The organism is Aquimarina longa SW024, assembly GCF_001401755.1.
In the GTDB taxonomy this organism is placed as follows: Bacteria; Bacteroidota; Bacteroidia; order Flavobacteriales; family Flavobacteriaceae; genus Aquimarina; species Aquimarina longa.
In genome coordinates this window covers 77,039-134,709 of record NZ_KQ474101.1, presented here as the reverse complement: position 1 = coordinate 134,709, position 57,671 = coordinate 77,039, and the positions used below count along the sequence as shown (strand labels likewise).

Genomic DNA, 57,671 nt, shown 5'->3' with positions numbered 1-57,671 from the left:
AATGAGTATTTATTAACTCTTACTTCATTACGAGCACCTCCTTTTTCACTAGCATAATTACTGTCCTATCTTTAAGTATATTTAAATAGTATTTTTCTCTTTTTCTAAAAATTAGAGAAAAATGATCATAGATCTTATTAATCATTATTTCTATACTATATAAATTATTGTGAGTTTTGGATATAAAACTTATAGACCATGATGGGGAAATGCGTTTTATGTAAATTTTATATCCAAAAAAATAAATCATCAAATAGTACTTTAAAAAAAAGGTTAATAGTCTATAAGCATTAACCTTACTAAAGAATCAGTTTGATATATAATGATTTTTAAAACCATTACTCACTCAACACTTCCAAGCAGATAGGTTCAACAAAATACTTATAAATTTTAGCTTATTTTTTAATGAAAAAAAGAAGTAAAGGGTGGTTATTAAGCCTACTTTTTTGTGCTATTTCATACGGACAAAATACATATGAAATAAAAGGTGAAATTATAGATGCGATCTCTAAAACAACTTTATCAGGAGCACACATACATATTAATAATCAAAATACAATAACAGATAGTAAAGGAACATTTTTTATTCAAAATCTATCTCAGGGGAGCTATAAAATAACGGTTGTATACTTAGGATATCATCCATATGAAAGAACCATTCAATTGTCTAAAAATAAACACCTTAAAATTCATTTAAATCAAAAAGAAACCTCCCTAAACGAGGTAATAGTTGAAGGGGCTAATGGAAAAATAAAAACAAGAAAAGATACCTATACAAAGCAATCTATTTCTAAAGATTTTTTACAAGAAAACAGGGGTAATAGTTTAATGCAAACACTTGAAAAAGTTGCAGGAATTAGTACTATAAATATTGGAGCAAGTCAATCAAAACCAGTTATAAGAGGATTGGGGTTTAACAGAGTGGTAGTGGTACAAAACGGTATAAAGCATGAGGCACAACAATGGGGTATAGATCATGGTTTAGAGATAGACCAACACGATGTACAACATGTAGAGATCATTAAAGGAGCGTCTTCTTTATTATATGGTTCAGATGCTATTGCAGGTGTGGTAAATATAAAACCTAATAAACTATTGAAACCTAATACGCTTAATGGTGAAGTAAATCTAAAAACACAAAGTAATAATAATTTATATGCAGGCTCTATTGGTATTAACCAAAGATATACAAATTGGTATTACAGAACGCGGGTAACTTATCAAGATTATGGGGATTATAAAGTACCTACTGATAAAATTTATTATGAAAATTACATATTTAATTTACATAATAATCAATTAAGAAATACTGCGGGGATTGAACAAAATGGAAGCTTTGGGTTAGGCTATATATCAGATAAATTTTTAACAGAAACTTATATCAGTAGTGTATATGCAAAAAACGGTTTTTTTGCAAATGCTCATGGTCTAGAAGTTCGCCTTTCTAAAATAGATTATGATTCAGATAATAGAGATATTGATTTGCCATATCATAATGTTCGCCATTTTAAGGCTACTAATAATTCTACTTTGTTTTTTGATAACCATAAAATGATGTTCGAATTGGGATATCAACATAATAAAAGAGAAGAATATTCAGAACCGTCAGCGCATGGATATATGCCTAAACCTACTAATACAAAGGAACGCGAGTTTATTAAAAGTACCTATTCCTTAAATGCTAAAGATGTTTTTAAACCTTTTAATACTCATAAAACAACTCTAGGGTTAAATTTTGAACATCAGAATAACAGCATTGGTGGTTGGGGGTTTTTAATTCCTAAATACACACGATTCACTATTGGAGGTTTTATACATGACACATTTAATCTTTCTGAAAAATTATTTGCACAAGTAGGTGTACGTTATGACTATGGTCGTATTAATACTAAACCATATTTTGAATGGTTTTTATCTCCCGTGTTAGGGTCTACACAACAAGAATACAGACAAAGGTCTAAAAAAAGAGGCTTAACTTATGGAAGTTTTAGTACTTCCTTAGGGATAAGTTATTTAACTAAAAAAAGTACTTATAAAATCAACTTAGGTAAAAGTTTTAGAATGCCTTTGGCTAATGAATTAGCTTCAGATGGTGTTAATTACCATATGTATCGATATGAAAAAGGAAATATTGATTTATCTCCTGAAGAATCTTATCAAATAGATACAGAAGTTGATTTTAACTGGTCAAAAGTTTCACTAAATATAAGTCCATTTATAAACTATTTTACCAATTTCATTTATCTAAATCCTACATCAAAGTATTATGAAACTTTACAAATTTATGAGTACACTCAAAGTAAAGTTCTTAGATATGGAGGTGAATTTTCAATAAGATATAGACCTACTAAAAACTTACTCGTAACAGGCTCTGTAGAATATGTAAAATCAAGACAGTTATCCGGAGTAAAAAAGAATTTTACGTTACCGTTTTCGCCACCTCTATCAAGCTTAATTTCTGTTAATTATACTGCTAATAAATTTTGGGTGTTTTCTCAATCAAAATTCTTTGCAGATTTTAGAATTACTGATGCTCAAAACGAAATAGTACCTCCCGAAAAACCTACAAATGATTATACTAAATTGGATTTAGGCATTTCTGCAACTCTTCCTTTTTTTAACAAAAACGCTATAGATATTTTAGTAAAGTTAAACAATACATTAAACACAAAAATATTTAACCACACTAGTTTCTATAGGCTTATAGAAGTCCCAGAACCTGGTAGAAATCTTTCAATAACACTCAATTATAAATTTTAAAAACAAAAGTCATGAAATTAAACATTAAAAAATCAAATTTAAAACTATTCGCAGTTCTTGCTTTTCTAGGATTATCCTTAGTTTCCTGTAGCAATGATGACGATAATCTTGATATAAATGCAGATACTAATCCTGATAGATTTAAAAAAATAGAAATAGGAAATGCCAGTTTTACGGTCCCTCAACTTAATATTGATCTACATACTGAATTCGATTATACAGGCAAAAAAAAAGTAAAGAAAATTTATTATGATATAACTCCAGTAAATACAAACACTCCAGGTACTGGAGAAATAAAATGGCAAGTATCTAATCATTTAATTCCAGAAGAGTATTATACAGGACAATTAAACCCTCATATACATTACCATATATACTTTGATCCTAAAAACAAAAATTTTCCAAAAATTAGACCTGCAACAGGAACCTATAATTTAAAAATTAAAGTTATTGAAGATGATAATACAGAAAGTTCTATAACAAAAGAGTTTAAGATCGTTAAAAAGTTTTCAGAAATTGAAATAGGGGATGACAATAAAATAAAAAAGGGAAGTGATGAACTACACACTGAATTTCATTATGATACAAAAAACAATACCATTAGTGAAATAAAATATGAATTATGGTTTAAGGAATGGAGAAATGGTCAGCAGAAACCAATTGGTAAATGGGATAATATTAAGGTAGTCTTACCTGCAAAATTATATGAAAACATAAAAAATCCACATATTCATTACCATTTACCTATCAATAAAGATTTACCATTAGGAGATTATTGGCTTAATATTTATGTAAAAGAAACTAACGAAAAAGAAGCTGTTAAGCTATCAATTCCTTTTAGTGTTATAAAATAAGTGGATAAATTATTAATCCACTTATTTCTATAATATCAAAAGATAAACTTTAAACCAAACACTAATTAAATACTTTTAGAATAATGAAAAGTAAACTTAAAATACTATTTATTATTTAAAGTATTTTGGCTATATCATGTGCTATAGATGGCAATATTTTAAATCCATCAAAAGGTATGTTTATAGAAAATATAAATACTTATGTTGCTTTCTGGTAACATAAGCATATTATAAATTTAGAAGTACAATATCATTTATATATATAAAAATGATATTAAAGAAAGATTTTATATTGATCTTTTTATAACTATTAAATAGTAAAAAATGTTTCGTAATAATAAAATAATAGCAATATTCATTTTTAGTGCATTTATATTGATTGGATGTTCTAAAGATGATGAAGACCAAAAAGACTTAGATAAACCAACTATAACTGTAGCGTATAAAGATGGTTTTCCTAAATCGTGTACAACATTAAAAAAAGGGCAAGAACATATTATTAGCGTAAAAGTTTCTGATAATTTAGAGCTAGCATCTTATGGTATCGACGTACATAATAATTTTGACCATCATACGCATGATGACCAAGGAACAAAATGTGATCTAAACCCTGTAAAATCGCCTAAAAATCCTTTTGTTTATTTAGAAAACAAACCTATACAAGGTAAGGTTAAACAGTTCGAAATAAAACATATTCTAAAAATTCCTGCAGATATTGATACTGGTGATTATCATTGTCAAATATCTGTAGTTGATATTACTGGTTGGCAAAGTAGAACATCAATAGATATAAAAATAGTAGATTGATAATTCATCTATTTTATATAAATGAATTAAAGATTTTAAAATTCCTCGATATGATATTTCGAGGAATTTTAATTTTAAGTCTAAAATATACCTGTTTATATATCAAATACTTGGATTGTAAAATAAAATTATTTTTTTTTTCGAATGAAAAAAGAAGTCCAGAAACATCTATCCATACTATTTTATGACAAAGTATGAGATCAAAAGAAGCAATAATGTACCAGTATTTCATCTATGATTATGCATACTGTCTATTAGATACGCCACCAAAAATACTCGAGTGATAGTTTCAATCCAATAGTTCTCTTATAAAAACCTAATTTTACCCCTACGAAACTAAATGTGCTTAACAATCATCATTAACGTTTTAATTTCCTTTTTCTAATTCTTTGTATGTTAATAAGAAATCAATTTCACAAGGAGTCATTGCATGAGGATACGATGGAACAATAGAAATACCTTCTTTAGTAAATACCCAATTATAATATGTCCATAAATCTCCATCACCTAAAAAATATTCACACTCAATATCTAGATCTGTATCTTTTTCATATTTATTTTTTAATAGTGTATAATGATCTAAAAGAGGATATACTTCGTTGATTTTTTCTAATTGTACATTTTGTTTAAGATCATAGTTGTAACCAATTTTATTATGATTAGGATGTGCTCCTCCGCAGTAAATAGAGGAATATTCATAAAAACTAATATAATCATCAGACACAAGTTTAACATCAATATCAATATCAGCCCACTCACATTCTAAACCTATTTCTGCAAATGAGGCATGAAGCGTGTCCAATTTTTGGTTTACAAATTCGTGTTGTGCACTAGTAAATCCATTACCTAGTCTAAATAATGTCTTTTTAGAATACTTTTCGGTAAACCAAACCAATTCTTTATTATCATATACTGTAACACTATCTCTTAAAAATTTAATTTTTCTTAATTTATATTTTCTAAAATCTTCAGTTGTCTTTGTTAAATGGACTTTTAAAACAACTTCCATATTTTCCCATGTTCCATACAACTGATCGTTATCAAATTGTAATGTAAATAGCTCTTTTTTTTCTTTTAGATCACTATATTTTTCATAAATAACTAACTCTGATTTTACTCGTCTACCACCTAATAAGATATTTTTTAAATGGGATTTATAAAAGTAAAAAGCAGTTACACTATCATCATTATAATCTGTATCTAATTGAAAGAAAATCTCATGTTTACCGATAGTTCCTCTATAATTTTGTGCATAACTCACTAATGAAAAAAGAACTATTAAAATAGTGATATATGATGATTTCATTATTTTTTTGTGTTTTAAATATAATTTAAACCTTCTTTAAATTCATTAATCAACTCTTTTACCTCAATTGTATTATATTATCTAGAAAAGTGAACTGGAATCGCTACCAAAATTTTAGAAACTTTCATTACCTCAGCTGACATTAATGAATAACTATGATAATTTATTTTAGCTTGTTCCTTAGGTGTTAGAAATCCTTCTAATTGTGCATATCTTTTAAATATTAATTTACCTATTTCTATAAATCTCTAGGGGGTTAGCATCTCACACATTGTATTTTTGATTATCCATAATTTATCCACTGCCTTCATTTTTTAATTATTCATTAGCTCTTCTAACCATGGATAACATTATACCGCTAAGAATTAATAAAGCTCCGATAATTCTATTTTGTAAATGAATTTTTTCTTTATTTTCTAAATATTTTTTTAATCTTGAAGCTAAATTTACATATACAAAAAGGCATATTCCATCTATAACTAAATATGTAAATCCTAAAACAATGACTTGAGACATAAATGAATAATTAGGATCTATAAATACCGGAAATAATGCTGCAAAAAATACAATTGCTTTTGGATTTGAAGCGGACATAAAAAAACCCTCACTATATAGTTTAAAAAAGCTTTTTTCTTTTTTATTAGCGCTCAATTCTTTTACTTTTGGTTTGGAGATTATTTTTGTTATCCCCATATAAATTAAATACCCTACTCCTATCCATTTTATAAGGCTAAATAATTCCCCAGATGATATGATTATAGAAGCTAAACCTAGTGATGATAAGATAATTTGCAATAAGTTTGCTGATAGATCTCCAAATATAGTCCCAATTGTATTTTTTACTCCGTAGTTTAGACTATTAGAAGAAGCTAATAATACACTAGGACCTGGTGTTACACCAATTACAATAACGGTTGCAATAAACGAAAACCAAAGTGTTAAATTCATATTTTTATTTTTATAATTATCAACTGATTATCAATTACTTAATGATGTATTATTTTTTTATTTTTTTTATAATATTGCTCTTCTCCTACATATTTTCAATATATAGCACCAATCTCGAATATCAAAATTGTGCTTAGCATTTGGAGTCATTCATCAATATAAGGTTTATTTTTTTTCAATAGTTAGTAGATCAGATAATATTATTTTATCAAATACTTTTCATTCAAAACATCAAACATTCTTACTTATTCTACCCTAAGAAAACAACCTTATTATATTTATTTATTGGGTAAACAAAATGATACGAAAACAGGCATCCTATACCTCTTCGACACACATTAACTCCACTTTAACACAAGTATAGCTTTTACAATATAAAACATAGAAAACAAGCATGTTACACTCCATATCCGCAATGAAAATATCTCAAAAAAACAGTAGAAAACAAAGTGAATACGATTCTTATTTAGATTTATTTTAAATAATTTGGGTAATTCAAAACGAGTAAATACTTTTGCCGGAAATTATTACTTGTATATTCAGTCTAAATAAAAATAAATGAAAAACTTACTATCTTTATTAATGCTACTACTGTTAAGTAATTTAGCATTTTCGCAGAATGGTACCGTAAGCGGAACTATTACCGACAACAACTTGATACCTCTTTCAGGAGTAAATGTTTATATAAAAAACACAGCAAAAGGAACACAAACCAATGAGAATGGAGTTTTTGAAATCAATGATATCGAGAATGGGGATTATATCTTTACAATATCATATCTGGGTTTTAAAACAAGAGAAATTAAAATATTAATTTCAAACAATCAACCAGTAAACTTACAGTCAATTATTCTTTATGAGGGAAATGAAATTTTAGGTGAAGTAGTTATTGAAGGGCTACGAACTAATAAATTTTCGAGAAAAAAAACAGCTTATGTTTCTAAACTACCTCTAAAAGATATTGAAAACACACAGGTTTATAGTACAGTTACAAATGATCTTTTAGAATCTCAAATAGTTACTAATTTTGATGATGCACTAAAAAACGCAACAGGCGTTGAAAACCTATGGGCATCTACAGGGCGAGGTGGAGATGGTGCTGGGTATTATGCTTTACGCGGTTTCTCTGTTCAACCACAATTAGTAAATGGTTTACCTGGGTTAACTAACGGAACGATTAATCCTGCAAACATAGAGCGTATAGAAGTATTAAAAGGTCCTTCTGCAACATTATTCGGAAATGCTGTAAGCTCATATGGTGGACTTATAAATGTAGTAACCAAAAAACCTTATGTTGGTACTGGTGGTGAACTTTCGTTTACTTCTGGCACTTATGGTTTAAACCAAGTAATAGGAGATTTTAATACCGCATTAAGTAAAGATGATAATTTATATTTTAGAGTAAATACTGCTTACACAACCGAACAAAGTTTTCAAGATGCAGGTTTTAGAACATCTTTCTTTGTAGCACCTTCACTTTCTTATAAAGTAAACAATAAGCTGTCGTTTTCTTTTTATGCAGAAATCACACAAGCAGAACAAACCAATCCTACATTTTTATTCTTAAACAGGACTGCACCAACTGAAGCACAAAACTTAGGAGAATTAGGATATAACAATAAATTATCTTTTACTAGTAATGATTTGACTTTGCAAAACCCAAATCAGAATTATAGAATTGAAATGGATTATAAGTTGTCAGATACTTGGCAATCGCAAACCTTACTGTCAAAAAGCTCTACTTCTACAAATGGATATTATTCGTATTTATTCGAATTTGGTATTTTAGGTAACAATACGTTTTCTCGTTTTATCAGTAAACAAAATGCTAATACGCAGACTACTGATATTCAACAAAATTTTATAGGTGATTTTAAAATAGCATCTTTAAGAAACAGAGTTGTTATTGGTTTAGACTATTTCAACGCAACTCAAATAAGTAATAATAGCGGTTATGCATTTTATGGGAATGTCACACCTGAAGGTGGAGCAAATGGGGATAATCCTTTTACGCCAGATGTAGTAGAAACTGATTTATATCCGCTTTCGACTTCTGGTGTAGATGCTGTTTTAGAATCGCAAGCAATTGGAAATAACAAATCTAAATATCACATCTACAGTCTATATGCTTCTGATGTATTAAATATTACCAGTAATTTATCTGTTATGATAGGAATACGTTTAGATAGATTTGATAATGAAGGAGATTTAGTAAACACAAAAGACGATTTTAAACAAGATACATTTTCTCCAAAACTTGGAGTATTATACCAACCAATTAAAGATAAATTATCAGTCTTTGGAAATTACCAAAATGGTTTTAAAAATGTAGCACCACAATTGGTAGGTAACCCAGAAGACGGTCCTCAACAATTAAAAACTTTTAAACCTGAAAGAGCTAATCAACTTGAATTTGGGCTGAAAACATTTTTTTTCAAAAATAGATTGAATGCTACAATAAGTTATTATGATATTAAAGTAACAGACAGAGTAATTCAAGACCCAAGCTCACCATTTAATAAAATTCAGGGTGGTGAGATAGAAAGTAAAGGTGTAGAAATAGAAATTAACGCCAATCCTATCAAAGGATTAGACATTAGAGCTGGATACAGCAATAATGAAAGTAAAACTATAAAAACCGATGATCCTTTAATACTTAATAAAAGACCGCTAGAGGCTGGTCCTAAAACATTATACAATTTTTGGGCAAATTACGAATTTCAGGATGGCAAACTTGATGGCTTTGGTTTAGGATTTGGTATCAATGGAGCAAGTAAGCGTTTTGTAAAAAATTATACAACTACAGGTAATTTTATTTTACCAAGTTATACTATTGCAAATGCCTCAATTTTTTATCAAGCAAATAAGTATAGAATTGGTCTAAAATTAAACAACGCATTTAATAAAGAATATTATAAAGGCTGGTCTACCATAAATCCTCAAACACCACGAGCATTATTAGCTAATATTTCATATAAATTTTAATTAATCCAATAAAAAAAAGAACAACTTTTTTGTAAGTTGTTCTTTTTTTACAAATAGATCAATGAGATTGAAAAAAATTATATTTCAGGTACACAAAATATTAGGTCTTGCTACAGGCGTAGTCGTTTTTATTGTTGCAATTACTGGTTGTTGCTGGACTTTTAAAGACGAAATTGAAAGCCTTTATAGTGACTACAAAACAATTGAAGCTCAAGACACAACCATTTTAACACCAACTGAGGCGAAAGTTCTTGCCAAAGAAATATTCCCAAATAAAACGGTACATGGAACAATATTTGGTAAATCCGATGAGGTTATAGAAGTTATTTTTTATGACATTGAGCCAGAGTTTTATCAAAGTATTTTTATTAATCCATACTCTAGAGAAATAATACATATAAAAGATCATCTTTCTGGATTTTTTGCTTTTGTTTTAAAAGGGCATGTAAGGTTATGGTTACCAAGAGCTATTGGCGAAGAAATTGTAGGTGTTTCCATATTACTATTTATTATTATTCTAATTTCTGGATTCATAATATGGCTTCCTAAAAAGAGTAAAAACTTAAAACAACGACTAAAATTTAGTTGGAAAAAGACAACTCGATGGAAGAGAAAAAATTTTGATTTACATTCGATTTTAGGTTTTTATGTCTGTTCATTAGCTTTGATATTAGCACTCACAGGATTAGTAATGTCCTATGATTGGTTTCAAAAAACTGTTTATTTATCCTTTGGAGGGGATAAAAACCCAACCTTTTTAATTCCAAAAAATGAAACCCAAAAAGCGTTAACCTCTACAAGTACTTTTCCTATAGATCGTCTTTTAATCAAACTTAAAGATGAGAATCCTAATGCGAAAAGCTTTGAAATTCATTATCCATATTCTAAATCCGATTGTATCTATGTTGAAGTAACCAATAGCAACGGATTGTACTATGATTCGGATTTTCTGTTTTTTGACCAAAATACTTTAAAAGAAATCACATCCAATACTATTTATGGCAGGTATGAAAATACAAAAATAGCTGACAAAATATTGCGAATGAACTATGATATTCATATCGGAGCAATAGGTGGAATCACCGGAAAAATCATTGCTTTTTTAGTTAGCTTATTAACTGCTAGTCTACCTCTTACAGGAGTTTTATTATGGTACGGACGAAATTATAAAAAGAAAAAACCTTAGACTAAATAGTAGTTAGTACATAATTCTATTGAGCCTATCATATTCTTAAAATTAGGGGAAACCTTGTTCTTTTTCATACGTCTTCATATCCTATTTTGCTATTATCATTTGCTTTCATTTTATTTATAAATGATTGCACTAGCATTAGATTTCCTTTTAGGTATCTACGAGCTATAGTTCCAAAACTATTTTCTTCTTTTCCTACACTATCTTTAACTACATCAGTTAGAACATTAATCATAAATCCTTCGGTATGTGCATCCTTTACATAATCTTCTATAATATCTCTCTGAAGGAATCCATATGAGCGAAGCATTTTTAACATTATACCTTCTTTTAGTTTTTCTGGCTTAATTTTTACACCTACTATTTTACCAACTATATCTACCATTTCTTAAGGTGTTAGTAACACTTTACCGATAACACGATACGTTTTAAGATTGCTATAGAGTATCCTAAAAAAAATGTAATAAAACTAGTCTTTAAAAATTAAAAAACATCAAAAAAAGACTTATATTATTACCCTTAAACCGACGAAATACAATTAAATAGGCTAAAAACATCTAATTATTCTATAATCAAAAAAATATAATTTCGTTTTTGAAACTAAGATTTAGTGAAAATTACAAATCATTTTGTAACTTTCAATAGAATTAACTAATACATATGCCTTTTACATTAGATCAATTTAAAACCTTATCAAGAAAAACATTTTTATTCCTTTTTATTTTAAAAAAAGATGGACAAATAGTTGCCTTTAATAATAGATGTAAATTATTATTTCCTATTGATGAAAATGAGATTAAAGGAAAATATATTACCGATTTTATAATTGATGAAGATGTATCTGTATTTAGAAATTCAGTATCTATACTATCCGATACTAATCCTATTACTAATAAATCGTTTAGTTTTCCTACAAAAAAGGAAGGAGTATTGTCTCTAAAGTTTGATTTTATATTGTATAATAATCTCATCTATGCTACCGGAATTGACACTACAAAAGAACATAAAGAGCATAAAGCATTATTAACCATTTCTAAACTTACTAAGACTGGCGCTTGGTATTACAACCCTAATACTGACGAAATATACTGGTCTAAGGGATGCTATCTAATCACAGAATCTGACCCTAATAGTACGATAACAAAAATTAAATCTCTAAATTTTCATCCCGAAGATTCTAGATCACGAATAAATAGCTATTTAGAAAACGTTATCAAAGATAAGACACCATATGAATATACCGAAAAGATCATTACTCAAAAAGGAAATGAAAAATGGGTAAAGGTTATAGGAGAACCTATACTCTATAAAGGAGAAGTTATTTATGTAAATGGAACTATAACTGATGTTACAGACAAGCATATTTATATTGAAAAACTAAAGCATAGTGAAGAAACTAAACACCTAGCCTTAAAAGGTATACAATCTGGATTATTTGATTATAATATTAAAAAAAATGAAGTTTTTTATAGCTTAGATTTTAAAAAAATGCTAGGACTTCCTTTAGACAAAGAGTTTGTATCAGAAGAAGAATTTAGAAAAATGATACACCCTGATGATGTTGATCAAATGCTAAAAAGACAACATGAAAACCTAAACAAAGAAGGTAATCATTATTACAACTACTATAGATTAAAACATATTAATGAGGGGTATCGACATTATGAAGTCTATGGTTTTAGAAAAAAAAACTCAAAAGGAGAAACTACAAGAATGATTGGTAATCTGATTGATATTCATCAAAAAAAGATTAATGAACAAACTATTATAGAGAATAAAAGCAGATTACGAGCAATTGTAAATAATGGATTCGTATACACTATTTTATTAGATACTGAAGGTAAAATACTAATGACTGATCAAAAATCTATAGAGATCATAAAAAGAAATTTTAATCTAGATCCAACCCTTGTCTCATCTCGTTTTATTGATGTAATCCCTCTTAATTTTAAAAACTCTTTTGCTCACGAGTTTAACGAAGCCCTAAAAGGAAATATTGTAAAGAAAGAAATCGAGCGAATTACCTATAAAGGAGATGCTCAGTGGTTAGAAGCTAAGTATACCCCTATTTATAGCCAAGAAAAAAAGATAAACTCTATTCTTGTGAGTTTTCTTGATATTACTGAAAGAAAATTAGCTGATATCGCCATCAAAAAGTCACATATTAAAGAACAAGAATTAAATAGTCTTAAATCAAATATATTATCCAATTTTAGTCATGAAATAAGAACTCCTCTAAACGGTATAATGACTATCAGTAAGCTATTACTTAATGAAGAAATAGTTGAAGAGCGAAAAAAACTTTTAGAATATTTAGAAGAAAGTAAAGACAGACTTCTAAAAACAATCACCAATCTATCTAATTTTAGTGAATTAGAAGCGATGAGACGCAATATAAACCTACACAGTTTTGATACCAATTATACCGTAGAGACATCATATAGAGAGTATCGACATATGGCAGAGGCCAAGAATTTAAATTATCAATTAGAGCTCGACCAAACCTCTCCTCAAATCAATATAGATGAAGTTTTATTTAAAACTGCATTGAATAATATTATCCATAATGCTATTAAATATACTAATAAGGGTAGTATAATTATTAGAGTTAGTTCTAAAAATCATAATAATTTAAAAAATAATGTTTATATTTCGATTACTGATACTGGTATTGGAATAGATAAAGAGAATCTTACTAAAATTTTTGACCCTTTTGTCCAAGAAAGTATAGGTCTAAGTCGTAAATATGAGGGAACAGGTATTGGACTGAGCCTATCAAAACGATATATAGAATTATTAGATGGAAAAATAAAAGTAAAAAGTAAAACAGGTGAAGGCACCGAGTTTAAAATTATAATTCCAAAACACTTATGAATGTCCTTTACGTAGAAGATAATAAGATAAATGCAATGGTTATGGATAAAATGCTAACCAAAAACCATTCGAATGTTATCATAGCAGAAAACGGTTCACAAGCACTCAAGGTTGTAAAAGAAAAAAATCTTGATCTTATCCTAGTCGATATTAATCTAGGACTTAATCAAATGGATGGCTGTGAATTATTAAAGAAGCTACGCAAAATAGATATTCTTAGTAATATCCCTGTATTTGCTGTAACAGCATATGCAATGCCTGGAGACAAACAACGTTTCATAAACACTGGTTTTGACAATTATTTTTCTAAACCTGTAAATTTTGATCAATTAATAACTGTTATATCAAAAATAAAAGGTGCCATTAATAAAAGTCAGGCTATCTAATTTGACTAAATCGTATACCTAGTTGTTTCTCGATATCTCTTATACTATTTATTTCGGATTTAACGATTAAAGCTAAGGATATACCTGTATTACCTGCTCTAGCCGTCCTACCACTCCTATGTGTATAATATTCTATCTGATCAGGTAATTGATAATGTACTACAAAAGCAAGATTAGCAACATCAATACCTCTAGCTGCTACATCTGTAGAAATTAATAATTGTATTGTTGTATTTCTAAAAGCCCTCATTACTTTATCACGGTCTTTTTGTGTCATATCTCCTTCTAGCAAACCGATATCATAATTCTTTGCTTTTAACTGCTTAGATAATGTCCGCGCTGCAACTTTAGTTTTTGTAAAAACAATACCTCTCCCCTCTCGTTGTGTTTTTAAAAAATAAATAAGTGTATCTAATTTACTAACCTCATCACCTACTACAAATTGATGATTTATTCCTTTATTTATAGCATCATCTCTATCTATACTTATCCTAACGGCATTATTCCTTACATAAGAATTTATGATTTCGTTTAATGAAGATGGCATTGTTGCAGAAAAAAGCCAAACATTTCTAGTTCCTTTAGTTTGAGCGAGAATGGTTGTTAATTCTTTTTTAAACCCCATACTTAACATTTCATCAGCTTCATCCATCACCAATGTTTTAATTTCAGAAATATCAACTGCTTTTCTGTTTATTAAATCAATAAGTCTTCCTGGTGTTGCTACAATAATATGCGTAGGTCTTTTTAACCTAGAAAGTTGTCTTTCGATTTTCTCCCCTCCATAAACTGATTCTGTAAAAATTTTATCTGTATATTTTGTGAATTTAAAAAGTTGTTTAGCTATTTGCTGACCTAATTCTCTAGTAGGAGCTAGAATCAAAGCTTGTACTTGTTTTTTAGAAGGGTTTATTTGTGATAGTATCGGAATTCCAAATGCAGCAGTCTTACCTGTTCCTGTTTGCGCTTTGCCTATAAAATCAGTTTTGTTATTCATCAAAACAGGAATCGCCTGTTCTTGAATTTTTGTAGGAGTAGTTATTCCCATTTCCTTAAGACCTTTATTAAGGTCTTTAGAAACACCCAGCTCTAAAAATGTCATACATATATCGTTTAAGTTGCAAAAATAAACGAATATCTATTCATAATTCAACTTAATCAAAAAATAACTGACATCTGATGACTAAATTCTAGTAAGGGGATTGAATCTTAGAAATAATATATAAATCAGAACACTTATTATTTTTTTAGATCTTTTTATTAATAAGCTAATAAAAGAAGGGGGCGATACTTCTAAAAAAATATTCTGATCTAAGTATTTTTTAATATAATATATGTAAAAACAATGGTTTTACATTTTATAAATCTATACATATGCTATTTTTAAAAGAGTTTTTTTAGCCATCTACTGCAAATGAGTTTAGCCATGAAATATAAAAACATCCTAAATTAACGCTATTTATAGATTTTTAAATATTAGCATGCAATTTTCATGAAGTAATTAAAAAATTGTTTTTTTAAAGTCAATCCTTTTTTATGAAAATGAGATTTAATCATACAAAAACCTCCTGAACAATTAAAATCAGCACCTTCATCAGACGATATGATATCTAGTAATGAAATAGTATGTGTATGATCATGATCTTCATCTAAGTGATGATTTTTTATATCAATATTTAAAAAAGTCTTACTGACATTATGGTTCAAATGAGGATTTGAAAGAAATACACCTTCTACATGAAGAGGAGAATCTGTATTTATAGATTGAGAGTATCCTATGTTAGTAATTAATAAAAGAGTTAATACGATTGTGTAGCATAAAAATTTATTCATATAAATATATTTAAAAGTTATGTGACGTTGGTTATTTATTGATTTCAAAATTAAGTTTTGTAAGAAGAGATGTTGTTTTTTCTTACGGTAAAACCCTTTAATTTATCGTCAAAATACACACATAATCGTTAAAAAGCAAAAAAAAGCTATTTTTTAACACTTTAGAAGAGTCAATTATGTTTTCAAAAAAATGAATTTAGATCATATTAATATATAAAACTCCCCCTAAAACAACTTCAGTTCATCGGATAAATGATTAGGTAAGTTAAGTTGTGTCCCTAAACGATCATTCATTTTTTTGATGAAATATTTAGATAATAATGGTGATTCTTCTTCTATATTTTGGTGTACAAAAAAATGAATTTTATTAATCCCTTGACCTTTCCATATAGCAAGTCTCCGTACCCAATCATCCAATCGAGTATAATCAGTTTCATGATTTGCTCCAACATATCTTATAAAAGCTTCATCATTAGTTAAACACATATGTAATAGATCTCTTCTTCCGGCAGTATCCGTTATTATATTTGCAATAGTATTCTCTTCCATAAGATTATACAACTCATTAGATACTACAGAATCATTAAACCAATCTGTATGTCTAAATTCTATTGCTAGACGTATTTCTTTTGGCCATTTTTCAACAAACCGTATGACTCTATCAAAATTTTTAGGCCCAAAATTACTATGCATTTGTAGGAATATTGTTCCTAATTTTTCTTTTAAATAAATTACATTAGATATATACTCATCTACATAAGGTTGTACATCATCATTTAGCCTTTTTAGATGAGAGATATTCTGCACAAGTTTTGGGAAAAACTTAAAATCCTCAGGAGTTTTATCATACCACTTCTTATATTGATCTTCAGAAAATATTCTGTAAAAAGTAGCATTTAGCTCTATGCTATTAAATTGTCTAGAATAGTATTCTAATTCATCTTTAGTACCTCTGGGATAAAATCCCTTTAAATCTTGCTTATTCCACTTAGCACAACCAACGTATACAGATATTCCTTCTTTAGAGGTCTTTTCTATAACTCTAGAGGTGTTTTTATCATCTTCTGGTAACGTAAAATCTATTATATCTGGACGTTCTACTTTTCCGAATTTCATCTTTTTTTTATATTTATTTTTATATTTATTTTTATAAAATTAATTTAACCCACAACAAAACAAAAACATAAACTAATAATAATCAAAAACTTAATGACAATACATTTGTTAGACCTCACAGGTAGAAAAAAAACTATGAGGTTTCAATAATAAGCTGATCATATGATCTTTAACCAATAATAATTATTTTTGTTATGTATTTAGGGAAATTAATTAAAATTAAAGGAATGGCAATTAGATTCTTTTTCTTAATAAATATGATATAAAAAAGTAGCGTATTATTTAACATATTTTTTCTTAACTTAGAATGTAAAATCTCTTCACATATCTTATCATTAAGTTAATATACCAGAAGCTCAAAAAAACTAGCTTAGTAAAGTAAAATATAACAAGTATATATCCTAAAATTGTTTATAAGTAGTTTAAAACTCTATACATATACTTGATTTTTAAGCACTACTATTAACTATTTTTAATAAACATTCTTTTATTATGGAAAACAGGGAATCAAATTTGTTAGCAATACGTCCGCAATTGTTAAATGCAAGAGTTTCTGAAAACATGTCCAATGATGAACAGTTTCAGAATAAAACAATTCGACCAATTATAAAGCTACAGAGCGAGTTATTAATCGAAGTTTTTAAAAATTACATAAAAAAAAGAAAAAATACGTTCTATGAATTATCATTAGAAAAGCGTTTTGATTTTATCGAAAATGCTATCCAAAAAGATATGAAATTTAGAAATAATCTTAAAGGGATGATTATAGGTCAGTTTACTATAGAAGAGTATCTAAAGTATATTAATAACTCTTCAGCTCTAAATAAGCGTATGATGAGTATTGTAAAAGAGCGCCTACAAGACAATATACAATTGTTAGAATATAAGGTAGCCTAATAACATCAATAATGAACCTAGGATATATCGGTTTCTTTTTTAAAAATTGACACTAAAAAATCCTAATGAATAGATTTTCATTAGGATTTTTTATTAGGTATGTGTGTTAGATTATGGTTTTAAATATTCTAATACATTATTTTCTATTCTAGCATCTATATTAGAAACACTTGCTTTCTCAAAAGGAGTTCCGGTTATATTTTCATATAATTCGATATAACGTTCAGAAACAGATTGAATATATTCATCTGTCATTTCTGGAATCTGTTGTCCTTCTTTTCCTTGAAAACCATTACTAATCAACCACTGTCTTACAAATTCTTTTGACAATTGTTTTTGAGGCTCTTCGTTTTGCTGTCGTTCTTTATATCCTTCTATATAAAAATAACGCGAAGAATCAGGAGTATGTATTTCATCAATCAATACAATCTTACCTTCTTTAGTTTTTCCAAATTCATATTTAGTATCCACTAAAATTAATCCTCGTGCTTCAGCGATCTCTGTTCCTCTTTGAAAAAGCTTACGAGTATACTCTTCTAAAACGAGATAATCTTCTTCTGAGACAATTTTTTTTGATAGTATCTCTTCTCTAGAAATATCCTCATCATGTTCTCCATTATCGGCTTTAGTAGAAGGAGTAATGATTGGTTCAGGGAATTTATCATTTTCTTTCATTCCCTCTGGCATAGCAACACCGCATAGCATTCGTTTTCCTAATACATACTCACGAGCAGCATGCCCTGATAAATAACCTCTTATAACCATTTCTATCTTAAACGGTTCACAAAAATGACCTATTGCCACATTTGGATCTGGAGTAGCAATCAACCAGTTTGGAACCAAATCTTCTGTTTCTTTCATCATCTTAGTAGCAATCTGATTAAGAATCTGCCCTTTAAAAGGGATTCCTCTCGGCATTACTACATCAAACGCAGATAAACGATCAGTTGCAATCATCACCAATAATTCATCATCTATACTATATACTTCTCTTACTTTTCCTTTATACACTGATTTTTGGTTAGGAAAATTATAATTTGTGTCTATTATTGTATTCATTTCTTACTTTGTAAATATTTGGATCACTTAGTTAGTGAGTATTTGGGTCACTTAGTAAAAGTAGAGCAACATATATGCTAACAGTTAAGCATTCTCTCTTAGTCAACTACTAAATTATCCATTTCTATTTTCAATTTCTTTATATGCTGCAATCACTTTCTTTACTAATTTATGACGAATCACATCTTTATCATCTAGATAAATCATGCCAATACCCTGAACATTTTTCAGTACTAATAAAGCTTCTTTAAGCCCTGATGTAACTCTTCTTGGCAAATCAATTTGCCCTGGATCACCAGTAATAATAAACTTAGCATTTTTACCCATACGAGTCAAAAACATTTTCATTTGGGCATGTGTTGTATTCTGCGCCTCATCAAGGATTACAAAAGCATTATCTAGAGTTCTACCTCGCATAAATGCCATTGGAGCAATTTGAATAACTCCTTTTTCAATAAAACTATCTAGTTTTTCACTAGGGATCATATCACGTAAAGCATCATATAAAGGTTGCATATAAGGATCTAGCTTCTCTTTTAAGTCTCCTGGCAAAAAACCAAGATTCTCCCCAGCTTCTACAGCAGGGCGTGTAAGGATAATACGCTTAACTTGCTTTTCTTTTAATGCTTTAATGGCTAATGCAACTCCTGTATACGTTTTTCCTGTTCCGGCTGGACCTATCGCAAAAACCATATCATTCTTAGTACAGGATTCTACTAGTTTACGCTGATTAGCAGTCTGAGCTTTAATGAGTTTACCTCCTACTCCATGTACTAATACTTCTCCACTATTAACCGATGTCTCATAGTCTTCTTTACTGTCACTAGTAAGTACGCGTTCTATTACATTCTCATCAAGCTTATTATATTTAGCAAAATGTTCTAGTAACATATTAAATCGTTTATCAAACTCTTCTAGTAGATCTTCATCACCATACACTTTTAACTTACTACCTCTTGCCACAATTTTTAACTTAGGGAAGTATTTTTTTAATAGTTGAATATTACTATTCTGAAGTCCGAAAAACTCTCTCGGGTTGATTTCTGTCAGTTCAATTATAAGTTCATTCAAAAGCTATACGAATTTTAGTATGATTTTTTTTTAGGATTGCCTAAGTTTGCTAAAATTGTTTACATTTTTGTCAGGAATACAAAATAAATTGAAAAACAAAATAACATATTTTAGTTATCACTACTATATATTAGTAAATTAAGCAATAAATATAGTAGTTTTATCATCATTATGTAATCAAAAAAAACTGTAAACAATCTCATAACAAATTTACATATTTTTATACGCTTACAACTAAAAGATATTAACAATTCTTATACATGCCAATTATTACCTTAACTACAGATTTCGGAATTAAAGATCATTTTGTATCTGCGGTTAAAGGAGCTATTTATTCAGAATTACCAGAAGCCAAAATTGTTGATATATCCCATGATGTTTCACCTTTTCATATTACAGAAGCAGCATATATTATACAAAATGCTTATAAAAATTTTCCAAAAGGGAGTATCCATATTATTGGGATCGATAGTGAACTTAATCCCGAGAATAAACATATCGCAGTACAGCTAGATGATCATTATTTTATATGTGCTAATAATGGGCTAATTTCTCTAATTACATCAGAGTTTAATCCTGAAAAAACTGTAGAAATAAACATTCATGATGCTATAGCTAGTAATTTCCCTGTACTAGATGTTTTTGTAACTGTAGCTTGCCATATTGCTCGTGGAGGTACCCTAGAGGTAATCGGAAAAACAATTTCTGACATTAAAACCATAAAAGGAGCCACTCCTATTGTTAATGTAGGAGATACCCAAATTGTAGGAAGTATCATTTACATCGATAATTATGGTAACCTAGTTACTAATATTACACGTAAGCTATTTGAAAAAATTGGAAAAGGAAGGAAATTCAAAATTACTGCACGTACTGCTGTATTCCAAAATGTATATCTACGATATAGTGATGCTATTAATTTTGGAATTGAAAAAAGTAAACGTGAAGAAGATGGTAAAAAAATAGCTCTATTTAATTCCTCAGGATATTTAGAATTGGCCATATATAAGAGTAATCCTAGAACAATAGGTGGAGCCTCTAGCCTATTTGGATTATACTATAGAGACACTGTAAGTGTAAGCTTTGAATAAAATTATAAATAACTTAAAAAAAAACTGTAAAACTTTTGTGTTTTACTATTTTGAAACTTATAAAATGATACTACGAATCGTAAAAATGGGATTTATACCCGATCAAATAGATGCTTTTTTAGAAAATTTTGAACTACATAAAGATCTAATTAGAAATTTTGAAGGCTGTAGTCATTTAAAATTATTGCGAGATATTACTCATTCCAATCAGTTTTTTACCTATAGCCATTGGGAATCAGAAGTACACCTCAATAACTATAGAAACTCTACGTTATTTAAAGAAGTTTGGAAAAACACCAAAAATAAATTTAATCAAAAACCAGAAGCTTGGAGCGTAACCGAAGTTTCTAATTTGTAATGTATATTTCCAGTTGTTATTTAGCGTATTAAAATACAACTTAGAAACCTCTAATTTTTTAAAAAACTATGTTCGCATTACTACGAAAAGAAATTAATACTTTTTTCTCCTCTACAGTAGGATACCTTGTTATTGCCATATTTCTGGTTCTTAACGGGCTTTTTTTATGGATATTTAAAGGACAATTTAATATCCTTGATAGCGGATTTGCAGACCTTTCTCCTTTCTTTATGATAGCTCCATGGATTCTACTATTCCTAATTCCTGCGGTAACCATGCGTAGTTTTGCTGAAGAAAAAAAACAAGGCACTCTAGAAGTATTACTTACTAAACCCATAAAAACTTGGCAAATGGTTACTGGCAAGTACCTAGGTAGCTTATCTCTTATTATAATAGCATTAATACCTAGTGTATTATATATCTTTACCATTTATCAATTAGGAAACCCCATAGGAAATCTAGATATGGGTAATATCATTGGATCCTATATAGCACTGATATTACTTAGTGGCTCCTATACTGCTATTGGAGTATTTGCCTCTGCAATAACCAATAACCAAATCATTGCTTTTTTAAGTGCGTTATTGATCTGCTTTATCTTTTATTTTGGATTCAGTGGACTCATTGATTATACAACATCAGACACCTCTACTAACATCATCGAGTATCTAGGAATACAGTTGCATTATGAGCGCATAGGACAAGGAGTCATAGACACCAGAGATATTCTTTATTTTATAAGTATCATCTTTTTATTTGTAATGCTTTCTGTTATAATCCTTAAAAAGGATAGTCTTCCTAAAAAAATAAAGCTTATCAGTAGTATCATTATATCTTCGATTGCTATAGGAATGATCGGAAATTCTGTATACGATCGTTTTGATCTTACAAAAGATAGCCGTTATACATTATCAAAAGCTACTAAGAATTTAGTTCTAGAAGCCCCTACTCCTATAGTGATAGATGTATTATTAGAAGGTGAATTCCCTGCTGAGTTTAGACGCTTACAATCAGAGACAAAACAATTACTAGAGGAGTTTAATAGCCTCAATTCTAATATACAATATATCTTTACGAACCCATTTAAAGAAGAAGAAGTACGGGATCAAACCATTATAGAATTACAAAAGTACGGACTCACTCCTATGGAAGTTAGTGTTCAGGAAAATGGAAAGACAGAAGTCGAAACCGTAGTCCCATGGGCTATTGTAAGCTATCAGAATACTAGTGTAAAGATTCCTCTAATCAAAAATACTATTGGTGCCAACTCTGATGAACGTGTTAGTAATTCTATACAACAATTAGAATATGCTTTTGCCGATGGATTAAGCAAACTATTACACCCTAAACGACATAAAATTGCTGTACTAAAAGGTAATGGGCAGTTACCAGATATAAAAATTGCTGATTTTATAAAAACACTACAAAATTACTATTACATAGGTGCGTTTACATTAGATTCTGTAGCCAGTAATCCAGAAAAAACACTGTTAGAATTACAAAAATTCGACATGATCATCAATGCTAAACCTACAAAACCCTTTTCTGAAAAAGAAAAATATGTACTCGATCAATTTATAATGAATGGAGGAAAATCACTGTGGTTATTAGAGTCTGTAACAATGGAAATTGATAGTTTAATGAATCCCCAAGGCACCTCTATTGCCATTATGCAAGATCTAAGACTAGGAGACGCTTTATTCTCTTATGGAGTCCGAATAAACCCTGTATTAGTAAATGATCTATACTCTGCTCCATTAGTATTAGCCTCTGGTCAGGGTAATGAAACACAATTTACTCCATACCCATGGTTTTATGGATCGTTGACAAAAAGTACGAGTGACCATTCTATTGTAAAAAATATAGAATCTGTAAAGTTTGAATTTTCGAATCAGATAGATACTTTAAAAAATTCCATAAAAAAAACGGTATTACTTACCAGTTCTGATAAATCTAAAATCGAAGGTGTTCCTAAAGAAATACGCTTAGAAAACATTATCAGAAAAAAACCTGACATCAATAGCTATACTGAAGGTCCTCAGAATCTAGCTGTATTACTCGAAGGAAATTTTAAATCTACATATAAAGACAGAGTAAAACCTTATAAAACAGGAAAACATAAAGATATTAGTAATACCACAAAAATGATCGTAATCGCAGATGGTGATATTATTAAAAATCAAACACGAAAAGGAAAACCGATCCCATTAGGTTTTGATCCTGCTATGAATTTAAAATATGGAAATAAAGAGTTTTTACTAAATGCTGTTAACTATCTATTAGATGACTCAGGTCTTATCGAAGTACGAAGTAAAGAAGTAAACATATCATTTTTAGACATTAAAAAAGTTGTCGGTAACAGAACTATGTGGCAAGTTATTAACATCCTAATACCTTTGCTCTCCTTACTTGTTTTTGGTTTTTTATTCTCTTATTTCAGAAAGAGAAAATATATCAAAAATGAAATATAAAACACTCAACCTTCAATGAAAAACACTCAACTTTGAGTGAAAATGATAAGAAAAAACAAATGGAAATTAATTCCACTTGGACACTAAAAAATTGGTTTTAAAAATTTAATCCGTCACCCTATAAATTCTTTCTTTACGTATCGTTTGAATACTTCTCTAAAAATGATTTTAAAAAATTAAATAAAACCTCTGAAACATCAAACATCACATTAACTACTGATAATCAAATACCTTAACTTAATGATATTGATACGCTAAGTTAAAAATCTATTGTCTATATTTGAAGTCTAAAAGCCTCAAACCCTATAAACGAAACTGCATTAATACTGAAAATCAACATATTGTTTTAAAAACAGAAAATCTATCTATAGGATATCATTCAAAAAAAAAATTGAATGTTATTGCTGCTGATATTAACCTAAAATTGTATCAAGGAGAATTAGTGGGCTTGGTAGGTGCTAATGGGATCGGAAAATCAACATTACTACGTACCTTATCTCGTGTTCAACCTGCTTTACATGGTAAAATTTTATTATCCAATAAAGATCTTACTTCTTATAAATCTCTAGAGCTTGCCTCTCAATTAAGTATTGTATTAACTGAGCAAATCGCATCAAAAAACCTTACTGTTCAGGAATTAGTTGCTCTAGGTAGACAACCCTATACAAATTGGGTTGGTAAAATGACCGAAGAAGATATTTATAAAGTAAAAAAAGCAATAGAGATAACACACATTACTGATTTAATTGCTAAAAGATGTTTTGAACTTAGTGACGGACAGTTACAGAAAGTACTTATTGCTAGAGCTCTAGCTCAGAATACTCCTTTTATTATGCTAGATGAACCTACAACACATCTAGATGTATATCATAAAGCTTATATTTTAAAACTCCTAAAACGCCTCGCTTTTGAAACCCAAAGAACCATTCTTTTCTCTACCCACGAGATTGATTTTGCCATACAATTATGTGATAAAATGATCGTTATGAATCAAGAAGGTTTTGAATTTGGAAGACCTAAAGAATTAGTACAATGTCATGCTTTTTCATCATTATTCCCTAAAGATTTAATTCTTTTTGACTCCAAGTCAGGAAGATATAAAGTACGAGATTAAAACAGCTTACTATGTATGATTAATCAACAACCTCGGAGCAAGCTCATGAGGTATACTTCCGAAAAAAAAATATTTTGATGTAGGGGCAAGCCTACGTGGATTTTATGAAATACGCAGCAGCATAATAGATAAACAAAATATCCTTATAAAGTTTGTTTTAATCATAGAATACGGAGAATTAAACCCTCAATGAAGAGGGATTACACCTTCTATAGAAGATAAAAAAATCACAGCTTTATATACTAAAGAATCGATACCTATTCTTATTACAATTTTATATAAAGAAAAAACAGCTATTTTTTACCTGTATGTTATCTTATTTATATGTCTACATTGAATATCTCTCAGATCACTTTTGCTATTATTCTTCTTTTGATTCCATTTAATTGAAAAAAAACTTCTTTTTAAAGGGAAAACTGCAAAACTTTAACGTATTTCACATAGTAGAGTTTAGCCTGAAAAATCATAGTTTTGTCTAGAATTTATAAACCAAATCAATTATGAATATTATTTTCAGATTTAAACCGTTTGTAGCATTAGTACTTATTGCTGCTTTAACATTTAGTTGTAGTTCAGATGATAACGAAGATTTAAAACCTGCTGATGGGGAAGTATTTGATGCAGAACTTATCGTAACAGAATCTAACGTTGGAGATAAACGCCTTGTTACTGTTAATGGAGGTACTACTGGAACTACTATCAAAGCAAAAGTAAAATTTTCTTCTACTACTAAATCAATGAGACGATTATACATCACTCAGGATACAGGTGGTGCAGGAGAAATTCCTTTTGTATTTACTTCTCAAGAAGTTGATGAAAAACCAGATGGATCTTTGGATCTCGTAGGAGGAGATAAAAAAGATTTTGAATTTAAAATCAATTTCCCTGCTCCAACACTATCTACAGGTACTATCGTATACAGATTATGGGCTACTACAGGAAGAGGAGATTTTAGAAACGTAGCCAAAAGAAATGCACTAGGTGATGATGACATGGGTACTATAATAATTAAATATGGTGAAGGAACTAATAGTAGTTCTGGTATAAAATCATTTACAAAAACGATATTATCAGCTCCTCTTGGAGATGGATCTTCTAAAACATTTATCTCTTTATACAACGAAACTGTATATAAAATAAACCAAGGAGAAGAATATGCTGCTCTATGGGATTTTGGATATTATTATGGAAAAAACAATAAGGCTTCTTTAGCGTCTACTTATGATTATCCTAAAGCCGTTATAGATGTACCTGCGATATCTAAAGTAGCCAAAGAAGAATTAAACAAAGGATATTTTGCAAGGTCTACAAAAACTATAGCAGATTTTGATGCTATAAAAAATAGTACAGACTTAGATTTTATTACTGCCTCTCTCAGTGAAAGAGTACTTGATCTAAGAGAAGGTAATATTATAGAATATGTGGATAGCTACGGTAATAAAGGACTTATCAAAGTAGTAGAAATTTCTGGTACTGACGGTACAGGAGATTTTATTAAACTAGACATAAAAATACAGAACTAATAGCGATTCGCTATTATAGACCTAAAGCCAGATATTCTTTTATAGAATGTCTGGCTTTTTTTTATATAAAATCAAGAAGATATATGTGTAAAAAACAAAATCTATGTGAACTTTACTAACCTCTCTCTAAATACATCCTTCTTTCTATCTAATATAAAAACTCCCCTGTCTTTAGATCAATTGATCTTGCAATAGCATAAAACACTTCATTATGTGCTGTATCCCATTCTATTCTTATATCTCCCATTACAACATCAAAATCCGAATTAGATTCTGAACTCGCTATTTCATCATTATGTTTAAATACCTTTATAATTACTTCTTTTGATCCACTCCCCCCATTTCCTGGCATTGATATATCAAAAATATTTCGCTTACCAGATACCGTTAGTGTATACTCACCATCAGGACTCTTATATGTTATAACATCAGGCATAGTTATATAATACAGGCATAAACAACCTATTAACAACACAACAGCTACAATACTTATTATTTTCTTCATTTTATCTTACTCTGTTTTTAATAAATTTTCTTAAAAATATTAAAAGTTTTGATGATTAAGGGTATAAAATTATGTTATCTTTTATAGCCATTACATAACTAACAACTAAGTTATACTATCTAATAGATTCGCTTTTTGTATAAAAAAATTAAACATCATTCTGCTCTTTTACTCCTTTAATCAGTAACCATAAACATAATGAAAGCTCTCCTAAATCTGCAGGGACTGTAATATTTTGTAATACTACTGATTCATAATCTGGTAAAAGAAAAAATCGAATAACATCAATCTGATCTCCAATACAGCCTAGCATTAATAAAATACCAATAATTTTAGGAGCAAGACCTGATTTAAAAATCATATATCCAAGAGGAAATAAATATAACCCATAAAACACTTGCGAAATGAAGTATCCATTCGTATGCATTTTTAGAAAAAATATAACCAGTCCATTCAATTGACTAGTTTCAAACCCATTTACATAATCTGACCCTGTAACTAATAACAAAGCAGCTATTTGATATAATACAATAATTAATAAAATCGAAACAGCTATCATAACAGACAACAACATCAGCCTTGCATGATTTTTGTTAATATGTTTAAATATTTGATATAAAACCAAAGAAAAAAAGAAAAAAGCAACTATCATGGCTATATCACTTATAATACCTATACGAAACAACCATTCATTAATACTAATATTATGTACAGTTGCAGTAGGATTATCACTTACAAAAATTTTCTGACGAACAAAAAATTCTGCAAACACACCACATATGATAACTGTAAGAAATAAAAACCCTGCAATTCTACCTGTTTTCTTATTGGATCTCATTTTATATGTTTTAGTATTTTACAGGATGACGATCTAAACGCTAATTTGTTACTACACGCATTAAATCTAAAACAGACACAAACAACTACTAAATAATAGTTTTTTAAATCTTATTATTTATTAAACGATACCGTTTATTTATTTATTTTATTATACATTTGCTTTTTAAACGAAACCGTCTAAATAATGCCAAAAATTATTGCTCAAAAAAATGATTGGATACAACTCGGACATAAACTCTTTGCAGAACAAGGAATCTCTGGGATAATAATTGAAAAAATGGCTAAAAAACTGAATTGTAATAAATCTAGTTTTTATTGGCATTTTAAAACAAAAAAAGAGTTTATAGAACAAGTGATTAGCTTTTGGATTGCAATAGATACAGAACAAATAATCACATTAATCAATAGTAAAAAATCTGCAAAACTGAAGTTTGAAATCTTAATCAAACTAGTATTTAAAAAAGATCCATATTTAGATTTCATTTTTTATCTAAAAAGATATGGACAAAAAGAAAAAAATATTCAATCTATTATAGATACAATAGATAACCAACGGATTGATTTTGTTGCTAATCTATTGCAAGAAATGGGGTTTACTATAGAAGAAGGTAGAAAAAGAGCAACTCTTTTTTACAAATACTTAATAGGATACCATGAAATGATTAGATATAAAAAACAACATAAAAATTATGTTAAAGAAGTATGTTCTGAAATAAGTCTTTTTATAGAGCTATGATGATAAACTCCGATATCCCTCACAATTCTAAATTGAAGCTAAGTATTATAATATTTCTAATAATCAATTTTTCACCCATTATCCTAAATGCTCAAAAAATGAAGGAATATAAAATTGAAATAAAAATTAATGCATCAAAAGAAACCGTCTGGAAAACAATAACCAATTTTAAAGAGTACCCTAACTGGAATACCATCTTAGAAATGGAACAGAATGAAGATTTGGTTGTAGGTAAAAAATTTAAGGTAACAATTTATAATCCAAAAGGTAAGAAATCAAAATTTAATGCTACCACAATGCACCGAGAAGATAATGTTTCTTTTTCTGCTACACAAAAAATAATTGGAAAATGGTTTTTTTCGGCTACCCATTATTTTATAATTAGAGAAATCGATAAAGAACATGTAGTTTTTATCCAAAAATGGAAACTAAGAGGATTAATTACCTCTTTATTTTATAAACAAATATGTAAAGAATTAAAAAGTTTTAACGCTATGAATACTGAGCTTAAAACAGTACTAGAAAAATAAAATATATGCTATGTTAAAAATTGGGGGATACATCAATATAATAATTGCCTTAAGCCATATAATTGGACTCATATGGGCAAAAAAAATGTTTGAAATAACAGGCATTGGTAAAGAAATGTTTGAAATTGCACAAACTCATTTTTTGCTTCCTTATATAATAACCATTCTTGTAGCCATTGTTTTTTTTATTTTTGGACTATATGGTTTATCAGCAGATCATAAACTCAGAAAATTACCTTTCTTAAAATTAGGGATATTCATCATCTCTGGAATTTATATTTTTCGTGGACTTGGAGAACTAATAGCAGCTCCTATACAAGATAAAAACGAACCATTAGAAATGATATATTCAATAATTGCATTAATAATAGGGCTCTTATTTTTAGTTGGTGGACTAAAGAAATGGGGATTGCATAAAAATATATAAGGATAAAACTACATTAAAAAAGAGAGGAAACAATAACAACTCTTACAACTTCTAATCTATAGAAAAATTAGTATCTTCAGAATTCGTTTTTATAAAATTGTCCATGACTGATAAACCCGAATTATACTTTAAAAATGATCAAGAATGGCGCTCTTGGTTGCATAAAAATTATAATACATCTACTGGAGTATACCTAATATTATATAAGGTAGAGAGTAAAGTAGCTAGTATGCGGTGGGAAGAAGCTGTAAAAGTAGCATTATGCTATGGATGGATTGATTCTACAGTAAAACGGCTAGATGATCAACGTCGTAGACAATATTTCTGTCCTCGTAAACCTAAAAGCGTTTGGAGTAAGCTTAATAAAACCTACATCGTAGATCTTATCAAAAATGAATTGATGCACAAAAATGGTTTGGATAGTATTAAAATTGCTAAAAAAATGGTTCATGGATAGCATTAGATGATGTAGAAAAAGGTATTATTCCAGAGAATTTACAGAATGCTTTTGATCAAAATCCTAAAGCCTATGAAAACTATAAAAATTTTGCTCCAGGGTATCAAAAAAGTTATTTATACTGGCTTAATCAAGCCAAACGAGAAGAAACAAAAAATAAGCGTATCATAGAAATTATTAAGTTGTGTAAAGCAAATATAAAATCAAGAGGAAATAGGTAATCAATAATCAGCCTATAATAAATTTATTTTTCTCTTTGTAATAGTTTAAACCCTATGTATAAAGATATAAATGAATTATAAAAAACTAGTATTACTCAATATATATCCCAACATTAATTGTAAACTACGGAGAAATGAATGGAGAATACTATTTCTATCAAAAAGATAAGGTGCAGGAAAATAAAAAGTTATTAAAATATACTCCTAGAACTATTATCGATATACGCTCTAGACATAGAACTATGGTACCAGATGAAGAATATGAAAATGGACATATCCTAGTTAAAAAAACATGTAAAGCATTAAATAACCAATATAGAAGCCCTAAGAGGAACCTAAATCGCACGCAGTATTAATGCAGAAAATAATATTGGTTCTCTTAAAGAAGGAAAATTAGCAGGTGTGGATGCTATATTGGTCATAATTAAAATATATATTATAGGCATAATCCTCACAGGTTTAAAAACCTGTGAGGACCTAAATATTAAGAAGACTCTTTTATTCTAATTTTAAATAGACTATTTTAGAGTACCATATATTAATTTTGATTTTAAAATTATCTATAAGAAAACAAAAAACACCTTAGATAAATTAAAATCTAAAATGATATAAAAGCATTACGTAATACTAAAGAATAAAATAACTAAATTATGTCATCAGTCATAAAAATTAGACCTTTAGGGTTTCCTTGGGAAACCAATGATCCATTTTTATTTTGTGCATATCATGAAGATCAATACCCCAGAGGAAATGGTAAACTAGGTCCTGATGCCTCTTTAGAAGGTCGCACTATAGGTCAAGATTTTACAATAAAAAATGGGTGGAGAATGTATCATGGTCGTAGAATTCCTGGATTTCCTGCACATCCTCATCGTGGTTTTGAAACCATTACTATTGTTCAAAAAGGATTAGTAGATCATTCCGATTCATTAGGTGCTGCAGGACGATTTGGCAATGGTGATGTACAATGGATGACCGCAGGAAAAGGAGTGCAACATTCTGAAATGTTCCCTCTACTAAATACTGAAAAAGAAAATCCTTTACTACTTTTTCAAATTTGGCTTAATCTACCTAGAAACAAAAAAATGGTCACTCCCCACTTTAAAATGCTTTGGCAAGAAGATATTCCAATACTCAAAATATCTGATACGGATAAAAATAATATTGAAATCACAGTAATAGCTGGGACACTAGATGAGATAACAGCACCACCTCCAGCTCCAGACTCATGGGCAACAGATCTGAATAATGAGATAGCCATATGGACAATTAAAATGGCGCCTAATGCTACTTTTACATTTCCGACTACCTCAGAAGGAATAAACAGATCTTTATATTTTTTTAAAGGCAAAGAAGTCTTTAGTGAAGGATACACCATCCCTGTTAATCATGAAATTATTGTAAATTCTAGCCAAGAATTTATCTTAAAAAATGGAGATACAGAAGCTCACCTGCTCCTATTACAAGGTAAACCAATTAATGAACCCGTAGTAAAACATGGACCATTTGTAATGAATAATCAGTTAGAAATCAGAGAAGCCATACACGAATATCAACAAACTGAGTTTGGAGGATGGCCATGGGATGAACATGACCACGTTCATGGTCCCTCTAAAGGAAGGTTTGCACTATACCCTGATGGTACAGAAATAAAAAAATAAGTTCTAATTAACAAATAATCCTTAACTTTAGTTTTAAAAAAACTATATAAATCTAATTATCATTACTATAGAAGATCTTACCTAAATGTTTAATAAGAAAACATTTCTTTTACCTTTATTTCTTTTTCTGTATTCAGTGCTATTTTTTTCTTGTTCTAAGAAAAAAATATTAACGGATACAGAAATTAACTGGTTGAAACGAAATGATTCTATAACTATAGCTTTATCTCCATATTACCCCCCATATCAATTTATAAATAATGATAATAGAATTGAAGGAATTTTTATTGATTACATAGAATTAATAGAGCATAAAATAGATTATAAATTTAAACGAAAGTATTATCCAGAATGGTCTAAACTGATCCATGATGCAAAAAAGAAAAAAACTGACATTATTATTGAAATAGAGCAAACCTCTACAAGAAATTCTTATCTTAATTTTTATTCTCATTTTTTTGAATCCAATCATGTTATCGTAACCCGAAAACATACTCCATCTGTCAAAAAAATTACTGACTTACTAAACAAAAAAATAACAGTACCAAAAGATTATGCCATTTCTGAAAACCTAAAACAGAAATATCCACAACTTATTTTTATTGAAGATAAAGACGATTTAACTTGTCTCAAAAAATTAAACTCCGGAACATATGATTCATATATCGGCCCTTTATCAGTAGTAAATTATTTGATAAAAAATAACAATTTAAATAATCTAAAAACTGTTTCGGAAACCAATATAAAGTATATCCCAAAAATTGCAGTTGATAAAGAAAATAAACTACTTAATGATATTATAAAAAAAGCCATTCAAGATATTTCAGATACAGAAAAAAAAAATATTATAGAAAACTGGCTTTATACTAAAAGACGCCCTTTTTATAAAAATGCTAATTTCTTGATTCCTTTTATACTTTTTATAATATTAGGTTTCTTTTTAATTTTAGGTATAAATTTTTACTTAAGCTATATCGTAAAACAAAAAACAAAAGCAGTAAGAATAGCAAAAGAAAATTCTGAAAAAGATAATCAGCTAAAAACAGCATTTATTAATAATATATCTCATGAGATTAGGACGCCAATGAATGGTATCATAGGGTTTTCTCAATTCTTGAAAGACTTTACAACAACAAACTATGAAAAAACATTATATACTGAAATTGTTGCAAACAGTAGCCAACAATTAATCGACAGTATGGATAATATTCTTGAAATATCAAAATTACAAGCTAAACTCGTAAAACTTAATCCAGAAGAAACTGATTTATATGCAGTTTTTAATACGATTCATAGAATGTTTAATACAAAAGCTAAGAAAAAAGATATTACATTACTTCTTAGTAATACCATTAAAGAACACCATCGATATGCATTGATTGATAAAGAAAAGCTCATTAAAATCAGCAAAGGTCTGATTGAAAATGCTATCAAGTTTACCAAAAGAGGAGCTGTACTTATTTCTTGTACCGTAAAAAATGATGCTTTAATAGTCATGGTAAGAGATTCTGGAATAGGAATTGCACCAAAGGATAAAGAAATTATATTTCAAAGTTTTTCTCAATCAGAAAATAAAATCTCAAAAAGATATGGAGGCTTGGGGCTAGGACTCACTATAGCCAAAGAAAATATAAATTTAATGGGGGGCGAACTATCCTTTACTTCAATTCCTAATAAAGGTTCTACTTTTAGATTTAAATTACCTCATAGTACCATTGCATCCACTAATAATTACAATAAATCCTTAATACCCCAAAAATCAAACACTAAACAGCACACCCTTTTAATTGCAGAAGATGGGGACGTTAATTTTTTAATAATCAAGACAATACTTTTAAAAATAGAAAACTATGATTTTATCATTCATCGAGCAAAAAATGGTAAAGAAGCAGTTATATTTTGTAAAGAAAATACTGCTATCGATCTAGTATTTATGGATATAAAAATGCCTGAAATGAATGGTTATGATGCAAGTAAATTAATAAAAAAATTATATCCAAAACTACCTATAGTAGCTCAGACAGCATATACAACTAAAGAAGATATTAAAACTGCCTTTGATGCAGGATGCGATGACTTTATTTCAAAACCTATAGATCCTATAACTTTAAAAAAAATAATACTTAAATACTTACCGATAATTTCAGAAATAAACTAGTACAATCCTAGATTAAGGATGTAAAATTTACACCAAATAAAACCCAAAATTATCCACTAAAGTCAACATAAAATAACGATAAAACACAAAAAAAAAGGTTTCACCTTATAATATGTAATTCTAAACAACAACCTGTCTAAATAGGGTAACTGTTTTTTTGAAAGTGTTAGTATTAAATAGTATCTTTATTAGAATTCCTAAGGAATAACTAGTAAAAATTATGTCAATAAAATTGCTAAATACTTTCTTTTCAATCATTATATTGATCGGAACTATTTCTTGTTCTAAGCCTTCAATCCTCAATGAAGAAGAAAAAAAATGGCTTCAGAATAATGATGAGATTTCAGTCGGTTTTTTCCCTTATTATGCACCATATCAATTCATCAATGAAAATGATCAGATCGATGGTATTCTAGTTGATTATCTGTCTCTGATTGAAGATAAAATAAATCATAAGTTTAAACGAAAATTATACACTAATTGGGAGCAATTATTAGACGATGCAAAAAATAATAAAATTCAGATTATACTAGAAATACAACAAACTCCTACACGGGATTCTTATCTTAATTTTTATTCTCGCCTTTTTGAATCCAAGCATGTCATAGTAACCAAAAAAGATCGTATTCATAGCTCAAAATTAAATAGGTACTTAGATAAAGTCATTGTCGTTCCTAAAGATTATGCGATATATGAAAACTTAAAAAAACACAATAAAAACCTGAATCTTGCAACAGAAATAGATGACCTAACGTGTCTAAAACAGGTTAGCATAGGCAAATACGATGCATATATAGGTCCCAAGGCAGTTGCCAACTACTTGATAAAAACAGAAAACTTAAATGATCTTAAAATTGTTTCAGAAATCCAATACAGCTATACTCCTAGTTTAGCTGTTCAGAAAAATAATACCATTTTAAATCAAATTATCTCTAAAACGACCAATAATATCAATGATAATGAAAAAGAAGTGATTTTTGATAACTGGTTATACAGTGCTATTGTTCCTTTTTATAAAAAAGCAAATTTCTGGATCGGTTTTACAGTACTCATACTAGTATCTTTTATTATTATTTTATTACTTAATCGATACCTAAAATACTTGATTAAACAAAAGACTAAAGAACTTAATATTGCTAAAAATTGTGCTGAAGAAAGTAATAAATTAAAAACAGCATTTATCCATAATATATCTCATGAAGTACGCACACCAATGAATGGTATTATCGGTTTTTCTGAATTGCTTAATGATCCTGAAATTACACCCAGACAACAGAAAGAGTATTCTAAAATTGTTATCGATAGTAGCAATCAATTAATTAACATAATAGACGACATCATTGAAATTTCGAAATTAGAAACGAATCAGGTTCAAGTTCGTTTTGAAGAAACCAATCTTAATACAGTATTACAATTATTATTTTCAGATTTTCAGAGTAAAGCTATTAGTAAAAATATTGCAATACGCCTTAACAATAAATTAAATGAAAAACAGTCTATTATACACATGGATAAATTAAAAATCAATAAGATTTTATATAATCTTATTGATAATGCTATAAAATTTACATTCAAAGGTGTCATAGAAATATCTTGTCAGACAAAAGATAAATCTTTAATAATAATGATAAAAGATACCGGAATAGGTATTAGACAAGAAGATCAAGAGTTAATATTTAAAAATTTCTCGCAATCTGAGAAAGAAGTAACAAAGAGTTATGATGGACTTGGTCTAGGTTTATCAATTGCTATAAAAAATGCAAAATTAATAGGTGGTACTATTTCTTTTTCTTCAATGATTAATAAAGGTTCTACATTTATAGTAACCCTACCCTATCTTCCTATCACCACTTCTAATACATCTGATACGTCCTTAAATAAGGATAAAACCTCTAATGTTCCTATAAAACAGATTATCTTAATTGTAGAAGATGGTAATGTAAATTTTTTATTTCTAAAAACCATATTATTAAAAATGGAAGGATATAAATTTATAATTCATCGTGCAGAAAATGGTAAAGAAGCTGTAGAAATTTGCAAAAAAAATACAAGTATTGATTTAATTCTTATGGATATTAAGATGCCTATAATGGATGGGTATACTGCAACAAAAAAAATAAAAAAAATACGCCCTAATATACCTATTATTGCGCAAACAGCATATTCTACAGAAGATGATATCCAAAAAGCATTAGATGCTGGCTGTGATGATTTTGTATCAAAACCTATAGATAGAAAAATATTAAAACCTATTATTAATAAATATTTTACGGTATTCTCTAAGTCAAAATCAACTTAAATGGCGATTGTAAATGAGTATTTAGGTTTTTTAAATAGTGCACCTTTATGGCTCGATGAAACTCTTTTTGAATTTTCCATCTTTGATTTTAAAGAATTATCAAAAACTAATATATTACCAAGTGATACCGATACACTGTTAGGAATTAACAATAACCAAAACGAAGTATTAGGTAAACGTATAGAGCATTTTTTTGAACATTGTATTCTCAATTCTCACCGTTATAGTATCATCTCAAAAAATATCCAGGTATTTAGAGATAAAATTACAATAGGAGAATTAGATTTTATCCTACAAGATCAACTACATAATAAAATCATACATCTCGAACTTGTCTATAAATTTTATGTATACGACCCACAAATTAATATTGAGATGGAACGATGGATTGGACCAAATAGAAAGGATACTTTGCTAAAAAAGGTAGCTAAATTAAAAACAAAACAATTACCTTTATTATACAAAAGTGAAACCTCTCATATTTTAGAAAGTTTACATACACACCCTACCCATATTAATCAACAAGTCTGTTATCTAGGTGCTCTTTTTGTTCCTCTTTCTCTAAAAAACAAGAATATTCCTTTCCTTAATAATCAATGCATTATTGGTTTTTGGATAAAATCTAAAGAATTTACTAAAGAACGCTATAGTGCTTACTCTTTTAATATTCCATTAAAAAAAGATTGGATTGTAAATCCTAAGTATTGTACTACTTGGTTTTCTTTTGAGGAAATTATAGTACATGCGTATAAATCTCTAGCCAAAAAAAAATCCCCACTACTTTGGATGAAAAGTAATGGAGATTCTTATGAACGTTTTTTTATCGTTTGGTGGTAAAAAAACTTAAATTATAATTCTTAAAAATAGAACATTAATTTATTTTTTATAAAATATTTTAGAAATCGTAGCATCTCTAGATCCTATATATTGTAGTTTAATAATATACATTCCTTTAGATAAATTAGAAACATCTACTATTTTTTGGTTTTTAAAATCTATTATTTTTTTACCATACATATCATATATAGTTACAATAAACTCTTTATTGATCAAAGAACTTTCTATCTGTAATTGATCTTCTGCAGGACTAGGATATATCTTTACATCGAGTACGTTTTTACTACTTTCTGAATAAGAAGGCAATGTATTATTGTGGCAATATGTAGCATCCTCATATGGCGTTATAGAAACAGTTTTATATACAGGTTTCTTATAATACTCTGCTATTTTTGCAGCTAACCATCCATCATCATCACCATTAGTACCTATAGGAGCTACTCCTGTAGTAGATCCTCCCCCCCATAAAATACTAAAAACATTCATATCTGCTAGTCTTTGCATATTAGATGTACTCCAATCATAACCATTATCATTTTTTAAATGCTCTCCTATGTTTTTAGCAGCATAATGTGACTGCGTCAATGCTATCTTTTTTAGATCTGGATGAACTTTATCTATATTTTTACCTATTCTACTATCTCCCATAAAATATGGCGCAGAAGCTGATGAATTGTTAGCAATATCATAATTAACTATCTTCTCATCTGTAGTAGGCATATGTCCTCCTGGGATTTGCCATAGCATTATAGGTGCATTTCCTATTCGTTCTGCTATTTCTTTACAAAAAACTAAATATTTGTCCCAATGTTTTGCTGTCCATGCATAGCTATTTATAGAAACTGGTCCAAAACAATCGCGTTCATATCTATCAAAAGCAATAAAATCTGGTTTCCAATCACCTGTATACAATTCTAATTCATTCATAAAATCTGCTACCTCTATTGCTTCACTTACTGGGTCATTATACTCATTTGCATTTTTATATACCCAACGAGCAGAACCCGCAGACCATACATTTTGTTGATATCCGAACGGAATCTTACATTCTCCTACATGATGAATCAAAAAGTTAATAGACTGAAAATATCCTTTTAAATCATCAGAAAAAGAAGGAAGACCATCAATACTCAAGTTTTCATCCTCAAAAGCTTTTTTTATGTCTTGGTTAACCTCTATTTTTATTGTTCTTATATTTTGATCATGTCCAAAAACTACATCTTGCTGAATCGCTCCAATTAGATCAGGGCTTATTACAAAAGAACCTGGGTTAGGATGGTCAGCATCTTCATAACTTAGCATTACTTTTATCTCCTGAATAAGGTTTCTGTAATGGTAATACAAGTTTTGGCTCTCAGTCATATCTTTTATAGCTTCTGCTGATCCACCACCACTCGCATTGGCTGTGTAATGAACCATTACTGGGATTATTGTTTCTCCTCCCTGACTGCTTTCTAATCGTCGTGCTTGCTTAATTGTATTTATAGTAGCTGTCATATCTGGGATTTTACCTCTATCACCAGCACCATCCAAGCCTGAATATTTAAACAATGAGCTCAAAGTAGTCTTTTTTAGATCATTATCAATAGCATCAGATGCACTTGTTACAGTACCATGTGATAAATACTTAGGATAACCTTTTACAGTAAACTCTTTTACAGGGTAGTTTACAAAAGAAACGTTTAGGATGTTAGATTTTCCTTCTGATATTGTTATAGTATTAGTATATCTTGGTACATATATAATATCTGTAGCAGTATCTGTATAAGAAGAAACTGTTACAGCATAATTTCCTACCATAACTTCAGAAATAGTAGTACTACCATCTACAATTTTTGCACTTCTATCCACATCAGCTATATCAGTATTCTTTAAGTCTATATCTGTAGAAACTCCACTAGGAAGCCCTTTTACATTAACTGTTAAATCTTCTTTTTTGATAATTGATTTAGTATATGGTATAGAGATCGAGTTATTAGCTTCTGATGGTAAAAATAATAGTGGAGATGTTTGTGGATATGCACTGGTATATAAATTATTACCAGAAATAAAATCATCTGCCCATACCTGATATTCTTTGTTTATTCTTAATAAACCTGTAGTTGTCTCAGTAATTGTTTTGGTTATCTGAGTATTAAATTCTTTATTGTTATAAGTAACCAGAACCGCTTTAGCATCATTTCCTGTAATTATAGTTGTTACATCTGTAAATAGTGTAGGTTCTCCATTTTCTGGATAAAACCGAACTGCATTTGCTAACTCTTCGTATGCTAAGGATACTTTCTTTAAGTTAAGCTTAAGCTTAAAACTTTCATTATGTGCTAACTTTGCATCTACCCACGCTCCATCTGAAAGATTTATTATTATAGTATTAAGATATTGGTCTCCTTTTGGTGATTGGGTCATATTCACCGTTCTTGGGTATGAGATCGCATTATTAGTTGAAAAATTTACCAGACTTGGTATTGCATCAGATAAAAATTGAATTTTAGAATTTCTGGCGTTAATATCGGTCTGACCAGTATTTTTCATTTCAACTTCTAGATAGACATCTCCCCATGATGTTGGATTGAAATCCATTTTCAATTGATAGTTAATTGTTTCCCCACTATAATCTCTAATAAAAGTTTGAGAATACATGGATAAATTAAACAATAAACATACGAATAGTAAAAAATTGAGTTTGTGTTTCATTGTGTTAAGTTTTAAAGATATAAATACTTTATATTGTTAGTTAATCGCCAAGATATTTATAAGTAGATAATCTATAAAAAAAAATAGCTAAATAGTATAAAACAACATATTTTCGGGTTGTTTTTTGATAATAAAATAATTTATCAATAAAAAAAACCTCTGATATTCCATATGAACATCGGAGGTTTTTTTTCGATAAGTTTATATTTAATTTTAAGTCTCTACATTATAAGTCATTTATATAACTACCATAAAGATCTTTAAATCTATAGCCATCAGACATTCTGTATTTACTAAGCTTTTTATATTCTACCAATCCCCATAATAAGAACTCCATCATAAAATAAGAATCTTCTACACTAATTTTGGGTTGGTATTCTTTGATTAGATTTTTAAGAGGTGTAATTCTATCTAACTTTTCTTTATACTCTGTATCAGATATATCCTCTAATAATTCAAAATTACTTTCTTCAAAAAACCAATTGATTAATTCCTGATATGGGCTTTCATAACCTTCTTTTTCTAATTTCTCTATCTTCGGAAAATAATTTAAAAACAGTGTTTTAATAGCATCAGACAGTAATGAATATGCTACGGTAGCAGCCCCTTCTTGTTCTCCTTCATATACTAATTCTACTTTTCCTGTTATTGCAGGTATGATCCCTGTAAAATCACTTAATCGTAATAGTGTATGAGTAGTTCCTGATTGTAAAGTTCTATACTCTGCTGTACTCAATAAATTTTCGTAAGCAGTAATACTCATTCTAGCACTTATACCACTCTTATGATCTATAAACTCACTTACTCGTGCCTGAAAACTAATTTGCTCCAATAAGTCTTTAGCTAGATCAGGAACATAAACCGACTCTGATTGTCTAGAATCTAGCATTGCTTCTTGCTGCGTTATTGTTTTTGCTATTGCTATAGTCTCTGGGTAATGTGTTAAAATCTGTGATCCTATTCTATCTTTTAATGGAGTTACAATACTTCCTCTATTTGTATAATCTTCTGGGTTTGCTGTGAATACAAATTGCAGATCTAATGGTAATCTAAGTTTAAATCCTCTAATTTGGATATCGCCTTCTTGTAGGATGTTAAATAATGCTACTTGTATACGCGCTTGTAAATCTGGTAATTCATTAATTACAAAAATGCTTCTATTTGCTCTTGGGATCATTCCAAAATGAATCACACGATCATCTGCATAGCTTAATTTTAGGTTAGCTGCTTTAATAGGATCTACATCTCCAATAATATCTGCTACTGTAACATCTGGAGTTGCTAATTTCTCTACAAAACGCTCTGATCGATGTAACCAACTAATAGGAGTATCATCTCCTTTTTCTTTTATTAAATTAGTAGCGTATCGCGATATCGGATTAAAAGGATCATCATTAATTTCCGATCCTTCTACAACAGGAATCCACTCATCTAACAGTGTAATCATTTGTCTTGCTAAACGTGTTTTTGCCTGACCTCTTAGTCCTAGTAAATTAATATTATGACGAGAAAGAATCGCTCTTTCTAACTCAGGGATAACTGTATTTTCATATCCATGAATCCCTGTAAAGGTTTCTTCTTTATTACTTATCTTAATTCTTAAATTATTTCTGAGCTCATCTTTTATTGTTTTGCTTTTATACCCTGATTCTTTTAATTGCCTTAATGTTTTTAGTATTGAAATTTCCATATATTTATTTCTAACAATCAATTTTAGAATTAATTTATCCTCTTATTCTTTTTTTTCTATTGGTTTCGTAATCTTCAAAAATCATTTCACCCAGCCCACTGAGACCGGTATAAAATGCTTTACCCTGATTTGCATAGGTAAATTCTCTTACAAATTGCATCAAATAAGGATCTTGTGCAATCATAAAAGTAGTTATAGGGATATGCAATTTTCTTGCTTGTTGTGCCATCATATAACATTTATTTACAATATGATAATCTAATCCATTACTATTTTTATAGTATTGACCGTCTGACATTCTTAAACAGCTAGGTTTACCATCAGTAATCATAAAAATTTGCTTATTTGTATTCCTTTTTCTACGCAGCATATCCATAGCTAATTGTAAACCTGCTACCGTATTCGTATGATATGGACCTACTTGTAAATATGGCAAATCTTTAATTGCAATAGGCCATGCATCATTACCAAAAACTAATATCTCTAATGTATCCTTAGGATATCGCGTAGTAATTAATTCTGCTAATGCCATTGCTACTTTTTTGGCTGGTGTGATACGATCTTCCCCATATAATATCATACTATGGCTAATATCAATCATTAATACAGTACTCATCTGAGCTTTAAACTGAGTTTCTTCTACTACAAGATCATCTTCTGTAAGATGTAAACCATCAATTCCATGATTGATCTGAGCATTTTTTAGACTCTCAGTTATCGATATTCGCTCTAGAGAATCCCCATACTGATACTTGCGGAACTCCCCAGAATGCTCATCGCCTTTACCAATATACTTAGTTTTATGATTTCCTGAGCCACTCCTTTTTAACTTACCAAAAATTTGGTCTAATGCTCTTTTACGAATAGCTTGTTCTGTTTTAGCTGTAATAGACATACCTCCTTTACCATCAGGTTTAATCTCTTCTCTGATATATCCTTTTTTCTTTAAATCTTCGACAAAATCATCTAAAGTATAATTCTCATCTGTGAGTTGATACTCCTTATCTAATTCTTTCATCCAATCTAAAGCTTCATCTAGATCTCCCGAAGTATGAGTAATAACTTCCTGAAAAATATCAAAAAGCTTATCAAAAGGAGATTGTTCAGGAGCTTCGTATATCGTAAATGCAAAGCCTTTTTTAACTATTTTCCTCTCTTCTTTCATTAGCATAAATTTCTAAAACCAAATAGAATATTGTTTCAATTAAAATACTAAAATCAATTTTTAGTATACTATTTGTTTTAGTGTTAATCTAAGATAAAGGTAGTTTATTTTATAAAAAATAAAACTTATCTCTTATAGAAGAAAAGAGAATTTAACATTTGTTTTGGAAAAAAGAGTTACCAAAAACTTAATAAAGACATAAAAAGAATACGGTAAATCCCTCCTATAAATATCTTTCCTTATCTTTGATAAAGATCAAATTACCACCAACTTATACTATATCTAATTCTTATCATACATTTCTACTCTTATGAAAAAAATTATTTTATTTATTTTTTCTTTTTCTTGTACTATAATCATTTCGGCACAAGATGACGTTGAGAAAGTAATATCAACACTTACCAAAAATGAAATTGAAGGGCACATCTATTTTTTAGCCTCAGATGAATTAAAGGGCAGACAAACTGGAAGTCCTGAAAACAAAATTGCAGCTCAGTATTTAGCCAATATGTTAAGAGGCTATGGCGTAAAACCAATACCCAAAGTCAATAGTTACTTTCAGAAAGTAACCCTACAAAAAACATCTAGAGCTACAAAAACTGAATTTAAAACAGAAAACATATTGTCTAATAATATCCTAATGATTACAACAGAAAACACTAATTATAAGGGAAAAGCTGTATTCGTCAATTATGGATTAGAAGAGGATTATAAAAATAATAATGTAAAAGGAAAATACGTAATTTCTATTATCGGTACCAAAGAAAATAAAGACCTCAGAGCTGCTCTTTCTAAAACTAAAGAAAAGATGAAATTAGCTAAACAAAACGGTGCTATTGGTATGGTAGAGATCTCTACTATTGATGAGCCTACTTGGGTAAAAATGGAACATTATTTTAATGGAGATAAAATGAATATCTCAGGGCAAAAAAAAGATAATGATGGTTTTTCTTATTCATGGGTTAATGATACAAAAGAAGAGATCAGTAAACTCTTTATAGAAAATCTAGAAGCAGATATCAATATTACAATTAAAGGAATTAAAGAAAGTGCAATTGCTTCTCAAAACGTAATCGGCTATGTTGAAGGATCTGACCCTAAACTAAAAAATGAATACATCATCTACTCTGCTCATTATGATCATGTAGGTATTGGTACGGCTGTAGAAAATGATTCTATATATAATGGTGCCAGAGATAATGCTGTAGGAACCGTAACTGTATTATCTGCAGCAAAGAATATTGCAAAATATCCTACCAAAAGATCAGCACTATTTATTCTTTTTACAGGAGAAGAAAAAGGACTTTTAGGAAGTAAGTGGTATGTAAACCATCCCGTATTTCCATTACACCAAATGATATATTGTTTTAATAGTGATAATGGAGGATACAATGATACTACAAAAGCAACTATAATTGGTTTAAACAGAACAACAGCGCAAAAAGATATTGTAGATGCTGCTGCAAAATTTGGATTAACGGCTATTGATGACCCTGCTCCCGAACAAGGATTGTTCGATAGATCTGATAATGTACATTTTGCCATAAAAGGAATCCCTGCTCCTACCTTTAGCATGGGATTTACCGCTTTTGATGATGAAATAACCAAATATTATCATCAAGTTACTGATAACCCAGATACTCTCGATTATGAATATTTATTCAAATTTTTTAAATCCTATGTTTTAGCTTGTAGAAATATTGCTAATAATCCAACAACCCCATTTTGGATAGAAGGAGATAAATATTATGAAGCAGGTAAAAAATTATATCAAAAATAACCCAAAATAGTACCCTAAACTATCATCTTAAGTTTACAAAAGAATTCTTAGTTAAATTAACTTTTTATAAAGTATTCTTTAATTTAAAAACATAAAAACGAAAAAAGCATATATATTCTCTAAATATTTATGCTTTTTTTAACGATACAATTATACAAGTAGAATATTTATATCTTATTTTTGTAAAACCCCTATTTATAAAGATAATTGTTAAAGTATAGCAAATACGCATGGCTACAAATGTAAACCTAATATAATTGCATACTACTACAATAGATTAAAGTATTATGTGATTCTCAAAATCGTAAGATGATGAAAAAACATGTACTCCTATTTCTCTTATTTTCTACATTTTTTGCATACTCCATAATTAACATTCAGGATTCTACAAATACATTCATAATAGAATACAATCAAAATCCTCGTGACCGCAAACTTTCTACTCAGGAAGTCAAAGAAAGAGGATTTGATCTTTTGGCGAATCAAATCGTTGAAAATATAGATGAAATAGATTTAAGAAAAATGGCAAGATCTGCTATTTTTGAAACATCATATGGATTTAGATGGAAAATGGTTAACCTACAAACTGGTAAAATAATCATTCTAAAAGTTGATAAAAACTTTAAGCTTATTTCTGCGCGAAATAGTGATAACTCAAAAATTATGTAATAACTATTACATCAGTATTTTCTTTATCGTATCATAATCCTCCATATACTCCCAATATATAATTCTATCATAAGCATATTTAATCAAAATAAATTTTTCACTTACTGATAAGATCCTATCTACTGCAACTAATTTTTTTGAAGCATTTTCGACTTCAACTTCTTCTATGATTTCTTGATTTCGAGCATCATAACCATGAAGAATTGTATGGTTTTTAAGCGTAAGTTCGATAAATTTCATTTGACTTTTTTTAATCCTTCAAATTTATGATATTTTACCTTAACAAGCTTTTAAGAGTTAAACATTTTCATTTTATTTATTTTAGAGTTTTAAAAGACAATGAATTATAGTGTATTAAAATCATTTTTTATTAGTAGTTTTATTTATAGCATTTCTTGTCTTTCTCAAGAAGATATAAAGATTACTTATATAGGTAACATGGGAGTCCATATTTCTGATGGACAATCATCTATCCTTATTGATGGACTGCATACAAAATACGGCGATGACTATTTATTTCCTACAAAAGAAGTAGTCCATAAAATCAATACAGAATTGAACCCTAATGCTATTTTATTTACACACTATCATGGTGATCATTTTAGTCCTCAATTATCAGAAGTATATTTAAAATCTCATAAAAAAGCAATCCTTTTTGGACCAAATCAAATCATAAACAAATTTGCTGAATTTACAGATAGAATAGTAGCGATATCAACAAAAGACTATACCAAACAACCTGTAACTGTTAAAAATTTTATGATTACAGGAGTTAAAATAAACCATGTTGGAAAAAGGCATACATCTGTAGAAAACATAGGATATATAGTACATATAAATAATAAAAAAATTCTACATGTAGGAGATACTGATTGGTTTGAAGAAATCAATCTATTTCATCAATTACACCTAGTTGATGAAGGTATTGATATTGCAATAATCCCCTATTGGATGCTTTTATCAAATGGTAGTAAACTACTCATCAAAAAATATATCAATCCAAAACAAGTTATTGCCACTCACATTTCTCCTCTAATAAAAAAGACAGAACTTATAGATTTAAAAAACAAATATCCAAACATACATTTTCTCACAACACTAGAGCAACAAATACACCTATAACTAACACATACCGATCAGAATGAAAAAACAATTTTTACTATTATTATTACTGAGTACAATTTCTACAATATCAGCACAGAAATTTACCATGGATCTTATTAAAGATGGCACTCCACGTAATATAGGTCCAGGAGGAATGAGCGGTAGAGTTACTTCTATAGATGTAGTAACTTCTAATCCAGATATCATTTATGTTGGAACTGCTTCTGGTGGAGTTTGGAAATCTACTTCTGGAGGTATTAAGTGGAAACCAATTTTTGATCATGAAACTACAGCTTCGATTGGTGCTGTGGCTATCCAACAATCTAATCCTTCTGTACTTTGGATAGGAACAGGAGAAGGAAATCCTAGAAATAGTCTTAATGGTGGATATGGTATCTATAAATCCTTGGATGGAGGAAAAAACTGGAAACTCATGGGATTAGAAAAAACGCGTCATATTCATAAAATTATTATTGACCCAACTAATCCCAATATTATTTACGTTGCAGCAATTGGTTCGCCATGGGGAGAGCACCCTGAAAGAGGGGTTTTTAAAACAATCGACGGAGGTACCACTTGGACAAAAATTCTATTTAGCAATACTAAAACAGGAGCTGCTGATCTTGTAATGGATCCTTCAAACCCTAATAAATTAGTGGCTGCACTATGGGAACATAAACGTGATCCTTGGTTTTTTAAATCCGGAGGTAAAGGTTCTGGTCTTTATATCACTTATGATGGAGGAAAAAACTGGAAAAAACGTACTGACTTAGATGGACTCCCTAAAGGAAATCTAGGTAGAATTGGATTAGCTATAGCTCCTAGTAAACCTAACATTATTTATGCACTAATCGAAGCTAAAAAGAATGCGCTATATAAATCTAATGACGGAGGGTTTACATGGAAAAAAATTAATGACAAAAATGATATCGGAAATCGCCCTTTTTATTACTCTGATATATTTGTAGACCCCTTAAATGAAAATAGAGTATATTCTGTATTTACCTACGTAAATGTTTCTGAAGATGGTGGTAAAAATTTCTCTCAATTGATGCCCGCCTATGGTGTAAACAACGGTATACATCCTGATCATCATGCATGGTGGATTCATCCAACTAATGGAAACTATATGATTGATGGTAATGATGGAGGGTTAAATATTACTAGAGACGGAGGAAAAAATTGGCGATTTATTGGTAATCTTCCTGTTGCACAATTCTATCACATTAGTATAGATAATGAATTTCCATATAATGTATATGGAGGAATGCAAGATAATGGTAGTTGGAGAGGGCCTGCATATGTCTGGAGAGCTCAGGGAATACGAAACTCTTACTGGCAAGAAATATCATTTGGTGATGGATTTGATGTAGTACCAGACAAAGATGATTCCAGATATGGATGGTCTATGAGTCAGCAAGGATATGTAAGTAGATATGACTGGATGACTGGAAACAATTATACCGTTCGCCCTACACATCCTGATCCAAAAATAAAATTACGTTTTAACTGGAATGCTGCAATCAATATTGATCCTTTTGATACTGCTACTATATATTTTGGAAGTCAATATGTTCATAAAAGTACTGACAAAGGATTAACATGGAAGGTTATTTCTCCTGATCTAACCACCAATGATCCAGAAAAACAAAAACAAAGTGACAGCGGAGGATTAACTATAGATGCCACAGGAGCAGAAAATTACTGTACGATCTTAGTAGTCGAACCCTCACCACTAGAACAAAATATGCTATGGGTAGGTACAGATGATGGGCGTATACATGTTACTAAAAATGGAGGAACCAATTGGACCGACGTATCTACCAATATAAAAGGATTGCCCAAAGGGAGTTGGATTGTACAAATTAAAGCTTCAAATAAAAAGAAAGGAGAAGCGCTACTAGTAGCTAATGATTATAGAAGATTTAATTACACCCCTTACGCTTTTAGAACTACTGATTATGGAGAAACATGGCAACGTATTGTTGATCAAAACGATGTAAAAAGCTATACATTAAGTATTATTGAAGATCCTATAGAAAAGAATCTGCTTTTCTTAGGTACAGATGACGGATTATACATATCACTTAATGCCGGAAATAATTGGACTAAATGGACTAAAGGGTTTCCTACAGTTTCTGTAAAAGATCTAATTATACATCCCAGAGAGCATGATTTAATCATTGGTACCTTTGGTAGAGCAGCATGGGTATTAGATGATATTCGACCATTAAGAGCTATTGCAAAAACTAATAGTATTTTAAACCAAAAATTACAGCTTTTTGATCCACCAATAGCATATCAAGCAGCCTTACAACAACCCACTGGTAGCCGTTTTGGAGGAGATGCTTTATACAATGGTGATAACCGAGATTATGGTGCACTTATATCATATTATATCCAGGTAGAAGAAAAGAAAAAAGAAACTCTTACTAAAGAAAAAAACACCGACGATGATACTATAGATGACGAAAAAAAAGAAGCTACCCCAAAATGGGATTCTATTCGTCTAAAAATTTATGATGGAGACCGTTTAATCAGAACACTAAAAGAAAAAACTCCTGATTCTACAGGTTTATATAAAATAAAATGGGCTATGGATGAGAAAGGAGCAGATAAACCGTACAGAAAAATCCAAAAACAAGATAAAGAATCAGGAGGAATATCTGTAAAACCTGGGAAATATAAAGGAGTATTAGAATATGGTAATCAAAAGTCTGAAACTATAATAGAAGTACAGTCTGATCCAAGATTATCTGTATCTCCAAAAAATATAAACGAAATTTATACTGCTTCAAAAAAATTAGAAAAAATGAAACAAACTACAGCGGATGCTGTACGACAATTAGTAGAAAGTAAAAATATTGCTTTAAAATATCAGAAAGAGTTTAAAGAGTTAGATAAAAAGAAATATAAAGATCAGATCAAATTATCTAAAAACATCTCTAAGAAAATCGATAGTATAATTACTATTTATATTGGTAAAGAGGATAAACGTCAGGGAATCACTAGAAACCCGAAAGTCACTATTATACAACGATTACAGAATACTAAACGTTATGTAAGCAGTCGTCAGACTGGATTAACCACCACAGAAAATACTTTAATAAAACAAACTAAAGATGCTATAAGTATTGCTTTACAAAAAACCAATGCTTTCTTTAATGATGACTGGAAATCTTATCAAGAAGATGTTGAAAAAATAGACATTTCTACTTTTAAGAAAACACAAAACTTTAAATTAGAGTAATCAATAAACAGTGTCTATTTATGAAATAATTAATCATACTTAATTTAGATTTAGACTTACTCCTTCTCTACTCTTGTATACAAGAAAAAAAGAAGCAGACTCTATTATTGAAACAGACTTTTGGTTTTACCCCAAAAGTCTGTATTAGTGATAGTATGTATTACTTCATTTTTTTAAATCCTTGCTTTGTCAATTTCCACTTTACAAGTTTTTTCTCTCTTTCATAAAAACCAATTTCTTCTTTAAGCTTGTAACTGTTATAGGATAAAATTTTTTCCTCTGGAAGATATTTTAATTCCATTTTTTGACCTCTGTTTGCACCAATATAGATATCATCCTCACCATTAAATATGGATTTACTTTTATGTAGAGAGCCATCCTTTATTTCGTATACTTTTACAGTAGTATAATGCTTACCTCCACAACAAGTCCCCCAACCTAGAATTAGGTAATAAGGTTTACTCTTAATTTTTATCATTTGTAAATCCGTAATAAATATATCTCCTCCTTCATTCCCTATTTTTTTTAAGTCTACATATTTTATGGCGCCAGATTCTGTTTTATACTGAAGATATGTTTCTGAAGCATAACAACAACCTGAATCTCTTACACGCCATGAATATGTTTTGGCTAAACCATCTAAAGAATGTCGTATATCTATATACTTAGATAAACTATCATAAGGATTAGAAAAACTAGATGAATCTTTTAAGTGTTCTAGGAATCTTTCTTTTATAAATGGATACATAGCATAGCCAAACCTAGAATCTACTGCACCATATGCTTTAAATGAGGTTGATAATAATTTATCTGAATAATTATCACTTATTTGTCCAAAAAGAGTACTACTAAAAAGGATCGTTAGAATTAGAATTTTAAGTCTCCTCATTTTTTTTATCTCGACTAACATTAAATTTAATTATTGAAAATCAGGATTTTGAGAAATCGAGAGTTTCAGGTTTAATCTCAAATTTATTGATTTGTTTTTTAATTCTTTTAATGAATCTTATTTTTATTTTTTGATCTAGAAACAAATATTGAGAACTCAACAGAAACGTAACTTCCTCCTAGTGTAGATATTTCGGGTAACTCGAGCTTAAGTTTTGCAAGATTCTCTTTTGGGTTCATATTTTTTCATTGATTTTAAAATCCTATAACCAATATGATTAAGCAAACGCAGATTCTAAATCTAAAAAGTATATTCGTAATACAAATAAGTCTTTTTCCAACCTTAGTTAACATCTGTTTGTCTAACACCCCTGATTGAGGGTGAACTATATAAAAATATTGACTTCTCTTTTTTGATACTCTGATAAATCTATACCTCCATAGAAACAGTATGAGTACTAAAAAAAGGCTACCTAGATGGTAGCCTTAATAGGGCCAAGTTATGTGATTTCTTAAAGATTATTTTACAAAAATCTTTTGAATAAATGTCTTAGTACCAGCTGTTACTTGTACAAAATAGACCCCAGTAGATAATTTACTAATGTTTATCGCTTTTTTCATTACAATTTCTCCTGGAGATGCTTTTAAATCTATAAGCTCTAATGTTCTTCCATTCATATCCTTAATAATAACTTGCGAAGAAGAAGAAGAATCTAAATTACTAACCTCTAGATTTAATATTTCTTTTGCAGGATTAGGATACACTATAAAATCAGATAAATCAGTTAACTTATCTTTTTTGAAAGTAGCAAATGCTCCACAGCGTCCTAAATTATTCCATCCAGTAGCAGTTCTTTCATATAGAGATCCATTATATGTTACTCGATCACCTACTCTGTATGCTCTACCAGGCACATATGGTTGTACTCCTGCACAAGGATCACTCGTAGTACAAGGTCCTAAATTTGTCCATCCAGTAGCAGCTCTTTCATATAGAGATCCATTATATGTTACTCGATCACCTACATTGTATGTTCTACCTGGTACATATGGATCTACTCCATCACAATTACCACCAGTGCTACTACAATTTCCTGTAGAATTATAGGTCGTTTGATTACATACAATAGTAAAGTTATCTACTGTAGCTCCAGAAGCTTTCTTTGCTTCCCATTTACTCCCTATTGTAGTATTTGCTCTATATGAACCTCCTGCATTAGCAGATCCTTTTAAAGAGTTATTCTGATAATACTCTAAGGTACAATTGGTATTATTAGTAAATGTAACTGATACAGCATCACCTGTATTACATCCACCACCATCACATGTCTGTAAGCAACTAGATCTAGCAATATAGTTACGGATTACATTACGTGGCTGAGAACCAAACCCTTTATTAAAATTGACTCCTACACTTGTATTAGGACAATAACTCATAATAGTACCTCCACCAGAAGGGTTTCCTGGTAGTGCACAATTTCCTTCTACACGACCTGCACAACCATCTATCGCAGTATTATTACCATTCCATACACATGCATGTGTATGTCTAGATCCTACATTATGCCCTAACTCATGAGATATTAAAAATACATCAAAAGAATAGGTAGGTATGTTTTGGTAACTACCTTTGATACCAGAAATTGCATAGTTTCTTGATGAATTACATAGCGTTCCAATTCCTCCGGCTAATCCTCCACTATAACCATAGGTTACAAAATGCCCTAAATCTCCATTAAGACCTGCTGATCCATTTCTATAATTAATATAGCTATTTAGATTACTACTAAACGGCTGATTAGAACTCCATGCTTTTGTACCCGATAATTTGATCGATATCTGATCATTAGCATATAAGGCAGCTACTTGATTAAATACTGCTTCGATATAATTAGAAGCCTGTTGAGCCCCTCCTTTATCACGCACAACATCGGTTCCAATATCAAAAAATACTCGAGGACATTTTGTAGCTACACGACTCTGAGAGTTATCCGATAACTCTTCCATAGTATACCCTCCTTCCATAGTATCTTCTACCTCGCAGGCAAAGTCGTATAAATAACTAACTTCTTTGTCTTTATATATAATATGTCGCTTACCGTCGTCCGTAGGACCTACAACCATATTACCTTGTTGGTTTTCGGTACTAATAAAACCAGACATTTTTCCATTATAAAAACTAATTGCGACAAGAGAATTAGACGCTCCTTTTACTACTCCTCTATAGTGTACTATAGCATTATTTGATAATGCTCTGCCTGATGGCATCTCTGTTGCAGAAAAATCATCTGTTGTAATAGTTACTTTTACAAGATCTAATGATACTGCTGATTTCTGCCCTGGCATATCTAGACTCATTGTCTTTGGAAAATTACCTCGTAGAGACCTCATTGCACTCTGATCTACTGAAAATAGCGTATAATCCTTTAATCCGTTAGGAACTTGTACACTATTTTTTTGTTGACCAATAGCAGTAAAAAGTTGAATGTTTTCAAAATCTGATCCCAAAGATTTTTCTTGGGCTACTAGTTCACTGGGCTTTAGTTGTTGAGTTTGTGCGAAACTTATTACCGTAAAAAAGGTAATAACAATTATTAAAATACGTTTCATTTTATGTGGTTTTAAGTTTTTGACTCTTTACCTTGTTATGATTCTGGCCCCATAAACCTTCCTCAGTAAAAAACCAAAATAGTTTGTGTATCACCAAGTTACAAACTTAAACCGCTCCTTCAAAAAAGATCCCATAACTATTTGTTATATTACTTTCGTCCATTATATACTCCACTAATCTACCATAATCTTTTTACGGAAAAACATGAAAAATCACTTCGGATAGTAAATTTCATGATTCTTTTGCTTAAGAAAATAAGATATTTTCGAGATTACTTTTTAAGAAATAAATCCATCCTAAATCCTTATTTTTGAAAAGAACAAGAATTATATCTCAATAGTTTGAAAACAATTATATCTAGTATAAAAAGCATGTACGCTGTAAGCGATGCATCTATAGAAGCATTAACAAGTAAAATGACACTATTACACTTCCCTAAAAAACATGTCCTTATTAAAAGTGGAGTGGTCGATAAGAATTACTACTTTATAGAAAAAGGACTAACTAGATCCTATTGTATGATTGATGGAGAAGAAGCAACTACATGGTTTAGTAAAGAAGGAGAATTGGCATTCTCTATGCTAAGCTGTTATGAGAACAAACCTGGTTTTGAACATGTAAATCTATTAGAGGATTCGATATTATATGCTATTCCTGTACATGAATTAAATCTACTATATGAAACCAATATAGAAATTGCCAATTGGTCTAGAATAGTTCATCAAAAAGCATTTCTAGATTTAGAATTACGCCATATTGCTCTAGCAACTCAATCTGCCAAAGAGCGTTATACAACTTTTACAGAGCAAAAATCTGATTTATTTAAACGTGTAAAACTAGGATATATCGCTTCTTTTTTAGGTGTCACTCAGGTTACATTAAGTAGGTTAAGAGCTAATGCGTGATTTTTTAACATAGGTAAAAAAGATTCTGATAGAACTTAAGGTAATTTTGTATCATCAGTATTTACATTAGAATATTAATATCATTAAGTTACATTTTTATACCTGTTATTATTTGAGATTACTGTAAAGAAAATTAAGTTATTTATGTGCTATTCTTCAGTACATAAGAAACAATTTTATAGCGTCATTTCATATAAGAAATAGCATCAGCAATTCACCTGAGCTTGTCTGGTATATCTAAAAAAAATAAGTTCTAAAGGCTCTTTAAAAAGCGTAATGTGGCAAAAAGCTTTAAACCTTATCTTTAACTAAATCATATTGATCATCCAATTTTAACAATAGGAACGTATGCAAAAAACCGAAAAAGAAAAAATGCTTGCTGGCGAATTATATGATACCCGAGATCCTGAATTGATACAAATGTATCATAAAGCAAGAAAATTAATGACCGTCTTTAATTCTTTAGATTCTACCGATACTGTAGGAAAAAAAGAAGCCCTTACTAGTTTATTAGGTGATGTAGGAGATGGTGTATGGATTGAACCTCCTTTTTTATGTGATTATGGAGTACATATTTCTATCGGAAAAAATACCTTAATCAATACCAATTGTATGTTTATTGATGATAATACCATAACCATTGGTAAAAATGGATTAATTGCTCCATTCGTACAGATATATACCGCTAAACATCCTTTAAAAGCCTCTGATCGAGTATCTGATTCTGGGATTGCACCATATACCACATCGACTAGCCCTGTAGTCATTGGTGATAATGTATGGATTGGTGGAAACAGTATTATATTACCTGGTGTTACTATAGGGGATAATGTTACTATAGGTGCGGGATCTGTGGTAACCAAAGACATCCCAGATAATACTCTAGCTTTTGGGAATCCATGTACGGTTATAAAAAATATATAAGTATACTATGGATTTTCTACAATCTATCCCTAAATCAGTATTTGAAATATTAGGATTACTATTTGGTCTTTTTGTGTGTGTTATTACTGCTATCCAAATCTTTAAAGAGTATAAATCAAACAACCAGAGCAGTCTCTCATTAGGATATGTTATTGGTTGGGTATTTGTTTATTTGTTTTGGGCTGTGTATGGAATTAGAGTAGAAGCAATAGCGCTTTCTATTACCAATAGCATAGCCTTAGTACTACAAATTGGTTTATGTATTATCGTGTTTAAAAAAAAATAAAAAATAAAAAAAGTATGTCTACTATAAAAATTGGAATCATAGGATATGGCAAATGGGTAAAAAATGCCTACATCCCAGCTATTACAAATGACGGAAGAGCGACAATTGTTGCTATTTCGGCAAAAAGCGATGCTACCATTGCTGCTATACAATCTCAGTTTGGAGATACTATAGCAATTTACACTAATTATAAAGAGCTATTAAACGATCCATCAATCGATGCGGTACTAATTGCGGTACCTGATGCATTACATGGACAAATTGTATTAGACGCATTAGACTCTGATAAAGCTATTTTTTATGAACCCCCGATTGGGCATACCAGAGATCTAATTCCTAAAGTATTGCATAAATTAAAGAATGCATCACAGATCACACATGCTGACTTAGAACTAGGATTAATCCCTGTAGTATCAAAAGCTGCTGAGTTTATAAAACATAAAACTATTGGAGATGTACAAACAGTAACGATTGATCTAAGATCTAATTGGGCTACAGAACCCGATCAGGATATCAATACCATTAACCGTTTATCCCTTTGGTATGTGCATGTACTAAATATATTAGTAGATGCAACTCCTAATAGAGTATGTATTATGGATGGTTATGGCGTTAGTGGAAGAAGACAAAATCGAAGTACTGGTCTCTTTGATTATAATGGTATTTGGGGAGAACTAAAAGTACATATCGATAGTATTGATAAACTAACTATTACGGTAGAGATTATTGGAAGTGAAGGGGATATTTTAATAGATATATTAACAGGCAAATTAACACTAAGAACTAAGGAAAAAAATATGACAGCCTATTTCCCAGCATTACAACCCTATGCTGATTGGCCAGGAATGCGAGAATCAGTCACTCATTTTTTAGACGCAGTAGAGAGTGGGAAACCAAGTTTTGCTAATCCTAATTTGGTAGCAGAGTTACAAGCTATTGGTATGGCTACAGAAAAATCTAAAGACACTGGTAATTGGGTTGTTGTAGATCATCATATCTACAACTAGTATTAGTGAAGTTTTTTTGTAAACAAAGAGAGTATTAAGCTTTAAAACTTAGTACTCCTTTGTTTTATTTTTAATATAAAAAATAAGTAAATAAGATTTTTCCGTTTTTATTATACTTAATTAATTTTTGTATGCCTGTCGGTCTGTTTATTTGTTATTCTATTATTATGATTCCATTGATATATAATATTTTTGTAGACGCTATTATCCTGAATAATTATATTATCTCCTTTTTTTAGTTGTTCTCTATATTTTTCTACATCAAACGTTTTTTCATCATCTGATATCATAAATATAGGATCATTGAATCCACATAAATCATCTTTAATAATTGACTTACTGCTTTAGCATACTACAGTAAGTGTACATAATAGAAGTACTGTACTTATAAGTGTTTTCATTTAGTTATCGTCATCTAAATCATGTACCATCCGTACGGTATATTTTCCTAAATATTTACCTGTTACTCCATCTATTTTATGATAGATGGTTTCTAAGTTATTATCATCTGGTATAGGTGCAATTCCTACAGACCATATCGCTGGGGCATCGGGCGTTCTATTAAGGTCTGGACGCTGTAATACATAATTTACAGAATCGTATTGGGCTAATTGTTCTTTTAACTCATCTTTTACAATCTCGATTGCCTGTGCCCAACAGATGGTATATCCTTTTTCGTGATCGATTACTTTAGAGATATTGCCTAAAGTATCGTAATCTGTTTCTTTACCTATTTTTATATTTCCTTTAAGATATAAGAAATAAGAAAATAAGATTTTTCCGTTTTTATTATACTTAATTAATTTTTGTATGCCTGTCGGTCTGTCGGTCTGTTTATTTGTTATTCTATTATTATGATTCCATTGATATATAATATTTTTGTAGACGCTATTATCCTGAATAATTATATTATCTCCTTTTTTTAGTTGTTCTCTATATTTTTCTACATCAAATGCTTTTTCATCATCCGATATCGTAAATATAGGGTCATCAAATCCGCATAAATCATCATTCTTAATCAATGCTTTAGTACTTTGGCATACTACAGTAAGTGTACATAGTAGAAGTACTGTACTTATAAGTGTTTTCATTTAGTTATCGTCATCTAAATCATGTACCATCCGTACGGTATATTTTCCTAAATATTTGCCTGTTACTCCATCTATTTTATGATAGATGGTTTCTAAGTTATTATCATCTGGTATAGGTGCAATTCCTACAGACCATATCGCTGGGGCATCGGGCGTTCTATTAAGGTCTGGACGCTGTAATACATAATTTACAGAATCGTATTGGGCTAATTGTTCTTTTAACTCATCTTTTACAATCTCGATTGCCTCTGCCCAACAGATGGTATATCCTTTTTCGTGATCGATTACTTT

Annotated in this window: 51 protein-coding genes (1 of these 51 cut by a window edge); 32 read left to right on the top strand and 19 right to left on the bottom strand. The window is 29.7% G+C overall.

From position 1 onward, the window contains the following. The 4 genes from N456_RS14885 to N456_RS14870 all read left to right on the top strand — a co-directional run. Positions 1-57, top strand: partial view of a hypothetical protein gene (locus N456_RS14885; RefSeq protein ID WP_062058900.1) — the 3' portion only. It extends 312 nt beyond the left edge of the window; only the last 57 of its 369 coding nucleotides appear in the window; the start codon falls outside the window, past its left edge; its stop codon occupies positions 55-57. 348 nt (positions 58-405) lie between these two features. Beyond that, on the top strand, positions 406-2,760 hold the full coding sequence (locus N456_RS14880; protein ID WP_062058897.1) for a TonB-dependent receptor: 2,355 nt from the start codon (positions 406-408) through the stop codon (positions 2,758-2,760). 11 nt (positions 2,761-2,771) lie between these two features. Continuing rightward, complete coding sequence (locus N456_RS14875) at positions 2,772-3,614, top strand: hypothetical protein (RefSeq protein ID WP_062058894.1); 843 nt, start codon at positions 2,772-2,774, stop codon at positions 3,612-3,614. 324 nt (positions 3,615-3,938) lie between these two features. Then, entirely contained in the window at positions 3,939-4,421 is a 483-nt protein-coding gene (locus N456_RS14870) for a DUF4625 domain-containing protein (RefSeq protein ID WP_062058891.1), read from the top strand. Positions 4,422-4,788: 367 nt separating this feature from the next. On the opposite strand, the gene N456_RS14865 is transcribed toward N456_RS14870, so the two are convergent. Further along, complete coding sequence (locus N456_RS14865; RefSeq protein ID WP_062058888.1) at positions 4,789-5,727, bottom strand: hypothetical protein; 939 nt, start codon at positions 5,725-5,727, stop codon at positions 4,789-4,791. Positions 5,728-6,045: 318 nt separating this feature from the next. Next, positions 6,046-6,675: a LysE family translocator gene (locus tag N456_RS14860; RefSeq protein WP_062058885.1), complete on the bottom strand. Its 630-nt coding sequence runs from the start codon at positions 6,673-6,675 to the stop codon at positions 6,046-6,048. 558 nt (positions 6,676-7,233) lie between these two features. Between N456_RS14860 and N456_RS14855 the strand changes: the two genes are divergently transcribed. Next, positions 7,234-9,660, top strand: a complete 2,427-nt coding sequence (locus N456_RS14855; RefSeq protein WP_062058882.1) for a TonB-dependent receptor — start codon at positions 7,234-7,236, stop codon at positions 9,658-9,660. Between the two features lie 61 nt (positions 9,661-9,721). Beyond that, positions 9,722-10,846, top strand: coding sequence for a PepSY-associated TM helix domain-containing protein (locus tag N456_RS14850; RefSeq protein WP_062058879.1), 1,125 nt, complete (start codon positions 9,722-9,724; stop codon positions 10,844-10,846). Between the two features lie 73 nt (positions 10,847-10,919). Here N456_RS14850 and N456_RS14845 read toward each other — a convergent pair whose 3' ends face one another. Then, complete coding sequence (locus N456_RS14845; RefSeq protein WP_062058876.1) at positions 10,920-11,237, bottom strand: hypothetical protein; 318 nt, start codon at positions 11,235-11,237, stop codon at positions 10,920-10,922. 275 nt (positions 11,238-11,512) lie between these two features. On the opposite strand from N456_RS14845, the gene N456_RS14840 reads away from it, so the two are divergent. Then, the gene (locus tag N456_RS14840) at positions 11,513-13,726 is read left to right on the top strand and encodes a PAS domain-containing protein (RefSeq protein WP_062058873.1); all 2,214 of its coding nucleotides are present in this window, start codon (positions 11,513-11,515) and stop codon (positions 13,724-13,726) included. Then, entirely contained in the window at positions 13,723-14,112 is a 390-nt protein-coding gene (locus N456_RS14835; RefSeq protein WP_062058870.1) for a response regulator, read from the top strand. Before N456_RS14840 ends, N456_RS14835 begins: the two co-directional genes overlap by 4 nt. Here N456_RS14835 and N456_RS14830 read toward each other — a convergent pair. The 3 genes from N456_RS14830 to N456_RS14820 all read right to left on the bottom strand — a co-directional run bounded on the left by N456_RS14830 (position 14,105) and on the right by N456_RS14820 (position 17,061). Beyond that, a complete protein-coding gene (locus N456_RS14830) occupies positions 14,105-15,214 on the bottom strand; it encodes a DEAD/DEAH box helicase (protein WP_062058867.1) in 1,110 nt (369 codons plus the stop codon). The genes N456_RS14835 and N456_RS14830 overlap by 8 nt on opposite strands. Before the next feature lie 374 nt (positions 15,215-15,588). Next, entirely contained in the window at positions 15,589-15,945 is a 357-nt protein-coding gene (locus N456_RS14825; RefSeq protein ID WP_062058864.1) for a hypothetical protein, read from the bottom strand. 225 nt (positions 15,946-16,170) lie between these two features. Next, positions 16,171-17,061, bottom strand: coding sequence for a DUF72 domain-containing protein (locus tag N456_RS14820; protein ID WP_062058861.1), 891 nt, complete (start codon positions 17,059-17,061; stop codon positions 16,171-16,173). A 492-nt stretch (positions 17,062-17,553) separates the two neighbouring features. Between N456_RS14820 and N456_RS14815 the strand changes: the two genes are divergently transcribed. Then, positions 17,554-17,958 carry a hypothetical protein gene (locus tag N456_RS14815; RefSeq protein ID WP_062058858.1) on the top strand — a complete coding sequence of 135 codons (405 nt, stop codon included), beginning with the start codon at positions 17,554-17,556 and terminating at the stop codon, positions 17,956-17,958. Positions 17,959-18,069: 111 nt separating this feature from the next. Here the strand turns inward: N456_RS14815 and N456_RS14810 are convergent, their stop codons facing one another. Then, positions 18,070-19,017, bottom strand: a complete 948-nt coding sequence (locus N456_RS14810; RefSeq protein WP_062058855.1) for a phosphoribosylaminoimidazolesuccinocarboxamide synthase — start codon at positions 19,015-19,017, stop codon at positions 18,070-18,072. A 114-nt stretch (positions 19,018-19,131) separates the two neighbouring features. After that, positions 19,132-20,088: a PhoH family protein gene (locus N456_RS14805; protein ID WP_062058852.1), complete on the bottom strand. Its 957-nt coding sequence runs from the start codon at positions 20,086-20,088 to the stop codon at positions 19,132-19,134. 260 nt (positions 20,089-20,348) lie between these two features. On the opposite strand from N456_RS14805, the gene N456_RS14800 reads away from it, so the two are divergent. From N456_RS14800 to N456_RS14780, 5 genes are all read left to right on the top strand, one after another. Next, entirely contained in the window at positions 20,349-21,179 is an 831-nt protein-coding gene (locus tag N456_RS14800) for an SAM hydrolase/SAM-dependent halogenase family protein (protein ID WP_062058849.1), read from the top strand. A gap of 64 nt (positions 21,180-21,243) precedes the next feature. Further along, positions 21,244-21,537, top strand: coding sequence for a putative quinol monooxygenase (locus tag N456_RS14795; RefSeq protein WP_062058846.1), 294 nt, complete (start codon positions 21,244-21,246; stop codon positions 21,535-21,537). Between the two features lie 68 nt (positions 21,538-21,605). Beyond that, positions 21,606-24,008 carry a gliding motility-associated ABC transporter substrate-binding protein GldG gene (gene gldG, locus N456_RS14790; RefSeq protein ID WP_062058843.1) on the top strand — a complete coding sequence of 801 codons (2,403 nt, stop codon included), beginning with the start codon at positions 21,606-21,608 and terminating at the stop codon, positions 24,006-24,008. A gap of 280 nt (positions 24,009-24,288) precedes the next feature. Next, positions 24,289-25,122 (top strand): ABC transporter ATP-binding protein, encoded by an 834-nt coding sequence (locus N456_RS14785; RefSeq protein WP_240315539.1) that lies wholly within the window; start codon positions 24,289-24,291, stop codon positions 25,120-25,122. A gap of 500 nt (positions 25,123-25,622) precedes the next feature. Continuing rightward, the gene (locus N456_RS14780; protein ID WP_062058840.1) at positions 25,623-26,645 is read left to right on the top strand and encodes a hypothetical protein; all 1,023 of its coding nucleotides are present in this window, start codon (positions 25,623-25,625) and stop codon (positions 26,643-26,645) included. Positions 26,646-26,793: 148 nt separating this feature from the next. Here N456_RS14780 and N456_RS14775 read toward each other — a convergent pair whose 3' ends face one another. Together N456_RS14775 and N456_RS14770 are read right to left on the bottom strand one after the other, a co-directional pair. After that, positions 26,794-27,150 (bottom strand): hypothetical protein, encoded by a 357-nt coding sequence (locus N456_RS14775; protein WP_062058837.1) that lies wholly within the window; start codon positions 27,148-27,150, stop codon positions 26,794-26,796. A gap of 148 nt (positions 27,151-27,298) precedes the next feature. Next, complete coding sequence (locus tag N456_RS14770; protein ID WP_062058834.1) at positions 27,299-27,988, bottom strand: DUF4386 domain-containing protein; 690 nt, start codon at positions 27,986-27,988, stop codon at positions 27,299-27,301. A gap of 186 nt (positions 27,989-28,174) precedes the next feature. Between N456_RS14770 and N456_RS14765 the strand changes: the two genes are divergently transcribed. From N456_RS14765 to N456_RS14725, 10 genes are all read left to right on the top strand, one after another. Beyond that, positions 28,175-28,726: a TetR/AcrR family transcriptional regulator gene (locus N456_RS14765; RefSeq protein WP_062058831.1), complete on the top strand. Its 552-nt coding sequence runs from the start codon at positions 28,175-28,177 to the stop codon at positions 28,724-28,726. 98 nt (positions 28,727-28,824) lie between these two features. After that, positions 28,825-29,256 carry an SRPBCC domain-containing protein gene (locus N456_RS14760; protein ID WP_148639340.1) on the top strand — a complete coding sequence of 144 codons (432 nt, stop codon included), beginning with the start codon at positions 28,825-28,827 and terminating at the stop codon, positions 29,254-29,256. Positions 29,257-29,266: 10 nt separating this feature from the next. After that, the gene (locus N456_RS14755) at positions 29,267-29,683 is read left to right on the top strand and encodes a hypothetical protein (RefSeq protein WP_062058825.1); all 417 of its coding nucleotides are present in this window, start codon (positions 29,267-29,269) and stop codon (positions 29,681-29,683) included. 103 nt (positions 29,684-29,786) lie between these two features. Next, positions 29,787-30,140, top strand: a complete 354-nt coding sequence (locus N456_RS25255) for a YdeI/OmpD-associated family protein (protein ID WP_338021423.1) — start codon at positions 29,787-29,789, stop codon at positions 30,138-30,140. Next, the gene (locus tag N456_RS25250) at positions 30,137-30,361 is read left to right on the top strand and encodes a YdeI/OmpD-associated family protein (RefSeq protein WP_338021427.1); all 225 of its coding nucleotides are present in this window, start codon (positions 30,137-30,139) and stop codon (positions 30,359-30,361) included. The genes N456_RS25255 and N456_RS25250 overlap by 4 nt, the downstream gene beginning before the upstream one ends. 134 nt (positions 30,362-30,495) lie before the next feature. Continuing rightward, on the top strand, positions 30,496-30,717 hold the full coding sequence (locus tag N456_RS24890; protein ID WP_062058822.1) for a hypothetical protein: 222 nt from the start codon (positions 30,496-30,498) through the stop codon (positions 30,715-30,717). 294 nt (positions 30,718-31,011) lie between these two features. Beyond that, positions 31,012-32,022 carry a pirin family protein gene (locus N456_RS14740; protein ID WP_062058819.1) on the top strand — a complete coding sequence of 337 codons (1,011 nt, stop codon included), beginning with the start codon at positions 31,012-31,014 and terminating at the stop codon, positions 32,020-32,022. A 193-nt stretch (positions 32,023-32,215) separates the two neighbouring features. After that, positions 32,216-34,180, top strand: a complete 1,965-nt coding sequence (locus N456_RS14735) for a response regulator (protein WP_158447904.1) — start codon at positions 32,216-32,218, stop codon at positions 34,178-34,180. A 220-nt stretch (positions 34,181-34,400) separates the two neighbouring features. Continuing rightward, complete coding sequence (locus N456_RS14730) at positions 34,401-36,479, top strand: response regulator (protein ID WP_062058813.1); 2,079 nt, start codon at positions 34,401-34,403, stop codon at positions 36,477-36,479. Continuing rightward, positions 36,480-37,316, top strand: coding sequence for a DUF1853 family protein (locus N456_RS14725; protein WP_062058810.1), 837 nt, complete (start codon positions 36,480-36,482; stop codon positions 37,314-37,316). A gap of 39 nt (positions 37,317-37,355) precedes the next feature. On the opposite strand, the gene N456_RS14720 is transcribed toward N456_RS14725, so the two are convergent. The 3 genes from N456_RS14720 to N456_RS14710 all read right to left on the bottom strand — a co-directional run bounded on the left by N456_RS14720 (position 37,356) and on the right by N456_RS14710 (position 42,865). Beyond that, positions 37,356-40,010, bottom strand: coding sequence for a T9SS type A sorting domain-containing protein (locus N456_RS14720; RefSeq protein WP_082422550.1), 2,655 nt, complete (start codon positions 40,008-40,010; stop codon positions 37,356-37,358). A 226-nt stretch (positions 40,011-40,236) separates the two neighbouring features. Then, the gene (locus tag N456_RS14715; protein WP_062058803.1) at positions 40,237-41,700 is read right to left on the bottom strand and encodes a hypothetical protein; all 1,464 of its coding nucleotides are present in this window, start codon (positions 41,698-41,700) and stop codon (positions 40,237-40,239) included. 34 nt (positions 41,701-41,734) lie between these two features. After that, the gene (locus N456_RS14710) at positions 41,735-42,865 is read right to left on the bottom strand and encodes a vWA domain-containing protein (RefSeq protein ID WP_062058800.1); all 1,131 of its coding nucleotides are present in this window, start codon (positions 42,863-42,865) and stop codon (positions 41,735-41,737) included. A gap of 310 nt (positions 42,866-43,175) precedes the next feature. Between N456_RS14710 and N456_RS14705 the strand changes: the two genes are divergently transcribed. After that, the gene (locus N456_RS14705; RefSeq protein WP_062058797.1) at positions 43,176-44,645 is read left to right on the top strand and encodes a M28 family peptidase; all 1,470 of its coding nucleotides are present in this window, start codon (positions 43,176-43,178) and stop codon (positions 44,643-44,645) included. Positions 44,646-44,957: 312 nt separating this feature from the next. Further along, on the top strand, positions 44,958-45,314 hold the full coding sequence (locus tag N456_RS14700) for a hypothetical protein (protein WP_062058793.1): 357 nt from the start codon (positions 44,958-44,960) through the stop codon (positions 45,312-45,314). A 6-nt stretch (positions 45,315-45,320) separates the two neighbouring features. Here the strand turns inward: N456_RS14700 and N456_RS14695 are convergent, their stop codons facing one another. Further along, complete coding sequence (locus N456_RS14695; RefSeq protein ID WP_062058790.1) at positions 45,321-45,554, bottom strand: hypothetical protein; 234 nt, start codon at positions 45,552-45,554, stop codon at positions 45,321-45,323. Positions 45,555-45,653: 99 nt separating this feature from the next. Between N456_RS14695 and N456_RS14690 the strand changes: the two genes are divergently transcribed. Together N456_RS14690 and N456_RS14685 are read left to right on the top strand one after the other, a co-directional pair. Further along, positions 45,654-46,436 (top strand): MBL fold metallo-hydrolase, encoded by a 783-nt coding sequence (locus N456_RS14690; protein WP_062058787.1) that lies wholly within the window; start codon positions 45,654-45,656, stop codon positions 46,434-46,436. A gap of 19 nt (positions 46,437-46,455) precedes the next feature. After that, a complete protein-coding gene (locus tag N456_RS14685) occupies positions 46,456-49,668 on the top strand; it encodes a VPS10 domain-containing protein (protein ID WP_062058784.1) in 3,213 nt (1,070 codons plus the stop codon). Between the two features lie 160 nt (positions 49,669-49,828). Here N456_RS14685 and N456_RS14680 read toward each other — a convergent pair whose 3' ends face one another. Together N456_RS14680 and N456_RS14675 are read right to left on the bottom strand one after the other, a co-directional pair. Further along, positions 49,829-50,557, bottom strand: coding sequence for a hypothetical protein (locus N456_RS14680; RefSeq protein ID WP_148639339.1), 729 nt, complete (start codon positions 50,555-50,557; stop codon positions 49,829-49,831). Between the two features lie 518 nt (positions 50,558-51,075). Next, on the bottom strand, positions 51,076-53,166 hold the full coding sequence (locus N456_RS14675) for a T9SS type A sorting domain-containing protein (RefSeq protein ID WP_062058778.1): 2,091 nt from the start codon (positions 53,164-53,166) through the stop codon (positions 51,076-51,078). A 342-nt stretch (positions 53,167-53,508) separates the two neighbouring features. On the opposite strand from N456_RS14675, the gene N456_RS14670 reads away from it, so the two are divergent. The 4 genes from N456_RS14670 (at position 53,509) to N456_RS14655 (ending at position 56,289) form a co-directional block, all read left to right on the top strand. Then, entirely contained in the window at positions 53,509-54,072 is a 564-nt protein-coding gene (locus tag N456_RS14670) for a Crp/Fnr family transcriptional regulator (RefSeq protein ID WP_062058775.1), read from the top strand. 348 nt (positions 54,073-54,420) lie between these two features. Beyond that, complete coding sequence (locus N456_RS14665) at positions 54,421-54,996, top strand: sugar O-acetyltransferase (RefSeq protein ID WP_062058772.1); 576 nt, start codon at positions 54,421-54,423, stop codon at positions 54,994-54,996. A gap of 7 nt (positions 54,997-55,003) precedes the next feature. Beyond that, entirely contained in the window at positions 55,004-55,282 is a 279-nt protein-coding gene (locus tag N456_RS14660; RefSeq protein WP_062058769.1) for a hypothetical protein, read from the top strand. 14 nt (positions 55,283-55,296) lie between these two features. Continuing rightward, positions 55,297-56,289 (top strand): Gfo/Idh/MocA family protein, encoded by a 993-nt coding sequence (locus N456_RS14655; protein WP_062058767.1) that lies wholly within the window; start codon positions 55,297-55,299, stop codon positions 56,287-56,289. A 116-nt stretch (positions 56,290-56,405) separates the two neighbouring features. On the opposite strand, the gene N456_RS24535 is transcribed toward N456_RS14655, so the two are convergent. The 3 genes from N456_RS24535 to N456_RS24530 all read right to left on the bottom strand — a co-directional run. Beyond that, on the bottom strand, positions 56,406-56,579 hold the full coding sequence (locus N456_RS24535; protein ID WP_158447903.1) for a hypothetical protein: 174 nt from the start codon (positions 56,577-56,579) through the stop codon (positions 56,406-56,408). A 111-nt stretch (positions 56,580-56,690) separates the two neighbouring features. Then, positions 56,691-57,380, bottom strand: coding sequence for a hypothetical protein (locus tag N456_RS14650; protein WP_062058765.1), 690 nt, complete (start codon positions 57,378-57,380; stop codon positions 56,691-56,693). Further along, positions 57,381-57,671: hypothetical protein (locus N456_RS24530; protein WP_158447902.1), on the bottom strand; the 291-nt coding region annotated here is incomplete at its 5' end. It abuts the gene before it with no gap.

What these genes read in the sequence shown, in the direction of transcription:
- N456_RS14880 (WP_062058897.1), top strand. Translation starts at nt 406, where the DNA reads ATGAAAAAAAGAAGTAAAGGGTGGTTATTAAGCCTACTTTTTTGTGCT.
- N456_RS14875 (WP_062058894.1), top strand. Translation starts at nt 2,772, where the DNA reads ATGAAATTAAACATTAAAAAATCAAATTTAAAACTATTCGCAGTTCTT.
- N456_RS14870 (WP_062058891.1), top strand. Translation starts at nt 3,939, where the DNA reads ATGTTTCGTAATAATAAAATAATAGCAATATTCATTTTTAGTGCATTT.
- N456_RS14865 (WP_062058888.1), bottom strand. Translation starts at nt 5,727, where the DNA reads ATGAAATCATCATATATCACTATTTTAATAGTTCTTTTTTCATTAGTG.
- N456_RS14860 (WP_062058885.1), bottom strand. Translation starts at nt 6,675, where the DNA reads ATGAATTTAACACTTTGGTTTTCGTTTATTGCAACCGTTATTGTAATT.
- N456_RS14855 (WP_062058882.1), top strand. Translation starts at nt 7,234, where the DNA reads ATGAAAAACTTACTATCTTTATTAATGCTACTACTGTTAAGTAATTTA.
- N456_RS14850 (WP_062058879.1), top strand. Translation starts at nt 9,722, where the DNA reads ATGAGATTGAAAAAAATTATATTTCAGGTACACAAAATATTAGGTCTT.
- N456_RS14845 (WP_062058876.1), bottom strand. Translation starts at nt 11,237, where the DNA reads ATGGTAGATATAGTTGGTAAAATAGTAGGTGTAAAAATTAAGCCAGAA.
- N456_RS14840 (WP_062058873.1), top strand. Translation starts at nt 11,513, where the DNA reads ATGCCTTTTACATTAGATCAATTTAAAACCTTATCAAGAAAAACATTT.
- N456_RS14835 (WP_062058870.1), top strand. Translation starts at nt 13,723, where the DNA reads ATGAATGTCCTTTACGTAGAAGATAATAAGATAAATGCAATGGTTATG.
- N456_RS14830 (WP_062058867.1), bottom strand. Translation starts at nt 15,214, where the DNA reads ATGACATTTTTAGAGCTGGGTGTTTCTAAAGACCTTAATAAAGGTCTT.
- N456_RS14825 (WP_062058864.1), bottom strand. Translation starts at nt 15,945, where the DNA reads ATGAATAAATTTTTATGCTACACAATCGTATTAACTCTTTTATTAATT.
- N456_RS14820 (WP_062058861.1), bottom strand. Translation starts at nt 17,061, where the DNA reads ATGAAATTCGGAAAAGTAGAACGTCCAGATATAATAGATTTTACGTTA.
- N456_RS14815 (WP_062058858.1), top strand. Translation starts at nt 17,554, where the DNA reads ATGGAAAACAGGGAATCAAATTTGTTAGCAATACGTCCGCAATTGTTA.
- N456_RS14810 (WP_062058855.1), bottom strand. Translation starts at nt 19,017, where the DNA reads ATGAATACAATAATAGACACAAATTATAATTTTCCTAACCAAAAATCA.
- N456_RS14800 (WP_062058849.1), top strand. Translation starts at nt 20,349, where the DNA reads ATGCCAATTATTACCTTAACTACAGATTTCGGAATTAAAGATCATTTT.
- N456_RS14795 (WP_062058846.1), top strand. Translation starts at nt 21,244, where the DNA reads ATGATACTACGAATCGTAAAAATGGGATTTATACCCGATCAAATAGAT.
- gldG (WP_062058843.1), top strand. Translation starts at nt 21,606, where the DNA reads ATGTTCGCATTACTACGAAAAGAAATTAATACTTTTTTCTCCTCTACA.
- N456_RS14780 (WP_062058840.1), top strand. Translation starts at nt 25,623, where the DNA reads ATGAATATTATTTTCAGATTTAAACCGTTTGTAGCATTAGTACTTATT.
- N456_RS14775 (WP_062058837.1), bottom strand. Translation starts at nt 27,150, where the DNA reads ATGAAGAAAATAATAAGTATTGTAGCTGTTGTGTTGTTAATAGGTTGT.
- N456_RS14770 (WP_062058834.1), bottom strand. Translation starts at nt 27,988, where the DNA reads ATGAGATCCAATAAGAAAACAGGTAGAATTGCAGGGTTTTTATTTCTT.
- N456_RS14765 (WP_062058831.1), top strand. Translation starts at nt 28,175, where the DNA reads ATGCCAAAAATTATTGCTCAAAAAAATGATTGGATACAACTCGGACAT.
- N456_RS14760 (WP_148639340.1), top strand. Translation starts at nt 28,825, where the DNA reads ATGAAGGAATATAAAATTGAAATAAAAATTAATGCATCAAAAGAAACC.
- N456_RS14755 (WP_062058825.1), top strand. Translation starts at nt 29,267, where the DNA reads ATGTTAAAAATTGGGGGATACATCAATATAATAATTGCCTTAAGCCAT.
- N456_RS25255 (WP_338021423.1), top strand. Translation starts at nt 29,787, where the DNA reads ATGACTGATAAACCCGAATTATACTTTAAAAATGATCAAGAATGGCGC.
- N456_RS24890 (WP_062058822.1), top strand. Translation starts at nt 30,496, where the DNA reads ATGAATGGAGAATACTATTTCTATCAAAAAGATAAGGTGCAGGAAAAT.
- N456_RS14740 (WP_062058819.1), top strand. Translation starts at nt 31,012, where the DNA reads ATGTCATCAGTCATAAAAATTAGACCTTTAGGGTTTCCTTGGGAAACC.
- N456_RS14730 (WP_062058813.1), top strand. Translation starts at nt 34,401, where the DNA reads ATGTCAATAAAATTGCTAAATACTTTCTTTTCAATCATTATATTGATC.
- N456_RS14725 (WP_062058810.1), top strand. Translation starts at nt 36,480, where the DNA reads ATGGCGATTGTAAATGAGTATTTAGGTTTTTTAAATAGTGCACCTTTA.
- N456_RS14720 (WP_082422550.1), bottom strand. Translation starts at nt 40,010, where the DNA reads ATGAAACACAAACTCAATTTTTTACTATTCGTATGTTTATTGTTTAAT.
- N456_RS14715 (WP_062058803.1), bottom strand. Translation starts at nt 41,700, where the DNA reads ATGGAAATTTCAATACTAAAAACATTAAGGCAATTAAAAGAATCAGGG.
- N456_RS14710 (WP_062058800.1), bottom strand. Translation starts at nt 42,865, where the DNA reads ATGAAAGAAGAGAGGAAAATAGTTAAAAAAGGCTTTGCATTTACGATA.
- N456_RS14705 (WP_062058797.1), top strand. Translation starts at nt 43,176, where the DNA reads ATGAAAAAAATTATTTTATTTATTTTTTCTTTTTCTTGTACTATAATC.
- N456_RS14700 (WP_062058793.1), top strand. Translation starts at nt 44,958, where the DNA reads ATGAAAAAACATGTACTCCTATTTCTCTTATTTTCTACATTTTTTGCA.
- N456_RS14695 (WP_062058790.1), bottom strand. Translation starts at nt 45,554, where the DNA reads ATGAAATTTATCGAACTTACGCTTAAAAACCATACAATTCTTCATGGT.
- N456_RS14690 (WP_062058787.1), top strand. Translation starts at nt 45,654, where the DNA reads ATGAATTATAGTGTATTAAAATCATTTTTTATTAGTAGTTTTATTTAT.
- N456_RS14685 (WP_062058784.1), top strand. Translation starts at nt 46,456, where the DNA reads ATGAAAAAACAATTTTTACTATTATTATTACTGAGTACAATTTCTACA.
- N456_RS14680 (WP_148639339.1), bottom strand. Translation starts at nt 50,557, where the DNA reads ATGAGGAGACTTAAAATTCTAATTCTAACGATCCTTTTTAGTAGTACT.
- N456_RS14675 (WP_062058778.1), bottom strand. Translation starts at nt 53,166, where the DNA reads ATGAAACGTATTTTAATAATTGTTATTACCTTTTTTACGGTAATAAGT.
- N456_RS14665 (WP_062058772.1), top strand. Translation starts at nt 54,421, where the DNA reads ATGCAAAAAACCGAAAAAGAAAAAATGCTTGCTGGCGAATTATATGAT.
- N456_RS14660 (WP_062058769.1), top strand. Translation starts at nt 55,004, where the DNA reads ATGGATTTTCTACAATCTATCCCTAAATCAGTATTTGAAATATTAGGA.
- N456_RS14655 (WP_062058767.1), top strand. Translation starts at nt 55,297, where the DNA reads ATGTCTACTATAAAAATTGGAATCATAGGATATGGCAAATGGGTAAAA.
- N456_RS24535 (WP_158447903.1), bottom strand. Translation starts at nt 56,579, where the DNA reads ATGATATCAGATGATGAAAAAACGTTTGATGTAGAAAAATATAGAGAA.
- N456_RS14650 (WP_062058765.1), bottom strand. Translation starts at nt 57,380, where the DNA reads ATGAAAACACTTATAAGTACAGTACTTCTACTATGTACACTTACTGTA.